This window comes from Actinomadura pelletieri DSM 43383, assembly GCF_003634705.1.
Taxonomy (GTDB): Bacteria; Actinomycetota; Actinomycetes; order Streptosporangiales; family Streptosporangiaceae; genus Spirillospora; species Spirillospora pelletieri.
The window spans coordinates 1,226,651-1,284,321 of sequence record NZ_RBWU01000001.1 but is presented as its reverse complement, the minus strand read 5'-3'; the positions used below and the strand labels follow the sequence as shown (position 1 = coordinate 1,284,321).

At 68.7% G+C, this 57,671-nt stretch carries 44 protein-coding genes and 1 riboswitch (2 of these 45 running past the window's edge); of the genes, 19 read left to right on the top strand and 25 right to left on the bottom strand.

Annotation, left to right across the window (positions count from 1 at the left end; translation table 11 throughout):
* The 7 genes from BZB76_RS05780 to BZB76_RS05750 form a co-directional block, all read left to right on the top strand.
* Positions 1 to 228, top strand: the 3' end of a protein-coding gene (locus tag BZB76_RS05780; RefSeq protein ID WP_121433197.1) for a hypothetical protein. The gene continues 291 nt to the left of window position 1, outside the view; only the last 228 of its 519 coding nucleotides appear in the window; its start codon lies off the left edge, out of view; it ends in the stop codon at positions 226 to 228.
* 202 nt (positions 229 to 430) lie between these two features.
* The gene (locus BZB76_RS05775) at positions 431 to 739 is read left to right on the top strand and encodes a hypothetical protein (RefSeq protein WP_121433196.1); all 309 of its coding nucleotides are present in this window, start codon (positions 431 to 433) and stop codon (positions 737 to 739) included.
* A gap of 51 nt (positions 740 to 790) precedes the next feature.
* On the top strand, positions 791 to 1,252 hold the full coding sequence (locus BZB76_RS05770) for a hypothetical protein (RefSeq protein ID WP_121433195.1): 462 nt from the start codon (positions 791 to 793) through the stop codon (positions 1,250 to 1,252).
* Between the two features lie 44 nt (positions 1,253 to 1,296).
* Positions 1,297 to 1,503, top strand: a riboswitch (cobalamin riboswitch).
* Positions 1,504 to 1,602: 99 nt separating this feature from the next.
* Positions 1,603 to 3,852, top strand: a complete 2,250-nt coding sequence (metE, locus tag BZB76_RS05765; RefSeq protein ID WP_121433194.1) for a 5-methyltetrahydropteroyltriglutamate--homocysteine S-methyltransferase — start codon at positions 1,603 to 1,605, stop codon at positions 3,850 to 3,852.
* Positions 3,853 to 3,883: 31 nt separating this feature from the next.
* Positions 3,884 to 4,021, top strand: a complete 138-nt coding sequence (locus BZB76_RS36635) for a hypothetical protein (protein WP_121433464.1) — start codon at positions 3,884 to 3,886, stop codon at positions 4,019 to 4,021.
* A gap of 379 nt (positions 4,022 to 4,400) precedes the next feature.
* Positions 4,401 to 4,526, top strand: coding sequence for a hypothetical protein (locus BZB76_RS36310; RefSeq protein ID WP_281273846.1), 126 nt, complete (start codon positions 4,401 to 4,403; stop codon positions 4,524 to 4,526).
* Positions 4,527 to 4,545: 19 nt separating this feature from the next.
* Complete coding sequence (locus BZB76_RS05750) at positions 4,546 to 4,692, top strand: hypothetical protein (protein WP_121433193.1); 147 nt, start codon at positions 4,546 to 4,548, stop codon at positions 4,690 to 4,692.
* A gap of 62 nt (positions 4,693 to 4,754) precedes the next feature.
* On the opposite strand, the gene BZB76_RS05745 is transcribed toward BZB76_RS05750, so the two are convergent.
* From BZB76_RS05745 to BZB76_RS05725, 5 genes are all read right to left on the bottom strand, one after another.
* Positions 4,755 to 5,516, bottom strand: coding sequence for an ATP-binding protein (locus tag BZB76_RS05745; protein ID WP_121433192.1), 762 nt, complete (start codon positions 5,514 to 5,516; stop codon positions 4,755 to 4,757).
* A gap of 376 nt (positions 5,517 to 5,892) precedes the next feature.
* Positions 5,893 to 6,090, bottom strand: coding sequence for a DUF397 domain-containing protein (locus BZB76_RS05740; RefSeq protein ID WP_121433191.1), 198 nt, complete (start codon positions 6,088 to 6,090; stop codon positions 5,893 to 5,895).
* A gap of 23 nt (positions 6,091 to 6,113) precedes the next feature.
* Complete coding sequence (locus BZB76_RS05735; protein WP_170180521.1) at positions 6,114 to 6,956, bottom strand: helix-turn-helix domain-containing protein; 843 nt, start codon at positions 6,954 to 6,956, stop codon at positions 6,114 to 6,116.
* Between the two features lie 80 nt (positions 6,957 to 7,036).
* The gene (locus BZB76_RS05730) at positions 7,037 to 7,258 is read right to left on the bottom strand and encodes a DUF397 domain-containing protein (RefSeq protein ID WP_211342843.1); all 222 of its coding nucleotides are present in this window, start codon (positions 7,256 to 7,258) and stop codon (positions 7,037 to 7,039) included.
* Positions 7,255 to 8,079, bottom strand: a complete 825-nt coding sequence (locus tag BZB76_RS05725) for an SAM-dependent methyltransferase (protein ID WP_121433188.1) — start codon at positions 8,077 to 8,079, stop codon at positions 7,255 to 7,257. Before BZB76_RS05725 ends, BZB76_RS05730 begins: the two co-directional genes overlap by 4 nt.
* Before the next feature lie 126 nt (positions 8,080 to 8,205).
* On the opposite strand from BZB76_RS05725, the gene BZB76_RS05720 reads away from it, so the two are divergent.
* Positions 8,206 to 9,033 (top strand): MBL fold metallo-hydrolase, encoded by an 828-nt coding sequence (locus BZB76_RS05720; protein WP_121433187.1) that lies wholly within the window; start codon positions 8,206 to 8,208, stop codon positions 9,031 to 9,033.
* Positions 9,034 to 9,287: 254 nt separating this feature from the next.
* Positions 9,288 to 11,411 carry an ATP-binding protein gene (locus BZB76_RS05715; protein ID WP_121433186.1) on the top strand — a complete coding sequence of 708 codons (2,124 nt, stop codon included), beginning with the start codon at positions 9,288 to 9,290 and terminating at the stop codon, positions 11,409 to 11,411.
* A 4-nt stretch (positions 11,412 to 11,415) separates the two neighbouring features.
* On the opposite strand, the gene BZB76_RS05710 is transcribed toward BZB76_RS05715, so the two are convergent.
* The 3 genes from BZB76_RS05710 to BZB76_RS05700 are packed head-to-tail and all read right to left on the bottom strand — an operon-like array spanning position 11,416 to position 14,215.
* Positions 11,416 to 12,354 (bottom strand): carbohydrate kinase family protein, encoded by a 939-nt coding sequence (locus BZB76_RS05710; protein WP_121433185.1) that lies wholly within the window; start codon positions 12,352 to 12,354, stop codon positions 11,416 to 11,418.
* On the bottom strand, positions 12,351 to 12,992 hold the full coding sequence (locus tag BZB76_RS05705) for a hypothetical protein (RefSeq protein ID WP_121433184.1): 642 nt from the start codon (positions 12,990 to 12,992) through the stop codon (positions 12,351 to 12,353). The genes BZB76_RS05710 and BZB76_RS05705 overlap by 4 nt, the downstream gene beginning before the upstream one ends.
* A gap of 11 nt (positions 12,993 to 13,003) precedes the next feature.
* A complete protein-coding gene (locus tag BZB76_RS05700) occupies positions 13,004 to 14,215 on the bottom strand; it encodes a hypothetical protein (protein ID WP_246006763.1) in 1,212 nt (403 codons plus the stop codon).
* A 226-nt stretch (positions 14,216 to 14,441) separates the two neighbouring features.
* On the opposite strand from BZB76_RS05700, the gene BZB76_RS05695 reads away from it, so the two are divergent.
* The gene (locus tag BZB76_RS05695) at positions 14,442 to 17,549 is read left to right on the top strand and encodes an AfsR/SARP family transcriptional regulator (protein WP_121433183.1); all 3,108 of its coding nucleotides are present in this window, start codon (positions 14,442 to 14,444) and stop codon (positions 17,547 to 17,549) included.
* Positions 17,550 to 17,815: 266 nt separating this feature from the next.
* Here the strand turns inward: BZB76_RS05695 and BZB76_RS05690 are convergent, their stop codons facing one another.
* From BZB76_RS05690 to BZB76_RS05675, 4 genes are all read right to left on the bottom strand, one after another.
* Positions 17,816 to 18,610, bottom strand: coding sequence for an endonuclease/exonuclease/phosphatase family protein (locus BZB76_RS05690; RefSeq protein WP_121433182.1), 795 nt, complete (start codon positions 18,608 to 18,610; stop codon positions 17,816 to 17,818).
* Positions 18,611 to 18,690: 80 nt separating this feature from the next.
* A complete protein-coding gene (locus tag BZB76_RS05685) occupies positions 18,691 to 20,406 on the bottom strand; it encodes an ABC transporter ATP-binding protein (RefSeq protein WP_121433181.1) in 1,716 nt (571 codons plus the stop codon).
* A complete protein-coding gene (locus BZB76_RS05680) occupies positions 20,403 to 22,166 on the bottom strand; it encodes an ABC transporter ATP-binding protein (RefSeq protein ID WP_211342842.1) in 1,764 nt (587 codons plus the stop codon). The genes BZB76_RS05685 and BZB76_RS05680 overlap by 4 nt, the downstream gene beginning before the upstream one ends.
* Positions 22,163 to 23,626 (bottom strand): MFS transporter, encoded by a 1,464-nt coding sequence (locus tag BZB76_RS05675; RefSeq protein WP_246006762.1) that lies wholly within the window; start codon positions 23,624 to 23,626, stop codon positions 22,163 to 22,165. Before BZB76_RS05675 ends, BZB76_RS05680 begins: the two co-directional genes overlap by 4 nt.
* 99 nt (positions 23,627 to 23,725) lie before the next feature.
* On the opposite strand from BZB76_RS05675, the gene BZB76_RS05670 reads away from it, so the two are divergent.
* A complete protein-coding gene (locus BZB76_RS05670) occupies positions 23,726 to 24,424 on the top strand; it encodes a TetR/AcrR family transcriptional regulator (RefSeq protein ID WP_211342841.1) in 699 nt (232 codons plus the stop codon).
* Between the two features lies 1 nt (position 24,425).
* Here BZB76_RS05670 and BZB76_RS05665 read toward each other — a convergent pair whose 3' ends face one another.
* A complete protein-coding gene (locus BZB76_RS05665; protein ID WP_121433178.1) occupies positions 24,426 to 25,325 on the bottom strand; it encodes an alpha/beta hydrolase in 900 nt (299 codons plus the stop codon).
* Positions 25,326 to 25,424: 99 nt separating this feature from the next.
* On the opposite strand from BZB76_RS05665, the gene BZB76_RS05660 reads away from it, so the two are divergent.
* The 3 genes from BZB76_RS05660 (at position 25,425) to BZB76_RS05650 (ending at position 27,753) form a co-directional block, all read left to right on the top strand.
* The gene (locus tag BZB76_RS05660) at positions 25,425 to 26,459 is read left to right on the top strand and encodes a helix-turn-helix domain-containing protein (RefSeq protein WP_121433177.1); all 1,035 of its coding nucleotides are present in this window, start codon (positions 25,425 to 25,427) and stop codon (positions 26,457 to 26,459) included.
* Positions 26,460 to 26,619: 160 nt separating this feature from the next.
* On the top strand, positions 26,620 to 27,159 hold the full coding sequence (locus BZB76_RS05655) for a helix-turn-helix domain-containing protein (RefSeq protein ID WP_121433176.1): 540 nt from the start codon (positions 26,620 to 26,622) through the stop codon (positions 27,157 to 27,159).
* 12 nt (positions 27,160 to 27,171) lie between these two features.
* Positions 27,172 to 27,753: a PIN domain-containing protein gene (locus BZB76_RS05650; RefSeq protein WP_121433175.1), complete on the top strand. Its 582-nt coding sequence runs from the start codon at positions 27,172 to 27,174 to the stop codon at positions 27,751 to 27,753.
* Positions 27,754 to 27,774: 21 nt separating this feature from the next.
* Here BZB76_RS05650 and BZB76_RS05645 read toward each other — a convergent pair whose 3' ends face one another.
* The 3 genes from BZB76_RS05645 to BZB76_RS05635 form a co-directional block, all read right to left on the bottom strand.
* Positions 27,775 to 29,937 (bottom strand): UvrD-helicase domain-containing protein, encoded by a 2,163-nt coding sequence (locus BZB76_RS05645; protein WP_121433174.1) that lies wholly within the window; start codon positions 29,935 to 29,937, stop codon positions 27,775 to 27,777.
* A complete protein-coding gene (locus tag BZB76_RS05640; protein ID WP_121433173.1) occupies positions 29,934 to 36,404 on the bottom strand; it encodes a DEAD/DEAH box helicase in 6,471 nt (2,156 codons plus the stop codon). The genes BZB76_RS05645 and BZB76_RS05640 overlap by 4 nt, the downstream gene beginning before the upstream one ends.
* 212 nt (positions 36,405 to 36,616) lie before the next feature.
* Positions 36,617 to 39,517 carry a tetratricopeptide repeat protein gene (locus BZB76_RS05635; RefSeq protein ID WP_147449338.1) on the bottom strand — a complete coding sequence of 967 codons (2,901 nt, stop codon included), beginning with the start codon at positions 39,515 to 39,517 and terminating at the stop codon, positions 36,617 to 36,619.
* 344 nt (positions 39,518 to 39,861) lie between these two features.
* Here BZB76_RS05635 and BZB76_RS05630 point away from each other — a divergent pair, with 344 nt between their 5' ends.
* Positions 39,862 to 42,327: an aminoglycoside phosphotransferase family protein gene (locus BZB76_RS05630; RefSeq protein WP_170180520.1), complete on the top strand. Its 2,466-nt coding sequence runs from the start codon at positions 39,862 to 39,864 to the stop codon at positions 42,325 to 42,327.
* Positions 42,324 to 43,307 (top strand): aminoglycoside phosphotransferase family protein, encoded by a 984-nt coding sequence (locus BZB76_RS05625; RefSeq protein WP_121433170.1) that lies wholly within the window; start codon positions 42,324 to 42,326, stop codon positions 43,305 to 43,307. The genes BZB76_RS05630 and BZB76_RS05625 overlap by 4 nt, the downstream gene beginning before the upstream one ends.
* 90 nt (positions 43,308 to 43,397) lie before the next feature.
* Here the strand turns inward: BZB76_RS05625 and BZB76_RS05620 are convergent, their stop codons facing one another.
* The 4 genes from BZB76_RS05620 to BZB76_RS05610 form a co-directional block, all read right to left on the bottom strand.
* Positions 43,398 to 43,625, bottom strand: coding sequence for a type II toxin-antitoxin system Phd/YefM family antitoxin (locus tag BZB76_RS05620; RefSeq protein ID WP_246006761.1), 228 nt, complete (start codon positions 43,623 to 43,625; stop codon positions 43,398 to 43,400).
* Between the two features lie 153 nt (positions 43,626 to 43,778).
* Positions 43,779 to 44,609 carry a hypothetical protein gene (locus tag BZB76_RS05615; protein ID WP_121433168.1) on the bottom strand — a complete coding sequence of 277 codons (831 nt, stop codon included), beginning with the start codon at positions 44,607 to 44,609 and terminating at the stop codon, positions 43,779 to 43,781.
* Between the two features lie 145 nt (positions 44,610 to 44,754).
* A complete protein-coding gene (locus BZB76_RS34150) occupies positions 44,755 to 44,982 on the bottom strand; it encodes a hypothetical protein (protein ID WP_147449337.1) in 228 nt (75 codons plus the stop codon).
* Positions 44,983 to 45,216: 234 nt separating this feature from the next.
* A complete protein-coding gene (locus BZB76_RS05610) occupies positions 45,217 to 45,612 on the bottom strand; it encodes an ATP-binding protein (RefSeq protein WP_121433167.1) in 396 nt (131 codons plus the stop codon).
* Positions 45,613 to 45,746: 134 nt separating this feature from the next.
* Between BZB76_RS05610 and BZB76_RS05605 the strand changes: the two genes are divergently transcribed.
* The 3 genes from BZB76_RS05605 (at position 45,747) to BZB76_RS05595 (ending at position 47,191) form a co-directional block, all read left to right on the top strand.
* Complete coding sequence (locus BZB76_RS05605) at positions 45,747 to 46,568, top strand: helix-turn-helix domain-containing protein (RefSeq protein ID WP_121433166.1); 822 nt, start codon at positions 45,747 to 45,749, stop codon at positions 46,566 to 46,568.
* Positions 46,559 to 46,747: a DUF397 domain-containing protein gene (locus BZB76_RS05600; RefSeq protein WP_121433165.1), complete on the top strand. Its 189-nt coding sequence runs from the start codon at positions 46,559 to 46,561 to the stop codon at positions 46,745 to 46,747. Before BZB76_RS05605 ends, BZB76_RS05600 begins: the two co-directional genes overlap by 10 nt.
* Positions 46,748 to 46,930: 183 nt before the next feature.
* Positions 46,931 to 47,191: a DUF397 domain-containing protein gene (locus BZB76_RS05595; RefSeq protein WP_121433164.1), complete on the top strand. Its 261-nt coding sequence runs from the start codon at positions 46,931 to 46,933 to the stop codon at positions 47,189 to 47,191.
* A gap of 176 nt (positions 47,192 to 47,367) precedes the next feature.
* Here the strand turns inward: BZB76_RS05595 and BZB76_RS05590 are convergent, their stop codons facing one another.
* The 5 genes from BZB76_RS05590 to BZB76_RS05570 form a co-directional block, all read right to left on the bottom strand.
* A complete protein-coding gene (locus BZB76_RS05590) occupies positions 47,368 to 48,600 on the bottom strand; it encodes a GTPase (RefSeq protein ID WP_170180518.1) in 1,233 nt (410 codons plus the stop codon).
* Between the two features lie 135 nt (positions 48,601 to 48,735).
* The gene (locus BZB76_RS05585) at positions 48,736 to 53,739 is read right to left on the bottom strand and encodes an Eco57I restriction-modification methylase domain-containing protein (RefSeq protein ID WP_121433162.1); all 5,004 of its coding nucleotides are present in this window, start codon (positions 53,737 to 53,739) and stop codon (positions 48,736 to 48,738) included.
* Positions 53,736 to 56,498 carry a DEAD/DEAH box helicase gene (locus BZB76_RS05580; protein ID WP_121433161.1) on the bottom strand — a complete coding sequence of 921 codons (2,763 nt, stop codon included), beginning with the start codon at positions 56,496 to 56,498 and terminating at the stop codon, positions 53,736 to 53,738. The genes BZB76_RS05585 and BZB76_RS05580 overlap by 4 nt, the downstream gene beginning before the upstream one ends.
* 7 nt (positions 56,499 to 56,505) lie before the next feature.
* Entirely contained in the window at positions 56,506 to 57,513 is a 1,008-nt protein-coding gene (locus BZB76_RS05575; protein WP_121433160.1) for a serine/threonine-protein kinase, read from the bottom strand.
* 87 nt (positions 57,514 to 57,600) lie between these two features.
* Positions 57,601 to 57,671 carry the final stretch of a nuclear transport factor 2 family protein gene (locus BZB76_RS05570; protein WP_121433159.1) on the bottom strand. 316 nt of this gene lie beyond the right edge of the window, so the window shows 71 of its 387 coding nt (coding positions 317-387); its start codon lies beyond the right edge, outside the window; it ends in the stop codon at positions 57,601 to 57,603.

The window sequence follows — 57,671 nt, the reverse complement described above, 5'->3', positions numbered from 1 at the left end:
GAACGGATCCTTGCCATCTGCGAGATCATCGAATCCGCGACAGGGCTTCGAGCCCACGACCCACAGCTAGGTGAGGCCGTCCTGTCGGAGGAGTGGACTACGGAGCAGGCCGCCTCCATGTTCGATCTCGTGGCGGGCGCCCTCAGAAAGCGAGCGCGACAAACGCGGTCGACCTCCGTGATCGCGTCGCTGTTCCGAAACCGATTGCGGGGCGCCCGTAGACTTTAGACCGCGTCGACCGCAGGCTCTTCCTCCTCCAACCCTGACCCCACACGCCCCCGCGCCGGGACCGATCCGGACCCCTACCCGCCCAAGGCTCCGGCGTTCTCGGCGGCACGCCACCGGCGCCCCGGGTGAGACGCCTCACGGAACCCGACCGGCCTTCGGCGCATCTATTTCTCCTGCAAGGGGCTTTTTAGAGGAGGGGTTCATGGTCCGTCGCGTCTCGCTTGCGGCCGTCGTGGCGCTGGGTGGCACGTTGTTGCTCAGCGGCTGCCAGTCCAACTCGTACACCTGCGTGAACGGCGAATGTCATGTGACCGTGACCGGGTCGGGGCAGAGCATCGAGGTCAACGACATCGATCTCACCGTCTCCGAGATCACCGATCAGGGCATGACCATCTCGGCCGAGGGCTCGGCACCGATGCCGATCGCGGTGGGACAGCGCGTCCGGGTCGGCCCGGCGGAGATCACGGTCACCTCCGTGGAGGGTGACAAGGTCAAGTTCGACCTCCGCTGAGGCCTCTGATGTCGTCCAGGGACTGTCCTACGTCGCGCCTAGATTGCGCCCATGAGCTATGGCATCGCCTTCGTGGAGCGCAAGCCCGGCCAATCGTGGGAGGAGGCCATGGACGACTTGGAGGAACGCGCCGCGGGCCCCGACATCCTTACTCGTCCGCCGGAATGGGACTTGGTCGTCACCCGGGTGCGAGAGCTTCTCGGGGACGTGTCGGTCACGGAGAATCCACCTACGTGGGAGATCGTCCACATGCCGACCGCGATTCAAGCGAGGTGCATCTCCCGCGAGTGGTCTCTGTCCGTGCCCTATTGGTCCGAAGGGGATGCCGCCAGGAGTGTCGCCGAACGACTCCGCGCCATCAGCGAGATCGTCGAAGCCGCGACAGGGCTTCAGGCCTACGACACACAGGTCGGTAGCGCGGTCCTCTCCGAGGAGTGGGCGGCAGAACAGACGGCCTCCGTCTTCGACGACATGGCGAACTTCTTCAGAAAACGAGGATTCCTCCGCCGTTGATCTCCGTACACGACGGCACCCGAAAACCGACTGCGGGGGCTCGCTAGACTTCGAGGTGCGGATGGTTCACTCGGAGACGAGTGTCGTAAGAGGGAACCCGGTGGAAATCCGGGACTGCCCCGCAGCGGTGAGCGGGAACGACCGCCGTCATACGCACTGGGCCGTATGGCCTGGGAAGCGACGGCCAGTAGGACGCCTCGGAAGAGGCGGTGCCCGCGAGTCCGAAGACCTGCCTCCGCCCGTGCGCCGACCGGCGCGCGGTGGTCTGCGGCCTCGCGGGAAGGTCTGCGGCGCGCGTGCAGCGTGCCCTGCCCCCGCGGGTCGCCCGTGGCAGAGCGAGGGATGCCGCCATGAACACCACGATCCTCGGATATCCCCGAATCGGAGCGCGCCGGGAACTGAAGTTCGCCACCGAGGACTATTGGGCCGGACGCGGTGACGCCGACGCGCTCACGAAGACCGGCGCGGAACTGCGCGCGGCGGTCTGGACGGGCCTGCGTGAAGCGGGCCTCGACGCGATTCCGTCGAACACGTTCTCGTTCTATGACCAGGTGCTCGACACGAGCGTGCTGGTCGATGCCGTCCCCGAGCGGTACCGGCGGCTCAGCGGCTTCGACCGGTACTTCGCGATGGCGCGCGGCGTGCAGGACCTGCCGCCGCTGGAAATGACGAAGTGGTTCGACACGAACTATCACTACATCGTCCCCGAGGTGGGGCCGCAGACGCGGTTCCGGTTGGCGGACGGGTCCGCGGCCAAGCCGCTGGCCGAGTACCGGGAGGCGAAGGCGCTCGGCATCGAGACGCGTCCCGTGCTCATCGGTCCGCTCACCTATCTCCTGTTGGCGAAGTCAACGGAGGGCTCGCCGGACGGGTTCCGGCCGCTCGACCTCCTCGACGGGCTCGTCGACGTGTACGCCGAAGTGCTGGAGCGGCTGGCCGGGTCGGGCGCGGAGTGGGTGCAACTGGACGAACCCGCGCTGGTCGCCGACCGGACGGAGGAGGAGATCGACGCGCTCGGGCGGGCCTACGCGCGGCTCGGGCGGTTGACCAGCAGACCGCGGCTGATGGTCGCCACGTACTTCGGGACGATCGGCACGGACGCCCTGCGGGTTCTGGCCGCGAGCCGGGTGGAGGCCGTCGGGCTCGACTTCGTGGCGGGCCCCGACAACCTCGACCTGCTGGCCTCGGTCGGCGGGCTGCCGCGCAAGACCCTCGTCGCGGGGGTCGTGGACGGCCGGAACGTGTGGCGCACCGACCAGCGCCGCGCGAAGGCCACCTGCGCCGCGCTGCTCGGACTCGTCGACCGCGTCGTGGTCGGCACGTCCTGCTCGCTGATGCACGTGCCCCTCGACCTCGACGCCGAGACATCGCTGGACCCGGACGTCCGGGGACGGCTCGCGTTCGCGCGGCAGAAGGTCGACGAGGTCGTCGCGCTAGGGCGGGCGTTGCGGGAGGACGTCCCGCCGTCCGCCGAGGTCCCGGCACCCCCGGCGGGCGTCGACCCGGACGTTCGCGCCCGGCTCGACGCGCTCGGCGACGGAACCCGCCGGGGTGACCGCGCCGCCAGGTTCGCCGTCCAGCAGGAAGCGCTGGGCCTGCCTCCACTGGCGACGACGACGATCGGCTCGTTCCCGCAGACCCCCGAGATCCGCCGGGCCCGCGCCGACCACCGCGCCGGGCGCATCACCGACGAGGCCTACTCGCGCGCGATGAAGGAGGAGATCGCCCGGGTCATCGCGCTTCAGGAGGACCTCGGCCTGGACGTTCTCGTGCACGGCGAACCCGAACGCAACGACATGGTGCAGTACTTCGCCGAGCAGCTCGACGGGTACGCCGCCACCGAACACGGGTGGGTGCAGTCGTACGGGTCGCGGTATGTCCGTCCGCCGATCCTGCACAGCGATGTGGCGCGGCCACGTCCGATGACGGTGGAGTGGGCGACGTACGCGCAGTCGCTGACGAGCAAGCCGGTCAAGGGGATGCTGACGGGGCCGGTGACCATGCTGGCCTGGTCGTTCGTCCGGGACGACCAGCCCCTCGCCGACACCGCCCGGCAGGTCGCGCTCGCGTTGCGGGACGAGATCACCGACCTTGAGGCCGCGGGGATCCGCGTCATCCAGGTCGACGAGCCCGCGCTCCGCGAACTGCTCCCACTCCGCGACGCCGACCGTCCGGCGTACTTGCGGTGGGCGGTCGGCGCGTTCCGACTAGCGACCTCGGGCGTCGCCGACGGCACGCAGATCCACACGCACATGTGCTACTCGGAGTTCGGCGAGATCATCGACGCGATCGGCGAACTCGACGCCGACGTGACCAGCGTCGAGGCGGCGCGTTCGCACATGGAACTGGTCGCCGACCTGCGCGCCGCCGGGTACGAGAACGGCATCGGGCCCGGCGTGTACGACATCCACTCGCCGCGCGTCCCGTCCGCCGAGGAGATGGAGGAGAACCTCCGGCGCGCACTGCGGGCAGTGGACCCCGCTCGGCTCTGGGTCAACCCCGACTGCGGCCTCAAGACCCGCGCCTACCCCGAAACAGAAGCATCCCTACGAAACCTGGTCACCGCCGCCCGCCGCGTCCGCGCCAACGTGACCGACTGATCCACGGGAAGGACGAACACCGCGGCGGACGCTGCGGGCGGCGGAACCCGGTCGGCTCTGGGGCAACCTCGACTGCGGTCTGAAGACCCGCGCCTACCCGGAGACGAAGGCGTCCCTGCGGAACCTGGTCACCGCCGCCCGCCGCGTCCGCGCCAACGTGACCGGCTAATCCAAGGGAAGGAGGAGAACCCGCGGCGGACGCTACGGGCGGCGGAACCCGCTCGGCCGGGCCAACCCCGACTGCGACCTCAAGACCCGCGCCTACCCAGAGACGAAGGCGTCCCTGCGGAACCTGGTCACCGCCGCCCGCCGCGTCCGCGCCAACGTGACCGCCTGATCCAAGGGATGGAGGAGAACCCGCGGCGGACGCTGCGAGCGATGGAACCCGCTCGGCCGGGCCAACCCCGACTGCGACCTCAAGACCCGCGCCTACCCGGAGACAGAGGCGTCCCCCTGCGGAACCTGGTCACCGCCGCCCGCCGCGTCCGCGCCAACGTGACCGGCTGATCCAAGGGATGGAGGAGAACCCGCGGCGGACGCTACGGGCGATGGAACCCGCTCGGCCGGGCAACCCCGACTGCGGCCTCAAGACCCGCGCCTACCTGGAGACAGAGGCGTTCCCGCAGAACCTGGTCACCGCGGCGCGGCACGTCCGTGCCGATGTGACCGGCTGATTCACGGAATGGAGGAAACCTGAGGCGGACGCTGCGGGCGGTGGAACCCGGTCGGCTGTGGGTCGACCCCGACTGCGGTCTGAAGACCTGCGGGTACCCGGAGGCGGAGGCGTTCTTGCGGAACGTGGTCACGGCGGGGCGGCTTGTTCGGGTCGGGGTGGGCTGATTCGCGGTGTCGTATGGCCTGACCGCCGCTCTCGTTGCGGTCAGGCCATACGACCCCCTCCTCTAACCGCGATCGTCCATCGCCTCGTGGAGGCGAACGAGCTGCTCGCACACCTCCGTGATGTCGGTGACCGGGAGTTTTCCGGTTTCGCCGGAGCGGGCGCACCAGCGGAACGTCGCCGTTTCGCACCACACAGTCAGGTCGCCGGGGCTGGAGAGGACGGTGACGCCGAGTTCCTCCCTGGGTGCGAGCCGGTCGACGCCGCGCTGGACGAGCAGCGTCTGAAGGTTCTTCATCGCGTGCGGCTCGTCGACGGGCCGGATGTGGCGGCCCTGTGAGGGGCGGGACACCGGGACGGCGAACCAGGTGGCCTTGCCGCGGACGGACGGGGAACAGAGCCGGGAACGGGACGGGTGATGACCCCACCTGCCGTCCGCGAGGATCTCGATGAGCTGCAGCCCCCGGCCGTGTTCGAGCAGGTCACCGGTCGTGTGTGGGCGATGGTGCCACTGTCGCAGCGTGTCGAACGCCTTGACGACCAGTTCGTCGCGTCCGCACTCGCCGCTGCGCTGGTACACCCACAATTCGGCGCCGGGAAGTCCGGGGCCGGACGTGGCGTGTTGGAGGACGTTGGTCGCCAGTTCGCTGACCATGACGGCGAGGTCGTGAATGTTCTGGACGGCGAGACCGAGCGAGTGGAGCAGGCCGCGGACCTGGGCTCGCGCGACGGCGGCGATGGACTCGTCCGTGGGCAGGGAGAGGGCCGCGCATCCGCCGTGTTCCAGGTTCCAGGGGTTCCCGCACACCGGCGCGGCCTTCGTCATGACACCCACCCTCGGAGGTCTCGCGGAGCTCAGCCGTACAGATCACAGTCGGGACATGAACCCGATGGTTCGCGACTCGCTATGTGTGAATCACAGATCCAAGCTTCGCACATTCCAGCACCGGAAGCCCAATGCACGACAAAGCGGGTCGGTCCTCGACTGAGACGTTCACGCTCGCGTCCTATTGCCGTCATAACGCGTTCACCCCTGGTGATCGAAGCGTGTACCGGCAGATAACGGACGGCTCGGCGCCGCCGCTGTACCGTTGTCGGCGCCTGAGAGAGGGCCGCACACGTGCGGATCCCCCAGAGATGCAGCCCTGGGGGATCCGGTGTGCGGCCCGGTCACTACCCGGCCCGGACGGGAAATCGGCTGGTCAGCGGTCGTATCGGCCGGATCGTACGTCGTCGAGGAACGCCGCGAAGACCGGACGGGGAATGATGTGCGCGCCCGCCTCGGGGGTCGTGCTGTCCCGCAGCCCCGTGGCCGTCTCGAGGTCGGCGACCTCGACGCAACCACCGTTGCTGCTCGCGCTCGCGCGGGCCTTGAACCAGCGTGCCTGAGAGAGGTCCATCTCGCTCCAGCTCCAGGTAAGTCTTACTCCAATGTGGTGATCAGCTTCTCCAGGTGTTCCGCCGTGTCGGCGGGGCTCAGCGCCGCCTCACGGATCTGCTCGAATATGCGGTCATACGCCTCCACACTGCCGGGGGTGTCGATCTCCTGGATGTCGGCGTCGTTTTCCAGGAAGACCATGGGCGGCTCGTCGCCGGGGAAGCGGAAGATGTTGACCAGCGTGGACATGCCGGGGTGCAGGCCGTCCGAGAACCGCAGCAGCCGCAGTTCGATCCCCGGACGGGCCGACGCCTTCAGCAGGTGCCGGAGCTGTGTACGACGATCGCCCGGATCTCCCCACTCGTACATCAGGGACGCCTCGGTGATGAGGGCGACCAGTTGGGGTGCCGTTCCGTCGTCCCGGTCGAGGATCTGCTGCCGTCTCAGCCGTGCTCGCAGGGCCCGTTCGCGCCATTCGGGCGACTTCGACCCGGACGCGAGCAGCGCCTGCATGTACGGCAGCGTCTGGAGCAGCCCCGGCAGCACCAACGGCATGATCACCCGGATGTGGGTCGCGTCGCCCTCGTAGCCGGGGAACTCGTTGTCGAAGACATCGGGGTACTCGCGCCACCACGCCCGGTGCCGCGCCTGTGCCGCCAGCTCCTCCAGTTCGGCGAGGTCGCTGCCCGCGTAGATCCGTGCGAGGTCGCGGATGTCGCTCAGCTCGGGCCGGACCCAACTGTTGGCCTCGAACCGGCCGACCTTGCCCCGGCCCCAGTTCAGCCGGTCGCACACCTGGTTGGCCGTGTAGCCCGCCTCGACGCGCAGCTCCTTCAGGCGGCGCGCCAGCCTTCGTTTGGCGATGGTGGCCCCGTAGGCCTCACTCAACGGAACCACCTCCCTTGAGAGAGACGACCGCCATCAGCATACGCCTTCGGGATTTGTGAATCACAGATCTGACCGGGAAGTCATGTGGCCGCGTGATCGAACTCGCCGTTCTTCACGCCGTCCAGGAAGCACGCCCATTCGTGCTCGTCGAACACCGAGACGAGCTCACCGCCCGTGGTGCGCAGCAGTGTCCAGGCGCCGACGAAGGCCACTTCGACGGCGCTCTCACCGTTTCCCGACCGTTTCCATTCCAAGGCCTCGGGATCGACGCCCAATTCCTCTAGGGACGGCTTGTTCATCATGGCCTCCTCGCCACTGCGCAATATCCCCAGCGTGATCCGTCACTGTCGGCGGCCTCCGGGTCCTCGGCGCCCCATTCCCCGACGAAGGCGAGTTCCGCCGCCGCGCCCTCGTACGGCGGGACGATCTCCAGCCCCTCGAAGAACCGGGCGATCTCCGCGCGGTTCCGCAGATGGGCCTTGGCGCTCGCGTTGGCGTACACCCCCTCGATCGCGGCGATGGCCCGCGGCGACTGCCGGTCGCCGGTGATCGCGGACAGCACCAGGTAACTGCCCGGAACCAGCTCCGCCATGTAGCGCCGGACGAGCCCCCACGGGTCGTCCTCCGCCGGGACGAAGTGGGTCAGCGCCACCACCAGCAGCGCCACGGGCTCGGCGAAGTCGATGGTCGCGCGGGTCGTCGGGTGATCGAGCAGGCCGTCCGGGTCACGGAAGTCGGCGGTGATGAACGCGGTGCCCGTCGACCCGGCCAGCAGGGCGTCCGCGTGCACCCGAACCATCGGGTCGTTGTCGGCGTAGAGGACCCGCGCGTCGGGTGCGACCGCCTGCGCCGCCTCATGCGTGTTGTTCCGCGTCGGCAGCCCGGCACCGATGTCGATGAACTGCCGGATCCCGTGTTCGGCCAACCATCGCACCGAACGTTGCAGGAACCCGCGGTTCGCCCACGCCGCGTCCTCCAACTCGGGCATCTTCGCACGGATCATTTCCGCGGCCTTACGGTCGACCTCGTAATTGTCGGTTCCACCGAGGTAGTAGTCGTACAGCCGGGCCGCGCTCGGAACGGTGACGTCCACCCCGGGTGGAGCCTGCTCGATCTCGCTCACCGATTGGTCTCCCTTGCCGCAACTTGTGATGCACGAATATGAAACAGCCTGCCTTATGCGGCGATGGTTCGTTCCGATCCCGCCGGGCATGACGGGGGGATCACACCGGCCGGAGGGGGGACGACCATGAAGACCGCGCCGGAACTCGCGCTCAGGCAGTGCACGATGCAGTTCGTCGGCAACGCGACGACGATTCTGCGTTGCGGACCGTTCACGCTCCTGACCGACCCCAACTTCCTGCACCGCGGGCAGCGCGCCTACCTCGGGTTCGGTCTGACGACGCGGCGGCTGACGGACCCGGCCCTCGACATCGACGAACTGCCCCGCCTGGACGCCGTCGTCCTGTCCCACCTGCACGGCGACCACTGGGACCGGGTGGCCCGCGCGAAACTCGACCGCGGCCTGCCGATCGTCACGACGCCCCACGCGGCACGCCGCCTCCAGGGGCGGCAGCGCTTCCGCCACGCCGTCGGCCTGCGCACGTGGGAGTCCCACACCCTGGCCAAGGACGGGGCGCTGCTGCGCATCACCGCCATGCCAGGCCGCCACGCGCTCGGCCCCGCCCGGAGGCTTCTCCCGCCCGTGATGGGCAGCCTGCTGGAGTTCAGCCCGGCCACCGGCGACGTGCAGTTCCGCCTTTACATCACCGGCGACACCCTGATGTTCGACGGAATCCACCAGATCGCGCGCCGTAACCGCGACATCGACCTCGCCATCGTGCATCTGGGCGGTACCAAGCTGCCCGGTGGGCTCCTCGTCACCATGGACGCGACGCAGGGCGCGGACCTTCTGGCGGCGATCCGTCCGGCGAACGCCGTCCCGGTCCATCACGACGACTACACGGTCTTCACGTCGTCGCTGGACGACCTGCGCCGCGAACTCGACCGGCGCGGCATGTCAGGGGACGTCACCTACATCGACCGGGGCCAGACTCACACCTTCACCCACGCCTGACCCGTCTCGGGGCTCATTGCCCTCCTCCCTCCTCGGAACCACTATTGTCCGATGGTGGACGAGAATGCGCGTTTCGCCGTCCTTGCAGCGGTACAACAGTGCGCGGCCCACTTTTTGCCGGATATCAATTCCGGTATTTGTTCGTTCCGATTATAATGATTTGTAGGGAACTGACGAAAATGGCGTCGCGAACTTGACACCGCCGTTCTCTTGGCCGAAAATTGGAGGTCCGTGCTCTCTACTCTGCCAGGGAAATGATCGGAAATCCCGGTGCGTCCGGACAGCCGCGTGGGCACGTCAACGAACTCAGCACACCCGTCTCCGGGACGGTCCTCCAAACACGGGACGTACTCGGCGATATCCATTTCCACCAGCGTCGGTCCACCCCGCCCGTGCCACGGCAACTCCCCGGCGCGGGGCTCCTCGTCGACCGGGCGGGCGCCCTCGCCGCGATCGGCGAGGGGTCGGCGGAAGGCGATGTGGTCGTCGTCAGCGGCCCCGCCGGAATCGGCAAGACGACCGTCGCGCTGCATTGGGCGCACGGCGAAAAGGAGAACTTCCCCGACGGACAGTTGTTCCTGGACCTACAGGGGCATTCCGCCGCCGGTCCCGTCCGTCCGGTGGAGGCGCTGGGGCGCTTCATTCGTGCGCTCGGCGTCGCCGAGGAGGCCGTTCCCGCCGAGTTGGCCGAACGGTCGGCGCTCTTTCGTTCCATGACGGCCGAGCGCCGTGTGCTGATCGTCCTGGACGACGCCCATTCCGCCGCGCAGGTGAGCCCGATGCTGCCGGGCACGGGCGGCAGCGTCGTCGTGGTGACCAGCCGGTGGCGGCTGGCGGGCCTGCTGATGCGCGGCGCCCGGGCCGTCCAACTGCATCCGCTCAGCCATGCCGCGGCGCTCGAACTCCTCGACGTCTCGCTGGGCGCGGAACGGACCCGTCCCGAACGCGGCATGGCGGAGGAGCTGGTGGAACAGTGCGGCCGCTCGCCGCTGGCGTTGAGCATCGCGGCCGCGCGACTCGCCACGAGACCGCGTTGGCCGCTCGCGCGGCTGGTGCGGGCCCTCGCCCACGAACGGCAGCGACTCCGGGTGCTGTCGGCCCAGGACGCGGGAAACGAGATGACGATCAGAGCCGCCCTGATGCTCTCCTACCAGAACCTCCCCGACCCGACACAACGCCTGTACCGGTTCCTCGGACTGCACCCGGGCGGGACGTTCGACAGCCGGATGGCGGCCTCCCTGGCCGGTGTCCCGGTCCTCGCCGCCGAGGAGGCACTCGACCTCCTGGTCGAGGCCAATCTTCTGGACGACCTTCCCGCCGATCGTTACCGCTTCCACAGCCTCGTCCGTTTGCACGCCGTCGAGCTGGCCGAGGAGCACGACCCGGAGCCCGAACGCCGCGAGGGGATACGCCGCCTGACGGAGTGGCTGGTCACCGCGACGCTCGCGGCGAGCCGGTCCGTCGCGCCGTACCGTCGGCTCACCGACCCCGGCTACCCCGTGCCCGAACCGCCGGAGTTCGACGACGCGGCGGACGCCCTCGACTGGCTCGACGACGAGTTCGGCAACCTCCGCGCGGTGGCCCGGCACGCGCTGGACCAGGGGCTGCACCGCCAGGTCTGGCTTCTGGTCGACGCGAGCTGGCCCCTGTTCATGCATCGCGGCCACCATGTCGAACGGCTCGACTACGACAAGATCGGCTTGGCGGCGGCACGCGCGGCGGACGATCCCGTCGCCGAGGCGAAGATGCTGAACCGCACCGGCCTCGCCCTACGGCAACTCGGCCATCTGGACCAGGCGGCGGACGACTTCACCGCCGCCCTCGACCTGTGGCTACGGCTCGACGTCCCGGCACGGGTCGCGAGCACGCGCCGCCGGTTGGGGCTGCTCGAACTCGACCGCGGAGCCGTCGACGCCGCGGCGGCCCAGTTCACGGCCGCCCTGGAGGTGTTCCGCGCCGAGGGCGAGCAGCGCCGTACGGCACTCACGCTGTGCGACCTCGGAGCTGCCCTCATCAGGTCGGGACGCGCGGCCGAAGCGGCGGACGCGCTGGTCAGGGCCGTGACGCTCCTCGCGGCCGAGCCCGACACCTACAACCGGGCCAGGGCGTTGATCCTGCTCGGCCAGGCGCACGCGCTCGGCGGCGACACCCAGGCGGCCGCAGGCGCCGTGGACGAGGGCCTCGCCATGATGCGCCGAATCGGGTCGGCCATCGGCGAGGGCGACGCGCTGCACGTCCTGGGTGACCTGGCCCGCCAGGACGGACGAACCGACGACGCACGCCACTTCTACGCCACCGCCCGGGAGATCCTGGCCGGAACCGGCGCCCCGACCAGAATCCTCGACGAACGCCTGACCGAACTGGACCGCGACTCCTAGCCGGTCAACCGTCCCAGCGGTCCCAGCGGCCCAGGCGGGTCGGTGGTGGGGTGCGTTCGCGTAGGGCGGTGAGTCGGGGCGTCGGCAGTGAGGCCGTGGCGGGGAGGCGGTGGCCGATCTTCCAGCCCGCGTGCAGGACGGCGCTCTGGAGTGCCGCCACCGGGTCTCCGTTTCGGAGCCATTCCGCGAGGAACGTGCCGAACAGGGCGTCACCGGCGCCGGAGGTGTTGATGATTTGGGGCGGGGGCGCGGCGGCGACCCTGATGAGTGTTCCGTCTCGGAGGCCTAGCATGGCGCCGCCGGGGCCCAGTCCGACTCCGACCATTTCGCACTGCTTGTACCGGGCGAACATTCCCGCGATCCATGCGCGGGGGCCGGGGAGCCGTTCGTGACTACAGAAGACGATCCGGGCGTGTTCCAGCCAGGGGCGGCCGTACTCGTCGTCCAGCTCGGCGATCAGGTGGACGTCGACCGCGATCGGGATTCCGAGCGTGGCGGCGGGCTCGACCAGCGGCCGGACGAACCGGGCGTTCGTCAGGACTAGGAGGTCGGCGTCCCGCGCCTGCTCGCGCAGCAAGGGGAACGGGTAGGCGAACCCGTCGACGGGAGCGAGGTACGGCATTCCCATCCTGCGGCCGTTCCGGTCCACCAGCACGATTCCCAGGGAGGACGACTCCGATGCGACGACTCCGGCTCCGAGCAGGCCCCCGCGGCACAGTTCCGAGCGGATCGCCTGTCCGGCGACGTCCTCCCCGACGACGGTGCACAGGCGGACGTCGCATCCCAGGCCCGCCTGGACCCTCGCGATATGTGTGGCGGCCCCGGAGACGCTGAAGTGCGCCCAGGTCGGCGGCGCCGTCGGCTCGTACGACAGTGGGAACTCGTCCACGCGCAGTGTCGTGTAGCAACTGGCGGCCCCGGCCACCACGGTGCGGACGGTCATGAGGCCGCCCTCCTCGCCGACGAGTCGGTGGGCACCGCCGTGACCTGTGCGCGTCCCACGGTTTCCAGGGTTCCTGGACGTCCGCCGGACGACACGGTGAACCGGCCGACGACGAGCGCCGCCCGAGGCAGCTCGGCCAGGGGCAGCCCGGCGCCCCACCAGCAGTAGAGGAACGAGCCGCAGATCGCGTCCCACATCTCGGTCGCGCCGGGCGAACTGCGCGTCACGACCGTCGCCTCGTCCCTGACCACGGCCAGGTGGTCGTTGCGGCGCCGGACCACGGCGACGCTGCACCCCGGATACCGGTGCAGCCGCCGGCGGAGCCGTTCCGGGACGCCGACCGATACGCGGAACGCGCCGCCGGTCAGGACGTCGGCCAGTTCGCGCCGTCCGTCGTCATCGCACGACGCGACGACGTGCGAGTCGCTGAACAGGAGCGACCCAAGCTTGGCGGCACCGCATGCGCCGTGATCGCCGAACAGCACCAGCCGCGGCTCGTGCGGGCAGCCGCCCCTCGGGATGGTCAGCACCGCCGGAGCGCCGTCCGCGGCGTCGTTGCCGGGACGGGTCAGGCACAGCACCTGCTCCAGGCCGAACACATGCGTGACGACAAGGCCGTCAGCGATGTCTGTTCTCATCTCGCCACCTCTCATTTCGCCAGGTACGGCGGGACGGCGGGCAGCGTGACCGGCACGGTGGCGGGGACCCGTAGCCGGAGCCGCCGGTAGATCAACTGCCGCATGTTGTGGTTGAAGCGGCCCGGCTCGGAGCTGAGCCGGTCGATCACGGTCCGGTGGCGTTCGCCGTCGAAGTCGGCGGCGGCCTGGAGGAGTTGGCGGCGCAGCGAGCCGCGTTTGGAGACGCGCGGCGCGACCTCGGCGAGCAGGGACTGCGCGGAGCCCGGCTGGCAGTCACGGTCGGCGAAGCTCCCGAGCAGGACCGGCACGCCCGTGACCGCGGAATACGCGGTGACCGAGCCGTGGTCGCCGATGACCCAGTCGGCGGCGGCGAGCACGGCCCGCCAGTCGGCCTCCGGTGGCACGAGGCTGAGACCGCGTCTCAGGAGGTCGGCGAGCCAGGTGCGGACCTGCCACGTCCCGTGGCCGTACCAGACGTTCGGGTGCAGCAGCGTGACGACATGGAACTCGTCCTTGGGGAGTTCGGTCAGGAGTCGTGGCCACAGCTCCGCGTTCCGTCCCAGTAAGGATTTCGTCCCCCAGGTGGAGGTGACGACGACGAGTTTGCGTCCGTCGCCCGCGCCCAACGCCACCTGGTAGGACGACCGGCAGGCCAGGCTGGCGACGAGCGTGTCGAAGCAGGGGTCGCCGCACACCACCGCGGCGGGCACCGCCTCCGGGCACGACCTGCCGAGATGGCCGAGGTCCTCGTTGTGGGCGAGGACGAGGGACGTGGGCACCAGCGCCCCGTCGTGCACGAGCCGCTGGGAGTCCAGGTCGTAGGCGGCGCGCCCGCCGACCGCGCGTCCGGCGCGGCGGACGACGAGTTTGTTGTGCCCCGCCCCGTGCGGCATGACGATCAGCGGCGCGTGGATCTCGTGGAGGCCGGCCAGGCTCGCCGCCATGGCCAGGTCGAACTTCGTCTGCCTGGCCTGCTCCCAGGGGACCTGGGCCGCGCCGATGGAGGTGAGCAGGTCGGCCACCCCGTCGCCGAACACGTCCGGCGCCTGGGTGAAGACGACCTGGACGCGCAGGTCGTTCTCCAGGAGCCGCGCGGCCTCCAGGACCCGCTGCCCCGAGGTGACGGTGTGGACGATCACCAGTACGGTCTTGCATTCGCGTCGGGTGGCCCACTTCTCGGCGCCGAGCCCTATTGGGACCGGGCGCCATTGATTTTCGGACATTTCCGTTTCACTGCCCCTCTGCTCAGTGTTGTCCGATCTCGCGACCCCACACCGAGCATCGGTGGCCGTCCTTGCGGTGCACCTTGCCGAACCCTTGCGGAAGGCTTGCAGTTTCCCCGCCCGAGAGACCCATCGTGGCCAGGGCAGAACGTGCTTACTAGTGGAAAATGTCACTTGACACTGCGAAGATAATAGATGTCAAGATCGGCTTCCCTAGGGAGTGCGGATGGAATTCCGCATCCTCGGTCAGATGGAAGTGTGGTCGGGTGGGCAGCGGCAGCACTTGGGCTGGGCGAAAGAACGCTGTCTCCTCGCCGCGCTGTTGATGACCCCTGGCCGACCGGTGACCATCGACGTGCTGATCGACCGTGTCTGGGACGGTGACGCGCCGCCCAAGGCGAGGGATCTGCTCTACCCGCACATGACGAGGCTGCGCCGCACCCTCCATGCCCTCGGCGAGGCGCGGCTGGAGCAACGGTCGGGCGCCTACGTCCTCGACGTCGACCCGGACGCCATCGACTATCACCGTTTCCTGTCGTTGCGCGACCAGGCCCGCGCCATCGCCGACAGCGGGCGGCGGGACGAGGCGGTGCGGCTTCTCGGCGAGGCGTTGCGCCTGTGGCGTGCCGAGCCGCTCGGCGGTGTCGCCGGGCGGTGGGCGGCGCGGCGGCGGCACGGTATGCAGGAGGAGTTCCTCGGCGCCTCCCTCGAACTGGCGAGACTGCGACTCGACCGCGGCGACCACGCCCTGCTGATCCCGGAGCTGAACGAGCTCGTCGACCGGTTCCCGGACGCGGAGAAGCCCGTCGAGCTGCTGATGTTGGCCTTGCACCGCAGTGGCCGGTCGGGAGAGGCGCTGCGCGTGTTCGAGCACGCCCGGCAGCGGATGGCCGTGGAGCTGGGCGCCGTCCCGCACGCCGAGCTGCGCGAACTCCACCGGCGGATCCTCACCGGAGATCCGGCGCTGATGCCGCCGCGGCAGTCGACGCGGGTCGCCTCGCCCAGCGACCTTCCCCGCGACCTGCACACCTTCACCGGACGGGAGACGGAACTCGCGCGGCTCACGGCGCTGGCCGAGGATGGCGGCACGGCCGTGACCGTCCTGGCCATCGACGGTATGCCGGGCGTCGGCAAGTCCACGCTGGCGATCCATCTCGCGCACGCGCTGGCGCCGCGCTATCCCGACGGTCAGAGTTTCATCGACCTGTGCGCCTACGATCCGGAACGCGAGCCGCTCGACCCCGCGTCGGCACTCGACCGGCTGCTGCGGGCGATCGGCGTGGTCCCCGAGCGGATTCCGCAGGACCTCGACGGGCGTGCCGCCCTCTGGCGGTCCGAGTTGGCGGGGCGACGCGTCCTGCTCATCCTCGACAACGCGCTCGGCCACGACCAGGTTCGTCCGCTGTTGCCCGGAACGCCGGGCTGCCTCGTCCTGGTCACGAGTCGGCGCCGCCTCGCGGGTCTGGACGCCGCGCGCACCCTCCAACTCGACGTGCTCGACCCCGTCGACGCGGCCGACCTGCTGATCAAGTCGGCCGAGCTGGGCCCGGACGCCGATCCGGCCGCCGTCCGCACCGTGGTGCGGCTGTGCGGCCATCTGCCGCTGGCGGTCCAGCTGATCGGCAACCGGCTGCGGCACCGGACGAGCTGGACGGTGTCCGACCTGGTCGAACGGCTGGGAGCCGGTGGGCGGCTGCTGTCCGAGATCCGGGCGGAGAACCGGCGGCTGCATGTCGCGTTCGAGCTGTCGTACCTGGATCTCGACGCCGATGGCCGCCGCGCCTTCCGGCTCCTCGGGCTGCATCCGGGCCTGGAGCTGTCCGCGCTCGACGCCGCGATCCTGCTGGACACCGAACCGGCCGAGGCCGAGGCGCTGCTGGACGGTCTCCATGACCGTCACCTGATCGGCGAGACGCGACCCGCCCGCTACCGGTTCCACGACCTCATCCGCGAGTACGCGCGGCGCCTGGTCGCCGAGCACGATCCGCCCTCGATCCGCGACGCGGCCCTCGACCGCCTACTGGATCACTACCTGGTCGCCGCGTCGCACGCGGACCGGCTGCTGTTCCCCTACCGCGCGCGTCCGGTTCCGACCGTGTCGGAGGCGTTCTTCAAGGACGAGGAACAGGCGCGGTCGTGGATGCGCACCGAACTCGACAATGTCCTGCGGGTGGCGCGTGTGGCGTTCGAGATCGGGCGTCCGCGCCATGCCGCCCTACTGGCGAAAGCGCTCGGCGAATATCTCGAAAAGCAGGGGCATTGGCCCGAGGCGGTCGCGATCCACGAACAGGCCGTACAGGCGTGGACCACGCTGGACGACACCACGGGAACGACATATGCGCTGGTCGATCTGAGCAGGCTCCTTCTCCGGGCGGGCGAACTCGAAGAAGCGCTTGAGGTCGCGAACCGGGGACGGAACGTCGTCCGGGACACGGCGGCTCCCGGTGCCGTCGCGACCGTTCTCGACCAACTCGGCCTGATTCATTGGCATCGTTCCGACTACGATGTCGCCCTCGGCTACTACGAGCAGGCGCTCGAGCTTCGGCGTTCGATCGGCGACCGGCAGGGCGAAGCGGAAGTCCTCAGCCATCTCTCGATCGTCATCTGGCATCAGGGCCGCTATACCGAGGCGAACGACGCGCTACAGCGGGCTCTTTCCCTCCACGAGGCGGTCGGAAATCGCGCGGGGCAGCAGATGGCGCTCAACAACCTCGGTCTGTTCGAACTCCGGCTCGGCCACAACGCCTCGGCTCTCCGGTACTTCGAGAAGGCGGGCGAGGTCATGGAGATGGGTCGGCAACACCGGGCCGTGTGGCTGAACAACGTCGCCACCGTTCGTGTCAAGGCCGGGCAGACCGCCGAGGTGATCGACCTGTACCGGGAAGCGCTCACCATCTACCAGGAGATCGGCGACCGGCGGTGCGAGGCGGCCTGTCTGAACAATATCGGCCGCTGGTACGCGGAGACCGGGCGTGAGCGCGAGGCCCTCATTCATTTCCAGAATTCCCTATCGGTTTCTCGGGAGATCGCCGAGCGTTTCGAGGCCACCGCCGCGCTGTTGAACATCGCGGAGACCTACCACGGGTCGGGTCGTCATCGGCTGGCGCTCGAACATTACGAGGAGGCCCTAGACGCCGCGCGTTCGATCGGCGACGCCTACCAGGAGGCCCGCGCACTGGACGGATTGGGCCAGGTCACGGCCCAGATTCGCGGGATCGTCCAGGCGACGCCGTACGACCGGCAGGCCTTGGAACTCTATGAGAATCTCGGCGTTCCGGAGGCGGAGGCCGTCCGCGCCCGGCTCGCGGAGCGGGATGACGCCGCCGAATCCTAGGGCTTTGCCCGAATTCTCTCGATAGCGACAGACTTTTCGGACGCGCCCAATATGCTATGGTGATCACCGGCGCCTAAGTATGTAGAGATTTATTCCATACTGTCCGGTTTCACCTGGGAAAGGCTCGGCGAGTTGACCGCGTTCATGAAGAATATCTTTATGTGGGCATCGCCTATTGGCGATGTCATCCAGACTATTCTTCAGTCACTTTCATAGACCATCGTAGTGGGGGCCGGGTTCATCGAACCCGGCCCGCGGCATGTCGGTCACCCGCCGACCGTGAACTCGGCCCAGACCGCGCGGTGGTCGCTGAGCCCATCGCCTTCCAGGACGACGCCGTAACCGGTGATCCCCTCGCTGGGAAGCGTCGTATGGATCCGGTCGCAGCGGTAGGCGACACCACGCCCGGTGTATCCCACGGTCGGGGTGGAGTCGCCCCAATCCGCGCCCACGTCACGGAAACCGGCGGCGACGAGTTCCTCGGCGGGACGGGTGTCGAATTTCTGGGCCGCCTTGTGCGAGAGGGCCACCGTGTCGCCGGGTTCCTCGCCGATCGCGGCGGCGTTGAAGTCCGCCACGTAGATGGCGTCCAGATGCCGGTGGACGGTCGCCATCTCGGCTTCGGCGAGGCGCGTGGTCGGGCTGCTCGGAGCCGAATGCCCGACGAGGAAATGCAGGGGCTCAGGGCGTCCGCCGACTTGCAGCGTGACGTTGGTGAGCCCATGAACCCACGGCGGGCCAAGGAGATGTTCCGTCCCGGCGACGGCGATGTCATCGCTTTCGCGCACGAACACGGCGAGGTCGAGGCTGTAAAAGTTCGAGGGACCAACGAAACAGTACGACATGCCGAGTCGCCGGGCGATTCTCCGGGCCCGCTCCGATCCGTCCTTTCCCCACCGGGCCTCCTGAAGGCCGATGAGGTCCAGGTCGAGGGACGCGAGTACGGCGACCTGCTCCTGAAGGCGGGAGTCGTCCTCCCGCCGTCCGGGGACGGGGTCACGGTCGAGTCCGCCCTCGAACAGGTTGTAGGTGGCGACCCGAAGGCTCCGCGGGGCTCCCATGGCTGATCTCCGTTCCGGCCGGACGTCTCACGATAAATGATCATTCATCGGAGGTCGTCCGGCCGGAAGGCGGGCCCGGCTCAGTCGTGCGCGGCGGAGGCCGTGGAGACGGTCCAGAAGTCGGCGTAGCGGCCGCCGCGGCGGAGCAGCTCGGCGTGGGTGCCCTGCTCGACGATGCGTCCGCCGTCCAGGAAGACGATGTGGTCGGCGCGCTGTACGGTCCGCAGCCGATGCGCCACCATCACCACCGTCCGGCCCGCCATCAAACGGTCGATGCCGTCGTGGACCGCAGCCTCGTTCACCGGGTCCAGGGCGGAGGTCACCTCGTCCAGCAGCACGATGGGCGCGTCCTTCAGCAGCGCACGCGCGATCGAGACGCGCTGGCGTTCGCCGCCAGACAGGAGCGCGCCGCCCTCGCCGACGTTCGCGCCCCAGCCGCCGGGCAACCGGTCGATCACCTCGTCGAGACGCGCCGCGGTCGCGGCGGCCCGCACCTCGGCATCGGAGGCGTCCGGACGGCCGAGCCGGATGTTCTCCTCGATGGTGCCGTCGAACAGGTAGACGTCCTGGAACACGATGGCGATCTGCTTCATCAACACGTCGGTGCTGATGTCGCGCACATCCAGGCCGCCCACGCGCACCGCGCCCGCGTCCACGTCGTAGAAGCGCGCGAGCAGTTGCAGGAAGGTGCTCTTCCCCGCGCCGGACGGCCCGACGACGGCGAGCCGCCCACCCTGGGGAACCGACAGCGTCACACCGTCGATGACCGTACGGTCGCCATGCCGGAAGGTGACAGAGTCGAACTCCACGTGATGGCTCTGCGGCTCGACCGGTTCGGATGGTTCCGGCAGCGGCTCGGTGCTCAACACCCCGTCGAGCCTCGCCAGCTCGGAGCGTGCGCCGCGCAGTTTGCCGCTGAGGTCGGACAGCGCCAGCAGCGGGTCGGCGCAACGGGCCGCCAGCACCAGGATCGTCAGGACCTCAGCCGCGCCGACGTCCCCACCGATCGCAAGGTAGGCGCCCAGGGCCAGGAGCACGGTGAACATGGCCTGCACCGTCAGGACCAGCCCGACCACGCCGGGCAGCGCCGACAGGACTGTGCGGCGGGACGCGCGCTGGAGTTCCCGCAGTGAGTCGTCGAGCAGCCGGAACCGTTCGGCGGTCCGGCCACCGGTACGCAGCACCGGCTGGGCCTGGAGGAACTCGATGACCCGTCCGGTCGCCTCGTGGTCGCGTTCGGCGCGCTCGGCGTCGGCGGCGGTCATGGCGCGTCCCGTCCAACGCTGGATCACCGCCACGATCGGGACGGCGACCAGCGCGGCGAGCCCCAACTGCCAGTTGAAGGCGAGCATCACGACCACGATGGTCAGGGGCGTCACGCACGCGGAGATGAACGGCGCCAGCAGATGCGCGATCACGCCCATGGCGTCGAGAACACCCCGGCTCGCCAGCGCGGACACCTGCCCGACGCGTGCGGCGCCGTACCAGCCGAGCGGTAGCCGAGCCAGGTGATCGCCGAGCCGGTAGTACATGCCGTGCAGCAGCGTCGTCCCGGCCCGGAACCCGGACAGGTCACTGATGTAGCGCAGCACCGCGTAGACGGCGACCGCCGCGCCGAACGCGATCAGCCATGGCCAGGCGTCCGAGGGCGTGTCGCCCAACAGCTCACGCAGCACCGGGACCAGCAGCGCGTAGGACAGGCCCTCGGCCACCGCGGTCACCGTCATCAACGCGACGGTGCGACGCACCGGCCCGGCGTACTCGTGGCCGAGAACACGCAGCAGCGTGCGAATCATCGCGACTCCTCCATTTCATCGGTGACCGCCGCCCGCTGGGCCTGCCAGAACGCGGCGAACCTGCCGCCTCGTGCCAGGAGTTCGGTGGGGTTGCCGCGCTCCACGATCGTTCCGCCGTCCAGCATCACGACGGTGTCGGCGTCGGCGATCGTCTCCAGGCGGTGGGCGATGACGAGGATCGTCCGGTCGCCTTCCAGCGTCTTCAGGGCGTGCCGTACCGCCTGTTCGGTCTGCGGGTCGGTGAACGCGGTCGCCTCGTCGAGTACCAGCACGGGCGTGTCGGCGAGCAGCGCCCGCGCGATCGAGATCCGCTGCGCCTCACCGCCCGACAGCCCGGCCTCGTCACCGATCACCGTGTCGTATCCGCGGAGCAGTTCGAGGACGCGGTCATGGATGTTCGCCAGCCGCGCCGCGCGGACCACGGCGTCGCGGTCGGCGTCCGGCACCGCGAGCGCGATGTTGTCGGCGACGGACGCGCGCAGCAGGCGGACGTCCTGGAACACGAACGACACCGTCCGGTACAGCTCCCGGCCACCGATCTCACGGAGATCGACTCCGCCGAGGACGACCGACCCGCCGGTCGGGTCGAAGAACCGGGGCAGCAGTTGGACGAGCGTCGACTTCCCACTCCCGGACGGCCCGACGACCGCGGTCACCGTCCCTGGTTCGAGCACCAGGTTGATGCCGCGCAGCACTTCGTGATCGGCCTCGTAGCCGAACCGTACGTCACGCAGTTCCACGCGGTGCCCGCGCGGCGCAACGGGATGTGCGGGCTCCGGGAGCGGCTGCACCGCGAGCACGTCCTGGATCCGTCCGACCGCCCGCTGCGCGGCCTGCATGTCGTCGAAGCCGTGCCCGAGAGCCGCGACCGGGGCGGTCAGCCCGAGCCCCAGCAGCAGGAACGGCAGCAGATCGGCCGGGGCCATGTCCCCGGACGTGATCAGGGATGTGCCGCCGACGAGCACGACCAGCAGCACGAACGGCGGCGACAGCGCCAGTTGCATCCCCGCCGCGATCCCGGACAGCCCGCGGACCCACCGGTAGAAGGCGCCGACGAAATCGTCAACGGCCGTGATGAACCGGTGGTGGGCGCGTCCGGACGCGCCGAACGCCTTGACCACGGAGATGCCCTGCACGAACTCGATGGCCGAACTCGCGATCCGGCCCATGGCCTCGTCGAACTCCTTCTGTTCGCGCAGCCGGGGTTTGGTCATCATCAACGGAACCAGCGCGACCGCCAGTACCACCGGAATCAGGGTGATCAGCGTGAGCCGCCAGTCGACGGTGAACAGGTAGACGAGCGACACCAGCGGCACCACGAACGCGGCGACCAGTTCGCCGGGGGCGTGGGCGATGAACGGGTGGACGGCGCTGACGTCCTCCCCGACCACCTTGGCCAGCTCACCCGTCCGGCGCCGCGAGAACCACCCGAGCGGGACGCGCCCGAGCCGCTCGGCCAGCAGCCGCCGGAACGACAGCTGCACCCGGTCGTCCAGGAGATGCCCGATGCCGGACGACGCGGCCGTGAACACCAGCCGGACGAACAGCCCGACCGCGCCCACGGCCACGACCGTCCAGACACGCCCCTCGTCCACGGGGCCGGGGGCCAGCAGCTCACGTCCCAGCTCGACGACCGCCAGCAGCGGCGCCAGCCCCGCGATGGCCCCCACGACCTGGAAGATCACCACGGCGGCGAAAGCCCCGAGATGGGGCCGCAGCAACCCCACCATCCCCGGCCGCTCGACGTCAACGCTGGTCATCGCGCACTTCCCTTCATGCCCGCCGACTCCGGCCGACGCGTTTCGACGACAACATCCGGCACCGGTGCACCAGTGCGACGCGGAACAACAAGGGCGATCAGGGCGGCCGCCACGAGAAGCCCGGCGCACAACGTCAGCCCGAACGCGTAACCCTCATTCAGCGCGCTAGGCGTCCCCGCCGATCCGGCCCGCCCCTGGGCGGCGGTACCAAGAGCCGCGAGCCCCAGCGCGGCACCGATCTGACGCGAACTGTTGAGCAGCGCGGACGCGGTCCCGGCCTCATGCGACGCGACCCCGGCCGTGGCAACCGACACGATCGGCCCCAGACAGAGCCCGAACCCGACACCCACCAACAGCGACGGCCCGAGAACGTCCGTCAGGAAGGATCCGTCCACACTGATCAGACCGAACCAGGCGAACCCGGCCGCGGTCAGCAGCGCACCGCTCACCAGCAGAACCCGGGGCGCGAACCGGTACCCGACCTTGATGGCGACCACGGAACCGACGATCACCCCGAGGGCCAGCGGCAGGAACTGGACCCCGGCGAGGGCCGGCCCGTTCCCGAGCACCCCCTGCACGTACAGCGAGAGGAAGTAGAACGCCGAGGCCATGCCCCCACCGACCACCAACATGTAGGCGTTCGCGCCGAGCACGGACCGGTTGGCGAACAGCCCGAGCCGGACGAGCGGGTCACGGGCGGTGATCCGCTCGACGACGAGGAACACGGCCAGCAACAGCACCGCGACCGCCAGGGTCGAGACGGTCACAACGGACGTCCACGCATACTCATCAGTGCGGACGATGCCGAACACCAGCAAGCTCATGCCCGCCGTGGCCAACACGCCACCAAGAACGTCCGGCCGTCCAGAACGGCGCCGCACCGGATCAGGGGCGACACCACGCCAGGCCATGGCCAGGGCGAACAAGGCCATTGGAACGTTCACGAACATCACCCACCGCCAGCCCGCGAACTCGGTGAGCAGGCCCCCGACCAGCACACCGAGAGCCCCGCCCGCCGCGTTGGTGGCGCTCCAGATCCCAAAGGCCCGAACGCGCGTCTTCCCCGTGGGAAACGTCGCGGTCAACAGCGCCAACGCCGCGGGAGCCAGAGCCGCGGCCCCGACCCCCTGAGCAGCACGCGCCGCAACAAGATGCCAGGACTCAGCGGCGAACCCACCGAACAGCGACGCGAGCCCGAACAGCCCGAGCCCGCCCATCAACATCCGCCGCTGCCCGTACCGATCGGCCGCCTTCCCACCGAGTAGCAGCAGCCCGCCAAAGGTCAGCGCGTAGGCGTGGATCACCCAGGTCAGCCCCACGGCACTGAAGCCGAGCGCCGAGCCGATCTCCGGCAGCCCGACGTTCACCACCGACAGGTCCAGCGACACCAGGAACTGCACCACCGCCACCGTGGCGAGGATGAGCCCTGGTCGGACGGCCACCTCACTGCGTTTCGTCACAACGGCCTCCATGAGCCGGCTACTTTCGGAACATGTTCCTAAAGTACAACACGAGAGCCGGGAACCAGAGCAAGCCCGGAAGGGCAGCATGATGGGACGGTGCCCGGACAACGAGAACCCGACCTGATGTCAGCACCGTCCGGCCGCACCGGGCGGCCACCGGCGACGTCCCGCGCCGAGATCCTGGCGGGCGCCCGCCGCCTCATCGACCGGGACGGCTGGGACAGCCTCACGATCCGCCGCTTGGCCGCCGAGATCGGCGTCGGACCCACGACCCTGTACCACCACGTGCGGGACAAGGATGACCTGATCGTCCAGCTGATAAACGATCACGTCGACAAGGTCCCGCGCCCCGATCTCCCCGACGACCCCGGCGAACGGATCGTCGTCGCCTGGCTAGCGATTCACGAGGCCCTGACGGCCTGGCCGTGGGGCGCGGAGGTCCTCACCGCCGACGGCTTCCTCGGCCGCCTGGGCGACTCGGCCCTGTGGTTCATCGAAACGATCGTGGCCGCCGCCGTCGACCACGGCTGCACACACCTCCAGGCCGTCGACGTCTTCCGCAGCCTCTGGTACTACACGGTCGGCGAAATCCTCGTCCGCGCCCACACCGCCCACCGCCGGGAAGACTTCGCCGACCTCGACCGCGAGTTCAGCCTCAGCCGCCTGGACCCGTCCCGCTACCCGACCCTGCGCGCCATCGGCGACCAGTGGCCCGACCGCGCCGCCTCCGACATCTACCCCGAAGTCCTCCACATCTTCGTCACCGGCCTCCTGACCCGAGCCAACCCGACCTGACTCACTCGGCCAGGGCACGGCGCAGGACGGAGCCGAGTTCGGCGACCTGCCGCTGCGACACACCGGACGGAATCGCATGCGAACCGTGAAACGTCCCGGGCCACTGGTGCAGGTCGACCGGCACACCCGCCTCCAACAGGCGGGACGCATAGGCGATGCCCTCGTCACGCACCGGATCGAACTCCGCGGTGGCGATATAGGCCGGTGGCAGACCGGAAAGGTCACCGGCACGAGCCGGGGCGGCGTACGGCGTGGCGGCCTCGGCACCCAGGTAGTGCCGCCACGCCGCAGCGATGTTGTCGCGCGTTAGCCATGGCGTGTCGGTGAAGTTCCGCTGCGACCACGTCTGTTGCCGGTCGTCCAGCACAGGCTGGTTCAATACCTGGAAACAGATCGGCGGCCCCTGCTGGTCACGTGCCCGCAACGCCCCTGCTGCCGCGAGCCCCGCACCGGCGCTGTGCCCGCCGACCGCGATCCGGTCCGGGGTGACGCCGAGTTCGGACGCGTGCTCGGACGTCCAGGTCAGCACGGCGTACAGGTCGTCCAGGGCGGCCGGGAACCGATGTTCGGGCGACCTGCGGTAGTCCACGGAGATCACCACCGCACCGGAGCCGCTCGCGATGCCGCCCGCCATCCGGTGCTCGGTGTCCAGGTCACCGAGGACCCAGCCGCCGCCGCGCAACCAGATGACGGCACCGTGCGCGCCGTCCGGACGGTAGATCCGCACCGGCACCCCCCGTACCGTGCGGTCCTCGACCACCATGTCCTCGACGTCGGGATTCGCAGCGACCACGTCCGACGCCGCCGCGGCCAGCGCGGCGAGTTCCTTCCGCGCGACGGCCGCGTCGGCCAGGTCGACCTTCGGTATCAGCGGAACGAAAGCTTCGAGTTCGGGATCCATGACGCCCATCCTCACCCCCGGCGCTCCCCACGATCATCCGCCAGGCGTCGCGCGTCCCGCCCTGCTAACGCACCGACCGGCGGCCTTTATCCTGCCGCCATGGAGGCACTCGCCATACGCCTGTCGGGACTGGACACCTACGCGGAGGGAGCGATCCGCGTCGTCACGTTCTACGACACGTTGATGCGCCGACGCGTCGACCTCCCGGCACTCGCCCGCGCCTCGGCGGGCCTGGCCGAATGCGTGGCCGGTATCCGTATCCACGGCTCCGGACGGGTACTCCGCGTCGCCCCCGACGGCGCCCGACCCCACGACCCGGCGCCGCCCGCGTCCACGTCCACGCCCATCACCCTCGACGACGAGGAGGTCGGCACGGTGTGGTTGGAACGCCCCGGCCCTGCCGTCCCGCTCGACGAGGTGCTCCTGGACCGGCTCGCCATCGCCGCCGCGGCGGTCCTGGAGAAGTACGGCCCGGCCCGCACCACGATGACCGACCCCGCCCTCGCCGAACTGGTGATCGCCGCCGACTGCGACCAGGCCGCCAGGGCCCGCGCGCTGCGCCTGCTGGGCTTCGCCGCCGACCTGCCGGTCCGCGTCGCCGCGGTCCGGTCACGCCTTCCCCTCGACGAGGTCGCCGGGATGATCTGCCCGGCCCGCCCGGTGAAGGCCGCGCCGCTCGACGGCGTGGGCGTCATCCTGGCCACCACCATCGACCCGTCCCGCTTCCCTCCCGGCGTCCACGCGGGCATCGGCGCCTCCCACGCCCCCGACCTCTCCTGGCGACAGGCCCGCACCGCCCTCCGCTTCACCACACCCCGCCGACCCGTCGTCCACCACAACGACCTCGGGGCGATGGCGCTGCTCGCCCAACTCCCCCACAGCGCCCTGCGCGACAACCCCGACGTGGCCGCAATCGCCCTCATCGCCGACACCCCACAAGACCTGGAGACACTGGACGCCTACTGCACCACCGGCTCCCTACGCCGGGCCGCCGATCTCCTCCACCTGCACCACAGCAGCGTCGCCCGCCGAGTCGAGCAGATCGGCAAGGCCCTGGGCACCGACATCACCGACCCCACCGGCCTGACCCGAGCCAGACTCGCCCTCACCGCCTGGCGCCTCCTCAACAACTGAACCCGGGCCAGAGTCCTGCACCGGGCACCTTTCCCGGTGGACGTCCCGCCCCTCGGCGACCAGTTCCCCCCGGCACGCCCAACTCCACGAAGTCCAGCAAGCCGTAGGGAGCTAGACGAAAGAAACGCAAGGAGTTACGATGCTTGCGGGAGGAGGAATCATGGAAGCGGTCACTTTGCAGCAAGAGACCTACCTGCCGGACGATGTCACCGACGAGCGACTCGCCCAGGTCCATGACTTCTTGAAGGCGCACGAGGCGGCAGGACGCGGTCTGCCCGAACCTCGCTACTTCCTGGCGGGGGCCTCTCCAGGCGACCAGATCGAAGTCCCCGCAGAGGTGCATCGTGTCCTCACCCAGGTGGTAGAGGCGCTTCGGCGTGGGTTCGCCGTCACGGTGGCGCCCTCGACGAAGACCCTGACGACACAGCAGGCCGCCGACATCCTGGGCGTCAGCCGCCCCACGGTGATCAAATTGCTCGACGAGGGCAGAATTCCCTACGAAAGGACAGGGACGCATCGTCGGATCCTTTTGGGGGATCTCCTCGCTTATCGGGAGAAACGACGGGCCGCACAGTACGCCGCACTCGAAGCCACCGCTATCGACATCGACGACGAAGAAGACCTCGACGAGACACTGATCCAACTGCGCGAGATCCGTCGCGCCGTCAGCGAACGGCGCCGCCGGAATTCGAAGCGCTGACAAACTGAGAGCGTGTTCACCGCCCTCCTGGATACCTGTGTCCTGTGGCCCAGCCTGCAACGCGATTTTCTGCTCTCCCTCGCCACCGAGGGCTTGTATCGCCCCGTTTGGAGTGCGGCGATCCTGGCGGAACTCGAGGAACACGAGACGCGTAAGCTGATCAAGCGGGGGGAGCAGGCTCCGCAAGCGCGCTCACGCGCTCGTTTGCTGATCGATCGGATGAGCTCGGCATTCGACGACGCCGAAGCCCAAGGCTGGGAAGGTCTGGAGGGCACTTACGGACTCCCGGACCCCGATGACGAGCACATCGTCGCCGCAGCCATGGTCACCGGTGCGGGAGCGATCGTCACACATAACACGAAAGACTTTCCACCGGCAAAGCTCCCCAGCGGCCTCGCCACAATCCTCCCTGCCCGGTTCGCGGCCAACACGGTGGCCTTGTATCCACTCGGAGCGTTGACCGCGATCGATACCATCGTTGAACGCTCCGGCGCACGAGGGCCCAAGCGAACCCAGGATGAGATCTTCACCGTCTTGGCCGAGCGTTACCGCATGACAGACGCCGTCGAGATCATGCGAGAAGCCCGCAAATAGCCGCTCCTGTAAAAGGCTCGTTCAAGGGAGGAAGCGGCTTTTGGTGCCGTGCCAGGTGATGAGGGCGTTGTCGCGGGCGCGGGTGAGGGCGACGAAGAGTAGGGAACGGGCGGTGCGGAGGTCGCGGCGAAAGCGTAGGGGGTCCTCGGTGGCGAAGCGGGTGATGCGGGCCGCGGGGACGAGGCCCTCTGCGACACCGGCGATGATCATGTTCTGGTATTCGAGGCCCTTGAAACGGTGCATGGTGCCGATGTGGACGGACGCCTCGACGTGGCGGGGGCCGTCCGCGGTGATGGCGCAGGCGACGATGTTCTTCGCGGCCAAGCGGGCCTCGACGTCGGCGACCATGCGGCGTTCGGGGACGCAGACCGCGACCGTGTCCGCGTCCCAGGCCGTGACCTGTTGGACGATGCCGTCGAGTTCGGCCTCCCAGGTGGGGAAGCCGCGTAGTTCCGGGTGGGCCCCGCGTAGGAGGGAGCGGTATCCGGTGAGGTCGTCGCTGCCGTCGTCCAGGTCGTCCCACTGGTCTTCGCCGAGCAGGCGGACGGCGGTGCCGAGGATCTCGTGGGTGGTGCGGTAGCTGAGGGTCAGTCGTGATGACCGGCCGCGGATCGCGATGCCGAGGTTGCCGAGTGATACGTGGTTGCCGTAGATGCGTTGGTGGGTGTCGCCGGTGATGAACATGTCGTTGGGGCCCGGGTCGACCATCGCGCGGAGCATGCGCCAGTGGGCGGCGGAGAGGTCTTGGGCCTCGTCGACGACGATGTGGCGGTAGCGGGGGCGCAGCCGCATTCCGGACTCGTCCTGGAGTTGGGGGGTGTCGGCCTGGCGGGCGCGGTAGGCCTCCCGGTCCCTGGCGCGGGCCGCTTCGATCTGCGCGGCCCGTTCGGTGACCTGGCGGAGGGTGGACAGGCCTTTGTGTTCCAGCCGCATCACGTACCGCTCGGTGAGGTTCCAGATCCGTTTGCGGTCGGCGCGGTTGAGGGGGCGGCCCCGTCCGGCGCGGCGGGCCCGGAAGTATTCGGCCTGGGTACGTAGGCCCTGGCCGAGGATGACCTGTGACCATTCCTCGTAAAGGAATTCGGCGTCCCAGCGGGTCTCGTTCTCCTCGGCGAGGAGGTCGTCCCATTCCTTGCGGGCCTTGTCGTCGTCGAGGCGGCGGCGCATTCGGCCGCGGTCGGCCTCCGCGACGACCTCGCCGGCGAGTTTGTCGACGTTGGTGATGTGGACGCGGGCGGTCACCTCCTCTCCGGCGAGCGCGATGAGTCGTTGTTCGAGGTCGGCGGCCAGGTTCTTGTTGAACGTGGTGAGCAGGACGCTCTTGCCGCCGCCCGGGGGGAGCCGGTCCACCAGGTACTTCACCCGGTGGAGCGCGACGATCGTCTTGCCGGTGCCGGGGCCGCCGCTGACCCGCGCCGGGCCGGTGTAGTCCCTCTCGACGAGCTTGGTCTGTGTCGGGTGCAGGTACACCTTCCACCGGCCGAAGTCGCCCTGTTCGAGGACTTCCCGCAGGTCGGCGTCGGGGGTGGAGACGGCGGTGGCGGGACGGACGAGCGCCGCGGCGTAGTCCTCGGTGTCGACGTGCTCCTCGGCGGCGACGGGCGCGGTCACCTGTTCGAGGACGGCTTCGGGGGACGCGCCGTCGTGGAGGGCGAGAAGCACCTCGGCGGTCAGTTGGGGGGCGTAGGAGACGAGGGCGAGCAGTTCGTCCTCGGTGGTGAGTTTCGCGATGAGGGGCAGCAGCGGTTCGGCGACGCCGAGTTCGAGCAGTTGCTCAGGCGTGTACGCGGCGAACAGCGGGACGGTCTCCACGGTCGGCGACGGTTGCGCGTCGCCGCCGACGGCCTCTTCCGCCACGATCAGGTCGAGGAACTCGATTCCGCCGGTGACCGGGTTGATCTGGTATCGGTACCGGTCGAGGTGGTCGTAGACCTCACCGCGCGGCTTGACCGCGACCAAGATGTACTCGGCGCCGCCCGCGTGGAGCAGCAGCGCCCGGTAGTCGTCGTTGACGCGCGCCGAGTACAGCTGCGAGTTCTTCAGTTGCTTGAACCGCAGCCCCTTGTTACCGGGGTCGTTGCGGAACTTGTGCTGGAAGTCGTAAATCGCGCCCTTCACCGAGCGGGGGAGCTTCAGAATCTCCTTCTCGGCCCGGTCCAGCAGCCGCAGCCGCGCCCCGCTCATGTCGTCCCCTTGATTCGCTCCACCAGTTCCTCACGTGTCCAGTGCGCCACGGCGCGGACGTCCCAGCCGGCCTCCGCGAAGGCGGCGTCGCGGCGGCGGGCCTCCTCGTCGTCACCGGCGAGGACGATCGCGACCTTGCGGTCCGGCCAGGCCAGTTCCGCCTGCCACCCCTGTTCGCCCAGTTCGTAGCCGATGCCCTTGGCGGGTGGCGGTGGGGCCCCGGCCGCGGCGAGGCTCCGCACGAACGAGGCGAGACCGGGCTCGTCCGGGACGATCACGTCGAGGACCTCCAGCCAGCCGCCGGTCAGCACGGTCGGTTCGGCGGGTTCGGGGGTGACCGGCGCCGGTTCCTCGGGCGCAGTCGGGGTGGTGTCGGCGGCGGGTTCCGGGGACGGCTCGTCCCACAGGTCTTCGTCGAGCGGGAACAGGCTGAGCGCGGTGGACCGGCCGCCGCCACCGGCCGCCGCGAGCGACTCCGGGTCGAACCGGTCGATCTCCGATAGGGCGAGTTGCCCACCGTCCCCGTTCCCGTGGTCGAGGAACTGGAGCAGGTTTCCCCAGTACAGCCAGGCCGCCCACCGGCGTTTGTGTCGGTCGACGTCGGCGACGATGGTGTCGTTGCGGTCGTCGATGACGACGAACGCGCTCCACTCGGGGGCGCCCATGCGGCTCTGGTCCAGGATCACCGTCAGCGGGTCGGCGGCGTAGATCTGGATCGGGCCCTGTTCCTGGGCGGGCAGCGGTTCCCCGCGCAGCGCGGCGTTCACGCGTGCGCCCACTCCGGAGCGGTCGCATTGTGTTCCGCCGCTGCGCAGGCTCGACCGCAGCACCCCGGCGGTGACCGCCTCGGCCCGCCGTAGCCACACGTCCCGGTCCGGTTCGGCGAGGTAGGCGAGGAGGGTGTCGACGGGGTTGGTCCACATGGTTCGCGGCACTTCGTCCGGGTCACCGCCCATTTGCTGGTAAAGCTTCCTGGCCGCCAGCCGCGCGTTGTTCTGGTACGGGGTGTACGCCTCGACACCGTTGCGGGGCTCGTGGCGGCGTTCCTCCCACTCGTCGAGGTCCTTCCAGGTGAGCTGGAAGACCAGCCGCCCGTGCGCCCGCAACTGCGCCCGTTTCGCGGCGTCGTCGGCGAGCCGGTTGATCTCCGGGGAGGCGTGGTAGTTGTAGCCGTCGAGATACACCGTGACCTGCTGCGGCTCGTCGTCGATGAGCCGGAACAGGACGTCCGGGCGGGTGCCGCGGATCCTGTTCTGCAACGTGACCCGCCACCGCCGGACGGTCGCGCCGCCCGTCTCCGGGTCCGGGACCTTGATGCGCAGATCGGCGGTCTTGCGTCCGGCGACGACCGGGCCGCGTTCCAGCGACGCGTTGCCGCCGTCGCGTTTCGCCCAGTTCTCCAGGCCCTCCAGGAACCGGGCCTCCAGCTCGCTTTCGACCTGGTCCCACAGGGAGATCTCGCCGGTGTCGGCGACGGACGTGGTCTGCCAGTCGTCCAGCAGCTCGTCCAGCATCTCCACGGCCTCGGCGCGGTTGACCTTGTCGAACAGCGTGCCGGGGACGTGCGACAGCAGGCAGCGGTGGCAGGCGGGTTTGCCGTGGTCCTCGCGGCACGGGCATCCGGCGGCGATCTCCCGGGCCGCGGCGAGGACCCGCCGGAACTCGGCGGGGTCGGCGAGCCGGTGCAGGTATCCGGTGCCGCCGGGCAGCGTGTCGTGCAGGACGAGGAACCGGCGGCGCCGCCCGGTGGCCTGGTCCGGCATCGTCGCGGTGACGATCTCCAGGTGGTCGGGGTCGCCGCCGTACCGTGCCGCGACTCCCGCCATCAGCGCGGCCTGGAACGACACCGTCCGCTCCTCCACGTACAGGGTCGCGACGGGCAGCAGGATCCGCAGCGCCTCCGTCCGCAGCTCGTGCGCGAGGATCATCATGTGGTGGTCGGCGTCCCGTGACGCCCGCCGGTACGGGCACCAGGTGCGGTGGTGGCGGCGGGTCCGGTCGGTGGACGACGTGCCGATCAGCGCGTCGCGGTCGTTCTCGTCGTCCTGCCCGGGTGGGCCGTCCACGGTGGTGCCGCCGCACGCCGGGCAGACGTGGAAGTGCGCGACCTGCCGTTCCTCGCCCGCGAAGCGCGTGACGTCGCGGCGGTCGGTGCGCCGGACACCGAGGTTGAACCGGCGCACGACGGCATGCCGCGTGAAGTCGACCCCGAACACCGAACCGGAGTGCCGCCACGAGCCGGGGGCGATGTCGGCGCGGTCGATGTCAACGGCGACGGCGTCCTCGTAGAAGCGGCGCCGCCGTTCGTCGGAGTCGTCATCGATCCGCGCCTCGTCCCGCCGGTCGTGCGCGAACACCCGCGTGGGCCGCAGCACCTTGTGCAGGTGTTGGACGGCGCCGATCGCGGGGTCGCCGCACCGCGCGCACACCGACACGTCGTCGGCGGTGTCGAGCCCGGTCCGGACGTGACCGCAGCCCGGGCACACCCGCCAGTGCTCCCAGGTGGGACGTGACTCGGTGCCGATGTCCAGGCCGCTGATCACATGCTGGTAGCCGCGGATGTAGAAGGAGTTGCCGGGCGCCAGTTCCGTCAGCGCGAGCCGTGCCGACCGTCCGTACTCGCGGACTTCGCTGTGGTACCTCCGCTGCTCGGCGCTCTCCTCCTCCCACGTGATCGTCGCTTCGAGGGTGGTGACCGTGTCGAGCAGCGAGTAGTTCGGCAGCAGCCCGAGTTCCACGAGGGTGCCCTGGGCGCTGCGGCGTCCCATCTCGCCCATCAACCGGCTGATCCCGGTCCGTTCGGAGCGCAGGGACCGGCGGACGGCGTTCTGCGAAGGGTCCGACGCCAGCAGCGAGTCGATCGCGTCGTCGATGCGTTGGAGCCGGTCCTCCAGGTCGGCGCGGCGTTCCCGCCACCGGTCCTCGATGTCGCGGACGGTGTCCTTCAGCCCGGCGGTGGCGAACGCGCGCAGGTCGGCGGCGGCGTCCGGGGACACCGAGTCGCCGAACAGTTCGAGGAACCCCTCGACGGCGCCGCATTCCAGCGCGGCGGCGGTGAACGCGGCGAGCCAGCCCGTCTCGCCGAACAGCGCGGACGCGCGGCGCGGCAGCGGTAGGACGTCCGGGAGCCGTCCCCGCGCGCACAGGTCGACCAGGTGCGCGGCGTACTGGCGGCGCAGGATCTCGATCGCGGACAGGTAGCTGCCGGGCGGCACGATCCGGCCCGCGATCATCGCCTCGGGTTCGTTGATGAAGTACAGGTCGCGGGGGTGCCGTCCGACGAGCGTCACCAGGAACGCGTTGCCGCTCTTGCGTCCGGCGCGTCCCACCCGCTGGACGTAGTTCGCGGGGCCCGGCGGCAGCGACGCGAGGATCACCGCGGACAGGGCGCCGATGTCGATGCCGAGTTCCAGCGTCGGTGTGCACGCCATGACGTTCGGGTCGTTGTAACGCTGCTCTTTCCTGCGGAAACGCGCCTCGACGTCCTCGCGCTGGCGGCGGCTGAGCGCGCCGGTGTGCTCCGCCGTCACGACGCGGAACGGTTCGTGCCCGAGGTACAGGCGGCGGTAGTAGTCGTCGCGGTAGCCGCGGGTGCCCCGGTCGGTGAGGGTGCCGCCGCACCGGTAGCGGGGGCACGGCTGCCCGTACCAGGCGTCCACCAGGACGGGACGGAGGGTCTGCTGCCACGCGCACCGGTCGCAGCCGAGCCCGGCGTCGTCGGCCTCCGCGTCGGTCAGCGCGTGGACGGTGACATGTCCCGGTTGCAGCCCGTACACGCCGGTCGACCCGTCGATGACCCGTCTGGCGACGAGGCCCTCGTCGGCGAGGACGGGCAGCAGCCGCCGCAGGTACTCGCCGGCCTGCCGCCGGTCCAGGGACAGGCAGCGGACCGCCCAGTCCTGCGCCCAACCCTGCTCGGCGTCGATCCGGTCGAACTCCGACCGGCGTTTCTGCCGGTCGAGCAGGAACGTCGGGGCGCTGAGCCCGCGCGGGAACGCGGGCATCCCGTCGGGCCGCCGCCCCCAGATCGCGCCGAACCGGCTGGTGCCGCCGCACGCGATCCACGCGTCCAGCCACCGGTGTTTGATCGCGCCCCGATATCGGAGCCGTTCCAGCAGACCCCGGACGAACGTCGCGTACCGCTCCGGCGCCTGAAGGTCGATCATGCCGGTGAGCTGCGTGTGGACGTCCTTGGCCAGCGCCGCGACCCGGTCCGGGTCGGGCAGCGCGACCTCGGCGACGGCGGTGCGGGTCAGGTCGAGGGTGCGGCCCTGCCGGGACCGCAGCCCGAACTCCAGGATCGTCTGGAACGCGAGCCGTTCCCCGATCAGGTTCCACGCGGCCGGGGTGCCGGTGGTCGTCTCGGCGAGGATCGCGTCCACCTCGGGACGTTCGTGCAGGTCGGGCGGGACGACCGCGGGCAGCACCCCCGACTGGCTGGCCGCCGCCGCCAGGTCGCCGATCACCTCGTTCAGCGGCGCGCCCCGCCCCGGCTCCAACCGGGAGCTGATCAGCCGCCGGAGGGAGAACGCGTACGACCGGTTCGCCACGAACCCGGCCCGGTGCGCGGCGTCCTGCACGGAGTCGTTGAACAGCAGCGTCTTGCGGCTGCGCGGGTCGGCGGACAGTTGGCGGCCCGCCATCAGCTGCGTCACCGTCACCGCCGCCAGCGACGCCAGCCCGGCACCCAGATACCGGATGCCCTGGTCCATCGCGCACGCCGGGCATCGGTCCTGCTTCGCGGCGTTCTCGGACGCGTCGTCGTGGGACAGGTCGGTCAGCACGAACACGCCGTCCCCGAGCGCGCCGTACCGGTGCAGGACGGGATCGAACGTCTTCACCCCGTCGCCGGTGAGGACGACGAGGCCGCGCACCCCCGCCTCCACCTCTGCCCGGGTCGCCGCGATCAGCGGACGGACCCGCTTCTTCTCCGGCCCGGTGGACGCCCGGTAGATCCGCTCCGGGACGGTGACGAGGTCCATCGGGTCGCGCTGCGGGGAGAACGCCGCCCACCCGGACCGGCCGCAGTGCCGGCAGTAGATCGCCGGGAGCAGCGTCCTGGAGTAGGGGTCGAAGTTCGAGTCGGGTTCCAGGACGGGAAGCTCCCCCGTCCACGCGAACGCGGCACGGTCGTCCACCATGCGCAGCAGCCGCGACACCGCCCGCACCCACAGATGCGTCTCCACCAGCAGGAACGGAGTCTCCGGGTCGTCGGCGTCGGGGTCACGGGCCGCCGACACCAGCGCCACGAACCGCGCCAGCGCCGTCGCCGCCTTCGCCGGGTTGTCGACGATGAACGCGCCCCACGCGTAAGCGCCCATCTTCGGCAGCAGCTTCAGCATCTGCTCCGGCGTCAGCGGGTCACCGTCCTTGAGCAGGTCCAGGACGGCCCGCGTGAGGATGTGCCGCTTCAACGCCTTCGCGAGTTCCTGCGGGGTGAGGTCGTCGCTGCCGGTGACCTCCCGCTGGATGCGTTTCAGCGCGTCCGGGTCGTGGATCGGGTCACCGCACGCGATGAGGTCGTCGGGGGACGGCAGCGGCAGCGCGTAGTCGAGTTCGTCGAGGAACTCGTCGACGGTGCAGCGGTCTTCGCCGATGACGGCGTCGTCGGGGAACGGCGTCCCGAACACCTCCCCGGCCGCCGCCCGGATCGCCGCGCCGTCCCCGCCCTCGCCGAGCGTCGCGGACGTCGCGACCGGGCAGACGTCCCCCAACGGCCGTCCCGTGACGGCCGCGAGACGCCGCAGCAGCATCGCCACGTCGGTGCCCTGCGCGCCGTCGTAGGTGTGGAACTCGTCCACCACCACGTAGGCGAGGTTCGTGTCCTTCCACAACGGAACGTCGTCGACGCGCTGGAGGAGCAGGTCCAGCATCTTGTAGTTCGTGATCAGAATGTCGGGCGGGTTCCGGCGGATCTCCGCCCGATCCGTCATCACCCGCCGATACCCGATCTCCGGCGTGTCCCCGATGTACAGCCCCGAGGTGACCTGCTCCAGCCCCGGCTTGTGCAGGTAGTCGTTGAGCCGGTTCGCCTGGTCGGTGGCGAGCGCGTTCATCGGATACAGCAGGACGGCCTTGACCCCACCCCGCCCCAGCGACCGTTCCCGCCGACAGTGATCGAGGACGGGAATCAGGAACGACTCCGTCTTACCGGACCCGGTCCCCGTCGTGATCAGCGTCGGCTTCGCCGGACCGTGCAGCGTGCTGAGCCGCTCGAACGCCTTCGCCTGGTGCCGGTGCGGCCGGAAGTCGAGACCGTGCCACTCAAGACAGTCCTGCCACCCCGACTCGGCCTTCCGGAACGGCGTCCTGATCCGCAGGTAGGGCCCCCGAAAGATCCCTTGCTCGGGATGGTTCAGAAACCGCTGCAACGCCTCCCGCGCCGACGGGTCACTGAGCGCGAACGTCGTCGACAGGTACTGCGTCAGGTTCTCCCGCAACTCCTCCGCCGCCAACGTCGGCTTCAAGACTCAGTCCCTCCGGAGTCATCAGTGCCTGCGGGGAAGGCCGGACGCCTACCCAGCACCTACATGGGCGGCGTCGTGGGAACCCTACTGCGCCCGTACGACCCTACGCCCTGACCTCACCACGTTCCGGACGACGCAAAAACCGCCCCAATCCGGCCAAGTCTGGAACCACAAGCCTCGCCCCGGCGAGGCACGGACCGATCAGCGGCGCTTCAGAGCTCGTCCGGATCGGGTGGCTGCTTCATCCACTCCGGAACGTCCTGACCGGTGACCGCCCGAAACACCTCGTCCACTCCAGCGGCGTCCCCGGCATGACAGCGGCGCAGCAGATCAATGACCACGACGACGATGCCCTGGTCGTACTCGGGAAGCTTCTCCGCGGCCACCAATGCCTCCACCAAAGGAGCGACCGCCTCACCGAACCGAGCGTCCAGCACCAGCACATGCCCCAGCACCGTGATGCTCCGGGTGTGAGCGGGTAGGTAAGCGGCCGGGTTGGTGGCGACCAGCTCCCGGCGCAGTTCAACAGCTTCCTGCGAGACCGGCAAAGCCTCATCACGCCGCCCCACCTCAGCCAACCGCAGCGCGTGGTTGTTCAACGACATCGCCAGGTCGGGCAGGAAAGCGGCCCGATTGGCGACAGCCAACTCCCGGCGCAGCTCAACAGCTTCCTGCGAGACCAGCAGCGCCTCATCACGCCGCCCCACCTCCGCCAACCGCACCGCGTGATTGCTCAACGACATCGCCAGGTCGGGCAGGAAAGCGGCCCGATTGGCGACAGCCAACTCCCGGCGCAGCTCAACAGCTTCCTGCGAGACCAGCAGCGCCTCATCACGCCGCCCCACCTCCGCCAACCGCACCGCGTGATTGCTCAACGACATCGCCAGGTCGGGCAGGAAAGCGGCCCGATTGGCGACAGCCAACTCCCGGCGCAGCTCAACAGCTTCCCGAGAAACCGGCAGCGCCCCATCACGCCGCCCCACCTCCGCCAACAGGGCTGCGTGGTTGTTCAACGAGGTCGCCAGGTCGGGCAGAAAAGCGGCCCGATTGGCGGCAGCCAACTCCCGGCGCAGCTCAACAGCTTCCTGCGAGACCAGCAGCGCCCCATCACGCCGCCCCACCTCCGCCAACAGGGCTGCGTGGTTGTTCAACGAGGTCGCCAGGTCGGGCAGGAAAGCGGCCCGATTGGCGGCAGCCAACTCCCGGCGCAGCTCAACAGCTTCCTGCGAGACCAGCAGCGCCTCATCACGCCGCCCCACCTCCGCCAACCGATTCGCGTGGTTGTTCAACGAGGTCGCCAGGTCGGGCAGGAAAGCGGCCCGATTGGCGGCAGCCAACTCCCGGCGCAGCTCAACAGCTTCCTGCGAGACCGGCAGCGCCTCATCACGCCGCCCCACCTCCGCCAACCGCAGCGCGTGGTTGTTCAACGAGGCGGCCAGGTTGGACAGGTAGGCGGTGGGGTTGGTGGCGGCCAGGTGGCGCCAGGTGTGGAGGGCTTGTTGTCCTTCGGTCAGGGCGTGGTTTCGCTGGCCAGCATGCGAGAGGCGAACCGCGAGGTTGTCGTGGATGCGGGCGCGTTGGGCGGGGTCAGTGGTGGTCAGGCGGTGGGTGGCCAGTCGCTGGGTCACGGCGGCGATCCCGGCGTTCAACTCCACGTGCGAGTCTTCGGGCAGGACGGCCTCGATGGTCTCCAGCACGGTGATATCGAGGGTGTCGATATCTGCCAGGGCGGCCAGAGTGGCGCCTCCGGCGCTCAGCGCCAGGTGCGGATGTTCGGTCAGCAGCGGGGCTAGCTGGGTGGTGGCGATGTGCGGCCAGCGGGCTGCGGCCTGCACCAAGGTGGTCAGCGCGGGCCTCGCCCACACCGGCCCATCCTTTTGGCTTCCCGCGTCCCGCGCACCACCGTCGTCGGTGGTGGTGGCAGTGATGATGCGGGCGGCGGCCTGGGACGCCCAGGGATCGGCGGGGTAGTCGCTGTCGCTGTGGTGGCCAGGGGTCGACAGGGCGAGCAGGTCTTCGCCGAGGCGATCGGGATACAACGGTTCCAACACGCTGTCGGAGGCGTGCGGCGGGTAGGCGACCGCGTGGTCTTTCAGGATCCGGTCGGGGTGCACGCTGGTGCCGATCTGCGCCGCCCGCACCGCCAACAGGCCATCATCGTAGGTCTGGGAGCCGGTCAGCACCGCTAGGTAGACCGCCTGTCCCATCGCACCGACGTCCACGGCCACGTCGGCGTTGCGGTGCAACCACCGCCAGTGGTCACGCTCTCGGGCCAGCAGATATCCAGAGACCGCCGCCAGATCTTGCGGGGCCACCACCTCGCGCGAGGCGGCGTCGACTGCGGCCAGCGCCGCCATGTGCACCGCCAGCACCAGCCCGAAGCCCGGCTGGGTTTCCAGGTCCACCGGCGGCTGCACCGAATCCGGGGAGACTTGCAGGGCTCGGGCGAAGGCGTCGCGGGCGTCGGTGAACAACTGCTCCCGGTCGATCTGATCCCCCAACGGCGGCAACCGGACCGGGGCAGCCGTCGCGGTGAACTTGGCGATGTTGAACGCCAGGGTGGACCACCACGGGCCCGCCGGACGTGCCAGCAACAGCACCCGCGCCCCCTGCCCGGCGGCGTCGGCCAGCAAGGCCAGCAGATCGGTCACCGGCCACCGCTCGGCATAGTCCACCAGCAACAGCGCCCCCGCCTCCCGGCGCGGCTCCTCAGCCTGATGGGTATCGGCTGCGGCCAGCGCGGCCGGGTCGTCGGCGTGCCGGGCCACCAACACCCGCCACCCCACTTCCAGGGACTTCGCGCCGAACTGTGCGGCCAGCCGGGACTTGCCCTGACCGCCCGGCCCGTGCACCAGCAACACCGGTGCGCCCGACCGGTCCTCCCGCCACGTCTCTAACCGATCCAGTTGCTCGTCTCGACCGGCGAACGGCACCTGTTGCAAACCCGCTTGCAGTAGTAGACCCGGACGTCGGCGCGCGTCCTCCACCGGCACCACCGGCCCGGCAGCGGGCAGGGCCTCCAGCCGGTACAGCGGTCGCTCGGCCTCGATCCGCACATCGCCTTGGACCCCGGCGATCTGGTTCACCGACCCGAACACCACCGAGTCGGCCACCAACTGCCCGCCCCGCGTCCGCCGCTTGAAACCCGCCGGGACCACGGCCTACGTCCCTTCCCGCAAGGGCCCGGTCTGGGTCGTCACACCACGTGTCATACCCGACATCATCACTCCGACGGGAAGATCAGCACCGGCGTTCGCCCGTAACGGTCTCGCCTTCGGTCCAGAATTGGTCACGGGCGTGGGCGAGGCGCTCCCACCACTCCGCATCATGCGGGCAGCCCTCTGGCGGAGTCCGCGCCAAAGCATGACCGGCTGGGTCTCGTTAGGGTCGGGACGGAACCCCGTTGCCGTCCACAACGCGGTGGGCGGAAGGAGCACCAGCACCCCGGGAGAAGTCCATGCCTCTGGAACCTCGTTTCCGGCGGGTGGCCGCGCTGCACCGTCCGTTCGTGGACAGGGAGCCGACACTCGCCGCTTTCGCAGAGGTCCTACAAACCACGCGAGACTCACCGTGCGTGTTCAACGTGGTCGGGGTCGGCGGCATCGGCAAGTCTCGGTTGCTCCAGGAACTCGGGCGGCGCAGTGCCGAGACGCACCGGACCGCGACGCTCGACCTGCAAGTCCCCGCGATGCGGCAGCAGGAGGACGCCCTGGCGGTCCTGCGCGTCGAACTCGGCCGTCAAGGCGTGCGGTTCGATCGTTTCGACATCGCCTACGCCGTCCTCTGGCAGCGGCTCCATCCGCACCTGCGCCTCTCCAGCAAGGAACTGCCCTTCGTGGAGGAGAGCGAGGCCCTCTCCCAGATCCTCGACGGCGCGGCCGGGCTCCCCGTGTTCGGTACGGGGGTGGGACTGCTGCGCCTGTTCGGTAAGGCCACGAGCGGGAGGCGGCAGCGGCAACAGATCAAGTCCGACGCCACGCTCGGCCAACTGGACGACCTCACCAACGCCGAACTCGCCGACGCCGTCACCTATCTCTTCGCCGAGGATCTGCGGGACGGCTCCGACCGTCCTTACATCGTCTTCGTCGACGCGTACGAGGCCCTCGTCCCGTCCCAGACACGGTCTGGCCGAGCCATGGCCCAGGACGTCTGGCTCCGCGACCTGATCGCCCAGCTCGACCGAGGCGTGGTCGTCATGGCGAGCCGCGAACCCCTGTCCTGGGCCGACCATGACCCCGGCTGGGCCGAGGTGATCCGGCACCAGCACGTGGACGGCCTGCCCATGCCCGCCCGGCTGGAGCTCCTGACGGACGGCGGCATCACCGACCACGCCGTGCGCCACGCGATCGCGACAGCGAGCCAGGGTCTCCCCTTCTACCTTCACCTGGCCGTGGACACCGGCACGACGGCCCGGCAGGCGGCAGCGGTCTCTTCCGAGGAGATCCTGCAACGATTCCTCGCCCACGTCGCCCCGGAGGAGATCCGCACACTCGAGCTGCTGAGCGTCGCCCGGATCTTCGACCATGAGATCTTCCTGGCGGTGGCGGACGCCTTCGACCTGCCCCGGCATCGGATGGCCTGGGAGTCGCTGACCGCCTACTCGTTCGTCTATCCGGCCGGTGTCCATGGCCGCCGCCTTCACCAGCTCATGCGCGCCGCACTGCACGCCCGGCTGAGCGACGACACCGTCCGGGACGTCCATGGCCTGCTCCGCGACGTCTGGGACTCTCGCGCCGCCGGTGACCACACCGCCGAGGACGGCGTCGCCACCCGGGCCCGCGCCGTCCGTGAGGCCGCCTACTGCGGCCTGCACGCGGGCGCCCTCGACGGCGGAGGCATCCTCGCCTACGCGGACCGGGCCATGTCTTACGGCGGCAAGCAAGGCGTCGACGGCGTGGCACAGGACGTTCGCGACTACCTGGACACGCATTCCGGCGGCCCGGACCTCGCCCGGACGGCCCGCTGCCTGGAGGCGGAGTCGGCCGTCCTCCTTGGAGACGCGGACGCCGCCATACGCCTGACTCCGTCCATCGACTGGCCGCTGGACGGTGCACCGGGCGCACGTCTCGCCCTGGCCGCCGCGCACGGCCGCCGCATCGCCGGTGCGACCGGCGAAGCGCAGCGCCTCTTCCGCCAGGTGTGGAACGACCACGGTGGTCCCGTCCGGCTGCGGGCGGGTTTCTGTATGGCGGACCTGGACATGTGCCAGGGTCGCTTCGGCGACGCCCAGTCCATCGCACGGAAACTCCTGGCCGACGCCCCGGACGACGACCTCATCCTCCGCGGCGACGTGCTCCGCCTCCAGCATCTCGGGCACCGGTTCGGGTTCGACCTCGACGCGGCAGGCGACGCACTGGAGGCGGCCGACGCGCTGTACACGCGGGCGGGCGCCGTTATCGGCCAGGCGGACATCAAGACCAACCGAGCCGAACTGCTCGCCTGGACCGACCCGTCACGGGCTCTCGACGCCGCCGCCGAGGCCATCGACGCGCAGACCGAACTCGGCGCCCACCATGAGATAGGCAAGGCGTTCACCGCCCTGGCCATCGCGCAGTTCCGACTCGGACAGCACGTTCCGGCGGCGGTGTCGTTCCGGACGGCCGTCGAAGCACTGGAGCGGGCGCGCTACAGGTCCGGCCGGGCCCGCGCGGAACTGTTCCGCGCGTTCCTCCACGCCCGGACAGGGGACACCGCCGGAGCCGTCGCGTCCACCCGCTGGGCCATCGCCGAACTGGTCGCCGCGGACGTCTATCCCACCCTGCTCATGGTCGCCGGTCACCTGCTGGACGCACTCGGCGCGAGCGACGAGCGAACCGCACAGGTGACGGAGCGGGCTCGGACCCAGATCAGCCCACCAGGCCTGCTGCCATTCCTGGACGATCGGGCGCGCGCACTCGTGGCGGCCCTGTTGGAGGACGCATGAACTGGCGGGGCCTGTACGAGCGGGCGAGGGCGCACGGCGATTCGGCGGCCGGGTACTACAACGACAACATCCGGGTCGACACCGCCGATGGGCCGGTCATCGTCCGGATACCGATCCACGGCGCCGACATGATGGACCTGCGACCCTGGCGTGAGGACCGCGTCCTCGCCGCCATCGCCCCGCACGTCCGGGACGCGCCGCGACTGCTCCACGTCTGTGCCGACCCGCCGTTCCAGGTGCACGAGTTCGTCGCCGGTGACCTCCTCAACGACGTGGCGCCGCGCGGCGTCCCGGTCCCGCCCCATGTGCTGGACGACGTCGTAAGCCTGTTCACGCAGCTCGCTCAAGTTCCCAGGCTCCCGGACGTCCCCTCGTCCTGGCCCACCGACACCGACACCGCCGCCTTCGCCCGGCTCCTGTCCGACCTGACACAGCGCGTGTACGACACCTTCAGCACCGAGTTCGCCGACCTGTTCACCGCCCTGGCGATCCCCGCCGACCCGCTCGCCCCGGTGGACGGCCTGTGGCGCGGACTCACCCCCCGCCCCTTCACCTGCGTCCACGCCGACGTCCACCGCCGTAACGTCATCGTCGACGGCGGGGCCTCTACGTTCCTCGACTGGGAACTCGCCCTCTGGGGCGACCCCGTCTACGACCTGGCCGTCCACATCCACAAAATGGCCTACCTCCCCGAGGAACAAGCAGCCCTGATCAACCACTGGCAAGCCGCGATGCCACCCGACCGCATCACCGGCTGGCAACACGACCTGAACGCCTACCTGACCCACGAACGCATCAAATCGGCAATCGTCGACTCCGTCCGCTACTCCCGGCTGTTCACCGAGGGCGGCCCCTACCCATACCCGCAACACCAACTCGTCGACTCCCTGACCACCAAACTCAACGCGGCCCGCCCCTACTGGCACATCCCCGCTCCCATCGACACCCAACAGGTCGAAGAGGCCCTCCGCTCCCGCTGAAGGACGTCGGTTACGTTCACTGCGGGACGGCGTCGACCAGGTCGCGGGCCCAGGGGTGGGTCGTCCAAGCCTCTGGTGGGAAGAGAGTCTTCACTCGGGTTCCTGGCCGCCGCGCAGGCTCTGGATCGAGGCGGCGAGATGGCGGGCGTTGGCGGGATTGCCGAGGAGGAACGCCGTCTCCTTCAGGGACTCGTACTCGCGCAGGCTGATCACGACGACGGGGTCACGGTCGGGCCGGGCCACGATGACCTCGTCGAGACCTTCGGTGACGCGGTCCATGGCCGCGGCCAGGTTCGCGCGAAACTCACTCGCGGACATCAGGTGCATGGCGTCGATTGCGAGTTGTCGTATGGATCCGACGAAAGCGTGCCCTGTCGTGGGCGTGGGCGAGCCGCTGGGCGCCCGGAGCATCCGGCCACATGACGCCGTTTCAGGCGGTAGCTCACCGAGCTGGGCGATGTCTTCGAGCCGTTAGGTGCCAAGAACTCTGCCCGGCGGAAGGCGGTCGCCTATCTGTGTGTCGATGACCTCGTGGGTCTGCCGGATGCACCGGGCCCGGTCTTGTTCGGGCACCTCTGGGCCTCGCTGTTCCAGCACCGCGAGGACGACTTTCCATTGGCGGACGGTCAGCGCGACCGTCACGTCGTCGGACGTTGCGGTGAGCGGCTCGGTGGCGCCGGTGATCTGGCGGCAGTCCTCCACGATGTCATCAATGTCCCCGGCCCAGGTTTGCAGGAGCGCCATCTGCTCGACTTCGAGGCGAAGTGTGTCCAACTGGTCGGCGCTCATCGTCGCCTGGAGGGTTTCGGTGCCGGTGCGGTCGGGACGCTCGATCGGCTGAGCGTCATCGTCGAGCTGGTAGGTCCACCTCGGCGCCTTGGGCGACGGCCAGAGCAGTAGCAGGTGCCGTTGACGCTGGACGTCGAGGTACCGGGCGTAGAGGCGCAGCCGATAGTCGTCCGCTCCCCCGTCGAAGTCCAGAGCCAGTGCTTGGGAGCCCTCGGCGTCCAGGATCCGTAACCGCGCGACCATGAAAGGGACGGAGACCTCCGCGACCTCTGCCCAACCCCCGCCGCCGGAAAGGCGCAGGGGTGGGGGCTCACTCCAAAGCTCAACGGCGATGTCGACGACATGGGTGGTGGTGCCCGTACCGATGAAAAGGTCTCCCTCAGAGAAGTTGAACGTGCCGAAGTTGCGCATGGTCCAGTCGGGAGCGTCAGGAACGAGGTCACCAGTCGAGACCCGATACCAACCGTCCTCGCTCACCTGTACCGCGGCTTCGGCTCGGTCAAGTGGGCTCATTTCGAATCCTTCGTGGGCCGCGCTTTCCTTGGACTCCAGCGTCGCACCATCGCCGGACGGTCACGTGGATCGCGGCGGACGACTCGGGGATGGGGACGCTGGATCGGGAGGATGGGTCGGCGTGGACGCGGCAGGGTGGGGTGGGTCAGAGGCGGCGGCGGGGTTGGTGGAGGAGGCCGTTGGCGAAGAGGTCGTCGAACCAGGCCATCTCTTCGCGGGCCGTGTCGATGGAGCCCACGATTACGCGGGTGACCGGTGGTCGGCTGACGCGCCAGACATCGTGGTCGATGCGGGCGATGTCCCAGCTTGGGAAGCGCATCCGCAACACTTCGAGTTGCCAGCGCTCCCAGACTTTTCTGAGCACGTTACGCACGTGGTCCTTTCGGTCACCGGCCCGTGGGGTTCGGACGGCGTTCGCAGGAGTTGCCGGGAGTGAGGTCGCGCGGGCGGGCAGCTAGGGGGCACCTCGTCCGCGCGACCTCCTCCCCAGTGGCGTCCGTTCCATCTAGGGGGAAGCGGAACGGGACGCCGGGTCCTCGGCAGGGGTGGGAGGAGGGGTATGAAGGTGCGGAGAGGCGGCCCCCTCCGACCGCCCCTCCGCTGGTCTTCAAGCCGCGTCGATGACCGCGAAGACGACTTTGCCGGTGTTGTCGGCCAGGGGGCGGACGCCCCAGCAGCGGCAGAGCTGGTCGACGATGAGCAGGCCCCGGCCCGCTTCGCTGATCGGGTCTGTCTCCGGCATGTGGGGGAGGGCGGGGGTGGTGTCTTGGACTTCCATCCAGAGGGCGCCGTCGTCGGTGCGGCCCAGTCGCAGGGTCACGTCGTCGTCCAGCCTGGAGGTGTGCTGGAGCGCGTTGGTGACCAGTTCGCTGGCCACCAGGCACGGGACGAAGTCGTCCATGCCCCACTGGCCGGTGACCAGCCGCACGAACCGCCGCACCTCCCCGACCACCCTGAGGTCCTGCTTCACCACCATCGCGTTCTCCACCGCCGCCTGAACCATGATCACTCCTCACGTTGTGTGTCGTACAGCACACAGTGAGCCACCAACGCTTTAAAATGTGGTTGCCCTAACAAGGCGGCAACCAATGGAACATCACCCCCCGTCAAGGCACCTTCCATCGAAAGGCAAGGGCCATGTCCCCTCGACGTCAGCGGCGCCCCAGCGATTCCCCCGCCCTTATCGCCTTCGGCCGACAGATGCGCCGGATGCGTGAGGCCAAAGGGATCAAGCAAGAGACCATCGCTCACCTCACACAGGTGAGCGGACCACAGGTCAGCAAGATCGAGAATGGCAAGAAGCGCGCCACCCGCTCCTTTGTGGAGCTGGTGGACGACTACCTGGAGGCAGGTGGCGCGCTAATCAATCTCTGGCAAGACCTCAACAAAGACGGACATCCCGTCCCACTGTGGTTCGACTGGCCGAAAATCGAGACGGACGCGGCGATGCTGGTCACCTGGCAGCATTCCGTGATGCCTGGTCTGGTGCAGACCCCGGCGTACGCGGTGGCGATCCTGCATGGCAACGAAGCCGCTGCGGAGGCGCGGATCGCCCGTCAGGCCATTCTCACCAAGAAGCCCGAGGACGACGAGGCACCGTCCCCGACCTACCTGGTGCTCCTCAACGAGCACGTACTACACAACCAGGTCGGCACCGTCGAGACGATGAGGGAGCAACTCGAGCACCTCATAGAGATGAGTACGTTGCCCAACGTCACGGTTCAAGTAGTCTTGGGAAGCGGCGAGCACGACGGCAACACGGGCGCATTCGTGATCGCGACGATGGCCGATCGCAGCGAGGTCGCGTATATCGAGACGGCTGTACGTCCCATCACGACAGACGACCCCGCAGACCTGTCCATCCTGGCGAAGACCCTGGTTGCCCTCGGCTCGCGAGCCCTCACCCAAGAGATGTCGCGCGAGTTGATCAGAAAGGTGGCCCACGACAAATGGACCTGAGCGACGCCAAGTGGCGAAAGAGCACCCGCAGCGCTTCCAACGGCGGTGACTGCGTCGAGCTGGCGGACGTGGCCGGGGTGGTGGCGGTGCGGGACAGCAAGAACCCGGACGGCCCCGTCCTCCTGCTGACCCGGGCGGCCCTGCGCACCGCCGTCCAGTCCGCCACCGAGACCCACTGACCAACCAGCACCTTTAACCCACCGAGTAGCGGCGAGTCGTCCCATCCCCCCGGACCCGGACGACCCGCCGCCCCTCATCCCTCACACGGTCCTGGCCCGCGCTGGTCGCCCTATCCCAAAGGTGACCTCGGACGAGCGGACGCGCCCGCTGACAAGCTCGACCATGCGCCCGACACTGGCTCCATGCCCCTGGAAAACCTCAACTGGCGTAAGAGCAGCTACACGACGTCCAACGGCGGGAACTGCGTCGAACTGGCGAGCGTTCGCGACACGCATTGGCGCAAGGCTCACCGCAGTGGCGAGAACGGCGGGGACTGCGTGGAGTTGGCGGATGTGGCCGGGGTGGTGGCGATGCGGGACAGCAAGGACCCGGACGGTCCCGTCCTCCTGCTGACCCGCGCGGCCCTGCGCACCGCCGTCCAGGCCGCCGCCGACACGCGCTGACCGTCCAACATCCTGAGACGGTGCCTGAGAGTGTCTAGATGGACGAGCTGATCGTGGTCCTGCTTGCCCTGGTTACCCACCCCGACCGGTCCCGCGTCATGCGGAGCGGTTCCTCGCTGGTTCCGTTTTAGTGTCGGGGCCTTAGCCGTGGAGACGCTCGGACTCGTGCCGTGTTGTCAGGTGGCCTCGATCTCGCGTAGGCCGCGCTTGAACTTCTTCTGGACGTCGGACATGGACTTGTGGCCGATGTAGTAACTGATGGCCGCGTTGCCGATGACCTTTGTGGCGCCGCTCGCGATGGTCCCGGAGATCACGTTCCCGGCCACCGGAATGATTTTGACCAGGGCACGGGCGGCCTCGCGAAGGACGAAACCGGCGCCCACGTTGATGCCGAGGCCCGCCAGGAAGTCACGTGCCGTGTCCAGTGACATCTCCCGCCCCGAGATGTACGCAATGACAACGACCATCATGATTTGGAGTGAGGTGATGATCGGCATGTCCGCCACCGGCATCGGCGACAATCCGGTGGCGCCGCAGATACCGGCGAAGAGCAGGACTACCCTCTTCGCCAGCTTCTCTTGGATTTGCCGAAACTGGGCGAGGCGCGTGAACTCCAACAACGCCTCACTAGGAATGGTCTCGGCGATCTGCACGGCAAGCCGCTCGATGCCCCACCGGTAGTCACGGTTGGGGTTGACCCGCTCGTCTGGGAACAGATAGAAGGAGGCACAGACGGGTATCGCCCCGGAAGCTACGTGCTTCCACAGGAAATCGCGTCCGCGCAAATGCCGGTTGAATACCTCAACCGCCTCGTTCACGTGCTGCATCTTCTCCGGATCGCCCTCATCCAAACGGACATCGGAGGGCTCCATCTGATCGCATTGCGTGAGCACCGGAATAATCTTGACCCGGGCTTCTTCCGACACATCGCCCTGCTCGTCCAAGGCTGCACGCAGCGACATTTCCGCGAAGTCGAGGTCGGCGTTGATCGCGGAATCGACCTGTCGGGCCTGGACGCAGAAGAGAATCACGTCCGGGCAGTGGTCGGAGATGGCGGCGCGCAGTGACTCTTCGACCGTGACGTTGGGGTCCTCTTCCGTAGGCTGCGACCCCTCCTGCACACCCCGAGTGTCGAGTACTTCGACCGAGCGCCCGCCGAACTGCAACGTCTCCCACTTGGCGGCCCCGGTCTGCGCCGTCACATGACCAACGGGACGAAGCTTCGCGGAAGCGATGGCGTTGATGAGCTGAGACTTCCCCGCACCCCGGCGGCCGAGGACCATGACCCGCGGCGAACGCCGCTCGTGCAACAGGCCGTGCAGCTCCTCGATTTCCCTCTTTACCGCGCTCCGCACCGGCTTCGGCAACTCGTCGAGCACGCCCGACAGTTGCTTCAGAACGCGGTTCATGTACGACTGATCACCTTGCTCATCCGCCATCTTCGACCCTCGTCCTACTTGTGGGGTGGTGGGCCAATTCTATCGGACTACGCCATGCATCCCACGTCCACACCCGGCCGCAGAAACCACACCACAACTCAAGCCCTACCGCCCATCAGCGATAGGACCATCCCACCCGGACGCCCGAAGCCGCTCCGCAAACACCGCATGCGCCTCCCGATACTCGTTTTCCCGATCCGCCTTGTAAAACGGCGCCTCATACCCGTCCGGGACGGGACCATTGACCTCAGGGTCGAGATGCTCTTGAAGCTGCTTGAAGTGCTCCTTGGTCTGCCCATAGCCAAACGTGTTGTGATTGCCTGCAATTTTCCGCCCGTTAGCGTCAAACCAGATCTGCGCCTCATAGTCGGACAGGACGGGATACCGAGACCGATAGATCGCCACAAGTTGCTCGGCCGTCATGCCAAGCCAGAGCGCAACCATCGCATCCAACTCGACCAGGGCCGCCCGACGTTCACGCTCGGTGCGGAGCGGTGTGCCATAGTTCCACTCGGACGTCATGGCGGCCGAGTCGTTTAGGGGAGCCAGCCCAGGCCAGTCTGCTGCCCAGCTTTCGCTACTCCAAGAAGAATCGTACAACTCAGCCCAAAGATCAGCGTAGGCATCGGTCATGCAGTTGAGCCGAAGAGTCCGTAGCAACAGCGCTGTAGCCAGCGGATGGCCTGGGTCAGCAGCTGGCATATTCGGCGCGTCACCGATTTGCAGGTCAGCTCGTCCTGAGATTCTTAGTAGATAATCCAGTGGCAAGGCAGCCCAGAATCCGGCCGCCAGCGCCGTGCATCTAGTCTCCGGTATTGCAAGAGTGTGAACCGCGTTTACATGTGCAGGCCCAGGCGGAATTAGCGCAGCAAACAAGGAACGCTCATTCGCAAGTGGGATCATGCGACGCCAGGCCAGTCGATAGAATGCAGTATAGGGGCGCGGTAGAGCCTCATGCATTGACCACTGGTCTTGCGCGGCAAGATATGAAGTCTCGTCGGTTGCCCGAACGTAGTTCGTTACCGGCAAAGCGTTACTCGATAGCCGGACGTGATCCCACGCCAACCAGTCTTGGTTGTTTTTGCACGGAATATTGGGCTGCTTACTGAACGGCGTTGCTTGCGAAAAATGCGGTCCCTGCAAGATGATTTCGTTAATTGATTCACGCCTGCGTGTATCCCAGCGAATAACGCCTTCCTTCTTTGCGTTCGCTTCATCATACCCGCGACTGATTCGTAGCTTTTGAGCCCGTAGACGGTACGTTATTCCCGCAAGTGCAGACATTGCCTCCTGCTCGGCCGTGGTCGCTGGAGTAAGCAATGGAGCCTCTTCAGGCCTGCCTTGGTGTCCCAGAAGTCGCCGCCACTCTTGCAGCAATGCCACGTCCACAGTAACGAGGCGCTCCGCATGTGGACGAAGATCCCAACTTCCCTTGTACTTCAGTCCAACGGAGGGCCCGCTGCCATCATGCACAAGTGATTCAATCAAGGTACTTGAGTGGAACAGCCAACTAACGTTGACGAAATTGATCCCTTGACTCACGCCGTATACATGAAGTCCAAATTCGGTCTTCCTGCTGACTGGATTAGGAAAGGCCCAGTTTCCTACATTTGTGAAGTGCCCATGTATTCGCAGATGCCGGTACGAAGCAGCGCGAAGCAAACCTTCTTTAACTCCACCGAAGTGACTGTCAGGGTGTATCAGCCCCACGACCCCCTGCGGGCTGAGGCTGGCCCACGTGCGACACATGAAGGCACGGTAGAAGTCAGGCTGCGTCCCACAAAGCAAGGGATACATACTTCCTGAGCCAAGAAACTCTACGGTACCCGCATTCAAGGACATCTCAACAAGAAAGACACCTCTGGGTGTAGCGTCCTTAAGCACACTCCGCTTTTCTTCGCGCCATTTCTCTACACTTGGTTTGTCGACAAGCTTGAACCATGGCTTCAGCTCAGCCAGAACTGCATCCTCCTGCCAGCGAGGCCGCACCCAGGGGGGATTGCCAACCTGGATATCGAATCCACCGTCCCTGAAGACCTGCGCGAACATGAGTTCCCAGTGAAAGAAGGCCTGCTCTTTACTGATGTCTTCAGCAGTGGCGAGCCAGAGGAAGCGTTCGTTGAGTCCCGAGATGGCGTCGTCCATGCCGGTCCAGCTGGGGAGCTGGTCTTCGTACTCCGCCAACTCGGTGAGGTTGCTGAAATGGTGGGCCAGTGAGTCTGCTGGGACGTCCGCGCGGCCGAGGACGGCTTCGGCGAAGTCGAGCCAGTCGTCCAGGGAGGCCAGGGGGATGACTCGGCGGACCTGGTCCAGGGAAGGTTTGCGGGCCTTGGTCTGCTTCCATTTGACGCCGCCGCCTGTGGCGACATTGGCCTGAGACACGGCACCCGTGAGGTCGAGTTGCTCGGGCTCTGTGCCGAAGAGCGAGTCGGTCACATAAACCGGTGAGAGGCCGGTGGCCTCAGGTTCTGGGGTGGGGCGGTTTTCGTCGTCGGCGATGGTGTGGACGGGCTCTAGTTCGTCCGCCTTGGTGCCGTAAACGTCGGCGGTGCCGTCCAAGAGGTCAGCCTTGTCGAGGGGCCAGAACCAGAGGGCGCACCAGGCGTCCATGACCGTCTTCAGGCGCCAGTACGGGGTGCCAGGAGCCGTCAGGTCGGCGTACACCTTCTCTTTGGGGACGGCGTTTTCCGGCTGGTCGATCCAGTCGGCGCCCCAGACGTTGATGGCGCGGCTGATCTCGCGTTCGGAGATGGTGAGGCGCTGGATGACCAGTTCCCACAGGTACTCGGCGCGCTTCGTCAGGGCCTGGAGGCGCTTCAGTTGGGTTGTCTTGCGGCCCTTGTCGGAGACCCTGGCCCTCATCTTCTTGCGCCAGGCGGCCAGTTGCTTTGCCTGGTCGGGGGCCAGGTTCTTCGCTTCCTTGGCTCCGGCTACGGCTCCCCAGCCTTCGGCGGGGAGCAAGAAGTGGTGGACCTTGCCGGACGGGATCTCGCCGTCGCGGAAGGGGATTTCCTCCGGGGCTTCCTTCAGCCAGGTGCCCTTGGTGAGCTGCGCCGCGTCGTAGACCTTGCGGCCCGCGCCGATGAGGGAGTTGCCTCGACGTAGGTGCAGGCCGAACCAGGGGGCCTGGAGGCCGGGGTGCATGACGTTCAGCCAGAGGGACACCTCGGCCAGCTCGATCGCGGTGTCGTTCAGGTCGACGCCGTACGAGTTGTGCAGCGCGATGTAGGCCTTGGCGCGTTGCAGCTCGGTCTCGTAGTCGTCCGGGTCGATGTCCCGGCCGAGTTCCTTCTGGCGGCGCTTGAGGTATTCGGCGGCGACCTGGTTAATGGCCTCGTTGAGGAAGGCGCCGGAGCCGAGGGCGGGCTCGCAGATCTTCCAGCCGAGGATCTCGCGGGCCGTCGTGGTCGTCCCGTCCTGGTCGAGTCGATGCTTGAGAGCGAGTTGGACGGTGACCTGGGTCAGTGACTCGGGCGTGTAGTACGACGCCGAGGTTTCGCGGTCGCGGCCTGCGAGGCGGTAGACGAACGTGCCCTTGTCGTAGCGGACGAACTCTTCCTCGGTCTGGTCCGTGCGGCGGACGAAGACGTCCTGTGGGTAGTCGTCGGCCTTGGATGCGGGGATCATCCAGGAGCCGTCCTTGGGGTCGCCGTTCTTGGCGACCTCGTACAGGTCCTCGCGGGCGATGAACCCGGTGTACGACATCAGGCCCTCGTACACGGCGCCGAGCTGGTTGATGCCGAGCTGCGCGTACGAGATGAACCCACCACGTTCCTTGCGGCGGCCCTTGGTGAGCATGAGGCGGCGCAGGACGCGGTGCAAGGTTCCGTTGCGGAGCCGGGTGTCGATGACGCGTTCGTCCTCGTCGTCGTCCACGGTGATGGAGCCGATGAGTTTCACCGACTGCGGCTCGAACAGGTCGGAGCGGAGGGGTTCGAAGCGCAGGCCCTCGCCGTCGGGGGTGTCGTCGTCGTGGCCGTTGCGGGGGCGGTGTCCTTTGTTCACCATCCGGAACAGCAGGTCGAGCGACTCGTACAGGTGGAACGAGTTGCGGGACTGTTCGCCGGTGAGGTCGCGGACCACCAGGTCGCCGAGGCGGGCGAGGCCGTAGCCCTTGAGGTAGTCCTGGTCCTTGGTGGGGAGGATGCCGAGTTCGGGACGGGCCTCCGCGTACAGCAGGAACAGGATCCGGTACAGGTATCGCAGCGACTCGCGGCCGAGCTGGTCGGCGAGTTCGCGCGGTTCCATGACGTCTTCGGGGTCGGCGCCCTGTTCCCGGATGCGGTCCAGGACCTCGTTGGCGATGAGTTCGACGGATTCTTTGAGGCCGTCCCGCAGCTCCTTGGACACGCCGACCGCGTGGTTGCGGGAGCTGGTGAGCAGTTCGGCGAGCGGTTCGTCTCCGCCTTCGGCGGGGGGCAGCAGCGAGTCGGCGCCGAACAGCGCGGCGATGACCTCCAGTTCCGCCGGGTCGTTGCGGCCGAGCGCGACGTCGAGGCTGGCGGCGATGTACCGGCCCTCGCCCCAACCGGCGCGGTCGGCGAGGACGATGACGCCTCCGGCGAGGATCAGGACGTAGCGGGGCGGTTCGTCGATCCGGTGCAGCCAGGACGCGAGTTCGGTGCCGTCCTCGATCAGCTGGTTCGGTGGGAGCTGGAGGGGGTGGAGGAGGCGCGCGTCCATCGCGGCGTCCACGTCGGTCGCCCAGCCGCACTCGATGGCGATGAGGTGCTCGTCGGCGTAGGCGACCTGGACGGTGTGGTCCTCGTCCGTTCGGCGGACGGTCAGTGCGCGGGGCTCCGCCTCGTATCCGAGGGCACGGAGGATGGTGCCGTGGAGTTCACCGAGCCGCTTCGTCCATTCGTCGGGCATGTCGCGCTGGTCGAGGTCGTCGGCGCGGGCCAGTTCGTCATGGTCGGCGAAGTACTTGCGGTCCGCGAAGTACGGTTTGCCGAGCGCCCGGAGGCCTTTGCGCGGGGTGACGCGGCCGTCCTTCTCCTCGTCCGTCCAGCGGACGTGCAAGCCCCGTTTGACGTCCTTCGGCAGCACCTCGGCCAGGTAGTGCGCGGAGAAGTAGTCGCCGCGGTTGACCAGCGAGTCGAGCCTCACTTCGCTGCCTCCTGGGGGACGAGGACGGCGAGGACCCGGAGCAGTGGCTCGCCGGTGGTCTGCAAGGAGTCAAGGAGTCGCTGCTGCCGTTCGACGGTGTCGTCCACGCGTTCCTCCTTCTTCCTCCGCTGGGACACGTGGGTGCCGTCGAGGGTGAGCTGCCGCCAGGATTCCAGGTGGTCGCGGTAGTCGTTGAGCGGCGCGACGATCTCCGCGTCGTAGTGGGCGCGGCGTTCTTCGAGGTGGCGGCGTGCGGTGGCGACGGCGTCGGGGAGCCGTTCGGTGAGCGGGGCGAGGTCGATGGGACGGCCCGTGTTCGTCATGTTCGGTCCGACTCCGGCGGCGGAGAGGATCTCGGGCATCTTCCCGGGCAGGACCCGGCCGGACGCGACCGCCATCCATTCCACGACGGTCGGCTGGCCGAAGTGGTTGGAGTAGACGCCCTGGACCAGGTAGGTCGGTTCGTCGACGTGGGCGGTGACGACGGGGGCGGTCTGCCGGTCGAGTTGGACGAGGACTTTGTCCGTCACCCAGTCGACGAGGGGATGCAGGTCGGACAGGTACGCGATGTCGGGCCACAGGGTCTTCAGGTCGCGGGCCTCGGCGAGCTTGCGGGTCGCGAGGTCGCGGTCGAAGGTGACCTTCATCCGCTTCTTCACGTCGTGGGTGCGCAGGTAGTCGGCGGGCAGCGCGGACAGCCGGTGCACGAGATCCCTGGGCGGGGTGAAGGCGAGGAGCGCGCCGTCGTCCTCCAGGCCGGGCAGCAGGCCGAGCGTGTCGATGGCCTCGCCGACGAACTCGCGGGTGTCGGCGAACAGGCGCGGGACGTCCGCGCGGGCGGGCGCGCCCTCGGTGACCTGGGCGTCCACGGGGCCGAGGAAGTCGGCGAGGAAGTCGTCGATGGGCTGGTCGGGGACGGCCTCCTCGACGGTCCTGCCCGCGAGGAGGTCCTGGATCAATCGGCGTTCCTCCGCCTCCGGGCGGTACTCGCCGGTGATGGCCTCGGCGGTGCCGAACGCGCGGTGTGCGGTCTCCTCTTTGGCCAGGAGTTTCGCCGATACCGTTCGGTCGTCTTTGACGCCGTCGACGGTTGAGGTCAGTAGTAGTGCGGAGAACTGCGGCTGGTGTTTCTGCCCGTAGCGGTCGATGCGTCCGTTGCGCTGCTCGATTCGGATGAGGCTCCACGGCACGTCGTAGTGGACGAGGTGATGGCATTGTCTGTGGAGGTTGACGCCCTCGGACGTGACGTCGGTGGTGATGAGGAGCCGGACGTCGCTGCCGCTCAACCCGAACCGTTCGATGATCTGCATCTGCTGCTGGTCGGTCATGCCGCTGCCGAGCATGAGATCGACCGCCTTGGCGGGCAGCTTCAGGCGCTTCGGCAGGACGTCCGCCAGCCACTTCACCGTTTCGACGCTTTCGGAGAACACCACGGCGCGGGTGCCGTGCCGGACGCCGATCCGCTCCAGTTCGCGGACGAGGGCGTCCAGTTTGGCCGAGTCCTCGTCGGTGATCTGGTCGGCGAGTTCCTGCAACGTGGTGAGGGCGCGGATCTCGCGGTCGTCCTTGGCGTTGCGGAGCCGGTTCGCGACCGTGGTCCGCAACGCGCGGTGCGACGACAGGAACGCCTTCAGCAGCGTGTACGGGAACAGCCGGTTGCGGGAGTCGACGACGGGGCCGCCGGTGCGCGTGTCACCAGCGAGCCACACCCGGGTGAGCTCCTCGAAGACCTTCTCCTCGTTCGGGGTGGCCGGGCAGGTGATGGGGACGGACGGCCCACGGTCCGGCCATTTCGCGCCCATCTGGTCCCGGACCTCCGGACTGATCTTCGTGCGCCGGATGTAGAGGTGGTCGATCTCCTTCGGCTCGTACTCCTCCTCGTCCACGATCGCGGCCGGGTCGAGCATCTGGATCAGCTCGGCGAACGACCTGGCCTTGCCGTTGTGGGGGGTGGCGCTGGCGAGGACCAGCGCGTCCGTGCGGCGGGCCAGCAGTTTCGCCAGCCGGTTGCGCAGGGTGCTCTCCCCGATGAGGTTGTGCGACTCGTCGATGACGACGGCGTCCCAGTGCATGTGCTCCAGGTGCTGCCCGTACTTGCCTTCGTTCTTCAGCGTGTCGACCGACACGATGATGCGCTTGTAGTGGGTGAACGGGTTGCGTCCGGCGGGAAGCTCCTGCTGGATGCGTTCGATGCCTACGGAGTCGAGGCGGATCAGCGGGATCGCGAACCGTGTCCACAGCTCCCGCTGGAACTGTTCGAGGACCTGCTGCGGGGTGACGACCAGGATCCGCTCGCCGCGTCCGCGGCGGATCAGCTCCGCCAGAATCAGGCCGATCTCCAGGGTCTTGCCGAGGCCGACGACGTCCGCGATCAGTAGGCGTGGGCGGACGTTCCGCAGCGCCAGTTCGGCGGGACGCTGCTGGTAGACGAGCGGGTCCAGCAGGAAACGGTCGGAAAGCGCCAACCCGCGTTCCGTCTGCGGGAGCGGGGTGCGGCGCAGTACCGCCTCAAGGAACAGGCGGGACTTGGCGAACCGGGGTGTTCCGTCCTGCGCCAGGACGGTCTCCTCCGGGCGGAGCAGGCTGACGTCCTCCAGGTCGGTGAAGAACACCGCCTCCTCGTCCCGGACGAACTCCGACGCCCCCACCGCCGTGATCTTGTGGCCGTCCGCGACGGGCACGCAGGTGCGGACGATCCACTCGGCGTCGCGGACCTCGATCCGGGCACCGGGCGGGTAGGAGGTGTCGGACACGGACATGCCTTTCTCAGAACGGAGCGGTCACGGCGTAGGCGGCGCGGAGCCGGTCGGCGAGACGCGCCACCACCGATCCCGGCGGCGCGACCTGCGAAAGGTCGACGCGGGTGCGCGGTGGCGGTGGAACGTCCTCGGGGTCGGACTCGCGTTCCACATAGGTTGCCATCGTCAGGCTCCGGACGGCCGCGGGGACCGGGCCGCACAGTTCCTCGAACCGCGTTCGGGCCTGCTCGACGGTCGGCCTGTGTCGCGGGTCGTACGCGAGCATCGCGGTGACCGGGTCGGCGAACGCGTCCGGCAGGCCGGTGACGTCGGGCGGCACGTCCGGGGAGACGATCTTCGCCAGCAGTGCGGGGGCGGTGTCGGCCCGGTAGGGGTAGTGGCCGGTCAGCGCGTGGAGGAGCGTCGCGCCGAGCGCGTGCACGTCCGCCGCCGCGGTGATCCGCTTCGGGGTGAGGGCCTGTTCGGGCGCCATGCACACCAGGGTGCCGAGCGTCGCCGCGGACGTCGTCAGATCGCTGGGGCCCTCCGCGAACGCGACCAGCCCCAGGTCGATGACCATGGGGCCGTCCCGTCCGAGGATCACGTTGCCGGGTTTCAGGTCGCGGTGCAGGAGCCCGGCCGCGTGGACGTCGCGCAGCGCGTCGGCGAGGAGCACACCGAGCGCGGCCGCGTATTCGGCCTGGAGTGGGCCCCGCTCGTTGACGAACTTCTTGAGGGTGAGTCCGCGGATGAACTCCATCGCGAGCCATGGCTGTTCTTCGTCCGCTTCGGACGCGTCGACCAGTGACGCGATGTGGGGGCCCTGGACGGTGCGGAGCGCCTCCGTCTCGCGGGCGAAGCGTTCCCGTACCTCGTCCCGGTCGATCAGGTCGCCTCGGATCACCTTTACGGCGACCTGTTCGTGGTCGTCGGTGACACCGTAGTAAACGCGTCCCATCCCGCCGAAACCGAGCCGCCCGCGCAGGGTGATCCGGTCGCCGATCCGTTGGGGATCAGATCGGTCCAGGGACTCCACTCTTCACCCGCCCCCCGTTCGTTGGTCATCCAGCAGGGTATGCGGGAAGGGATGAGTTCGACCGGTGGACGGCCACATCCGGCGACTTCAGTGGGTGGGCTCCCACCATTCGAGGTTGGCGGGGGCCTGGGCGGACGGTTCGATGGTCTCCCAGGCTT

What these genes read in the sequence shown, in the direction of transcription:
- BZB76_RS05595 (WP_121433164.1), top strand. Translation starts at nt 46,931, where the DNA reads ATGCCCCTGGAAAACCTCAACTGGCGTAAGAGCAGCTACACGACGTCC.
- BZB76_RS05660 (WP_121433177.1), top strand. Translation starts at nt 25,425, where the DNA reads ATGGAGGCACTCGCCATACGCCTGTCGGGACTGGACACCTACGCGGAG.
- BZB76_RS05690 (WP_121433182.1), bottom strand. Translation starts at nt 18,610, where the DNA reads ATGGGAGCCCCGCGGAGCCTTCGGGTCGCCACCTACAACCTGTTCGAG.
- BZB76_RS05625 (WP_121433170.1), top strand. Translation starts at nt 42,324, where the DNA reads ATGAACTGGCGGGGCCTGTACGAGCGGGCGAGGGCGCACGGCGATTCG.
- BZB76_RS05580 (WP_121433161.1), bottom strand. Translation starts at nt 56,498, where the DNA reads ATGTCCGTGTCCGACACCTCCTACCCGCCCGGTGCCCGGATCGAGGTC.
- BZB76_RS05745 (WP_121433192.1), bottom strand. Translation starts at nt 5,516, where the DNA reads ATGACGAAGGCCGCGCCGGTGTGCGGGAACCCCTGGAACCTGGAACAC.
- metE (WP_121433194.1), top strand. Translation starts at nt 1,603, where the DNA reads ATGAACACCACGATCCTCGGATATCCCCGAATCGGAGCGCGCCGGGAA.
- BZB76_RS05605 (WP_121433166.1), top strand. Translation starts at nt 45,747, where the DNA reads ATGTCCCCTCGACGTCAGCGGCGCCCCAGCGATTCCCCCGCCCTTATC.
- BZB76_RS05655 (WP_121433176.1), top strand. Translation starts at nt 26,620, where the DNA reads ATGGAAGCGGTCACTTTGCAGCAAGAGACCTACCTGCCGGACGATGTC.
- BZB76_RS05710 (WP_121433185.1), bottom strand. Translation starts at nt 12,354, where the DNA reads ATGACCGTCCGCACCGTGGTGGCCGGGGCCGCCAGTTGCTACACGACA.
- BZB76_RS05775 (WP_121433196.1), top strand. Translation starts at nt 431, where the DNA reads ATGGTCCGTCGCGTCTCGCTTGCGGCCGTCGTGGCGCTGGGTGGCACG.
- BZB76_RS05630 (WP_170180520.1), top strand. Translation starts at nt 39,862, where the DNA reads ATGCCTCTGGAACCTCGTTTCCGGCGGGTGGCCGCGCTGCACCGTCCG.
- BZB76_RS05705 (WP_121433184.1), bottom strand. Translation starts at nt 12,992, where the DNA reads ATGAGAACAGACATCGCTGACGGCCTTGTCGTCACGCATGTGTTCGGC.
- BZB76_RS05600 (WP_121433165.1), top strand. Translation starts at nt 46,559, where the DNA reads ATGGACCTGAGCGACGCCAAGTGGCGAAAGAGCACCCGCAGCGCTTCC.
- BZB76_RS05730 (WP_211342843.1), bottom strand. Translation starts at nt 7,258, where the DNA reads ATGATGAACAAGCCGTCCCTAGAGGAATTGGGCGTCGATCCCGAGGCC.
- BZB76_RS05645 (WP_121433174.1), bottom strand. Translation starts at nt 29,937, where the DNA reads ATGAGCGGGGCGCGGCTGCGGCTGCTGGACCGGGCCGAGAAGGAGATT.
- BZB76_RS05700 (WP_246006763.1), bottom strand. Translation starts at nt 14,215, where the DNA reads ATGTCCGAAAATCAATGGCGCCCGGTCCCAATAGGGCTCGGCGCCGAG.
- BZB76_RS05740 (WP_121433191.1), bottom strand. Translation starts at nt 6,090, where the DNA reads ATGGACCTCTCTCAGGCACGCTGGTTCAAGGCCCGCGCGAGCGCGAGC.
- BZB76_RS05610 (WP_121433167.1), bottom strand. Translation starts at nt 45,612, where the DNA reads ATGGTTCAGGCGGCGGTGGAGAACGCGATGGTGGTGAAGCAGGACCTC.
- BZB76_RS36310 (WP_281273846.1), top strand. Translation starts at nt 4,401, where the DNA reads ATGGAACCCGCTCGGCCGGGCAACCCCGACTGCGGCCTCAAGACCCGC.
- BZB76_RS05695 (WP_121433183.1), top strand. Translation starts at nt 14,442, where the DNA reads ATGGAATTCCGCATCCTCGGTCAGATGGAAGTGTGGTCGGGTGGGCAG.
- BZB76_RS05715 (WP_121433186.1), top strand. Translation starts at nt 9,288, where the DNA reads ATGATCGGAAATCCCGGTGCGTCCGGACAGCCGCGTGGGCACGTCAAC.
- BZB76_RS05620 (WP_246006761.1), bottom strand. Translation starts at nt 43,625, where the DNA reads ATGTCCGCGAGTGAGTTTCGCGCGAACCTGGCCGCGGCCATGGACCGC.
- BZB76_RS05590 (WP_170180518.1), bottom strand. Translation starts at nt 48,600, where the DNA reads ATGAACCGCGTTCTGAAGCAACTGTCGGGCGTGCTCGACGAGTTGCCG.
- BZB76_RS05720 (WP_121433187.1), top strand. Translation starts at nt 8,206, where the DNA reads ATGAAGACCGCGCCGGAACTCGCGCTCAGGCAGTGCACGATGCAGTTC.
- BZB76_RS05770 (WP_121433195.1), top strand. Translation starts at nt 791, where the DNA reads ATGAGCTATGGCATCGCCTTCGTGGAGCGCAAGCCCGGCCAATCGTGG.
- BZB76_RS05615 (WP_121433168.1), bottom strand. Translation starts at nt 44,609, where the DNA reads ATGAGCCCACTTGACCGAGCCGAAGCCGCGGTACAGGTGAGCGAGGAC.
- BZB76_RS05685 (WP_121433181.1), bottom strand. Translation starts at nt 20,406, where the DNA reads ATGATTCGCACGCTGCTGCGTGTTCTCGGCCACGAGTACGCCGGGCCG.
- BZB76_RS05680 (WP_211342842.1), bottom strand. Translation starts at nt 22,166, where the DNA reads ATGACCAGCGTTGACGTCGAGCGGCCGGGGATGGTGGGGTTGCTGCGG.
- BZB76_RS05665 (WP_121433178.1), bottom strand. Translation starts at nt 25,325, where the DNA reads ATGGATCCCGAACTCGAAGCTTTCGTTCCGCTGATACCGAAGGTCGAC.